The following is a 47841-nucleotide window of genomic DNA, read 5'->3' as shown; positions in this document are numbered from 1 at the left end:
CGGTCGCAGCCGCGCCATCTGTTCGTCGGTCAGCCAAAAAAGATTGCTCATGATACCCCCTGAAAGTCTGGGGGGGTGAAGCATGCGACCAATGCGATCTCAAGCCGATTAATGGGGCCTGAGCCTAACTATAGGGGCGGACCACTTCAAAGGGGGAGGCTCAGCACTTCCCGATACCAGAGATGGCTAAATCATCTTTGTATGAAGTATCCTTCGTCAGAAAGGCGTTGGCCTGTTCGCCACCCAAACCACATCTATTGTCCGAACACGTCACTTTGAGGTCAATCTCGTCTCCCAAAAGATCAGAAGGCCAGAATTCGACGGCGAATGTGACTTCGAGATTGATACTGCCGTATCGGCATCTCTCCGAATGAGAAACGAGTCAATTGCGTTGGAAAGCAGTTCCTCAAAGACGACGTAAGGGTTTTTGCTCAACTTGGTGTTTTTGAGGCTGCCTCGAACATCTAGCGTCATGAACTGTCCACTTGGAAAACTATTTAAATTCTAGCGTACTGCCATCTTTTTGCAATGACGTTGGCTGCTACCCAAAAAGCAAAAATATAATAAAAATCAATATCTTGGTGCGGGCGGTGGGACTCGAACCCACACGGGCATTTGCCCAACAGATTTTAAGTCTGGTATGTCTACCATTCCATCACGCCCGCATCTGGCGTTGTCTTTAATTTTCAGTTCCGGGCCTATATCGGGCCTGAAAACAGTCTTCTCGTTGCAACGCCTTGTTCCGTATGCATTTTAACGCACAGACGCAAGGATTGTAAGTCTCCTGTGTCTACCATTCCACCACGCGGTCCCGCGGGATAGCGGACAGGTCTGTCAGACACATCCGCGTTGGTGGCGCGACAATACCGATTTGGCTGGCAAGGGCAAGCGCAATTGGGGGTTACAGTTCGATCCCGGGGAGACGCATGAGCATATGCCGTTCAGGCAACCAGGGATTGAGCTTCAGCGCGGCACGCAATTCATCCTGCGCCTCGTCCGCGCGCCCAAGCGCATGCAGCGTCAGCACCCGCCCGGCCCGGGCAGCCACATGGCGCGGATCAAGCGCAAGCGCCGCATCAAGATCCTCCAACGCCAGATCATAGCGCCCGGACAGAAACCGGGCGAACGCGCGCTGATTGAACCCTTCAGGGTAGGTCGGGCAATAGGTGATCAACTGGCCAAGAACGGTTTCGGCAGCCCGATAATCCGTCAGGCGAATCCCCTCGACACCTTCGGTGAGCAACGCCTGCGCCCGCGCATCGGGCGCCGTTTTCCAAAGCACCCACATCTGCGTAACAATTGGCCCCGCTTCACGGTCGGAACGCGCAGATTGCACCTCAGACAGCAACCCGTCGATCTTGACGGAAATATCATTGGGTGGCGGGCAGCTTTGGGCCTGCCCAAGAGCGGGCCAAAGTGTGAAACAGAAAAGAAGACAGGTCCCCAAGCGCATAGGGACAGCTTATCACACAGGTATATCCGGGCAAATCACAGTATCGTCAAAGCAGGAAACTGTGGGGAAATCAAAGGGAAAGGGCTTGACCCTCCTTCAAAAAACCCCCTGTATCCCCCCATGATACCAATCCGCGACCATAACCCTTCCCTGCGCGTGCCATATGTCACCTTCTGCCTGCTTGGAGTGAATCTGGTGGTCTTTCTGGCCATGTGGCCACTTCGCGGCGACGAGGCCGCCCTGGCGCAGGTTTATTACGGCTATGGCGCCGTGCCCCATGCGATCTTGCAGGGGGAAGGTTGGAGCAGCCTGTTCACCTCGATGTTTGTGCATGGGGGTTTTCTGCACTTCGCTGGGAACATGCTGTTTTTGTGGATCTTTGGAGACAATCTGGAAGATATCCTCGGGCATCTGCGTTTTTTGCTGTTTTACCTGGCCGCCGGGGTTGGGGCGACCTTGCTTCAGGTGCTGGTCGATCCCGCAAGCACCATTCCGATTGTCGGCGCCTCTGGGGCAATCGCCGGGATCATGGGAGGCTACCTGCTGTTATTTCCCCGCGCACAGGTCGATGTTCTTTTCATTATTGTCATATTTTTCAAGGTAATCCCTTTCCCGGCCTGGCTGATGCTGCTGATCTGGCTGGCCCTGCAGCTCTGGGGTGGCGTGGCCAGTCTCAACGCTCAGGGGGGCGTTGCCTATTGGGCGCATATCGGTGGGTTTGCCGTGGGGTTCGTTGCCATGCTGCCCTTCTGGTATCGACTGGGCGGCCCCGAGTACTGGCGGATCACCTTCGGCCACCCGGATCATCCTGTCGCCCATTATCGGTTTCAAAAAAGCCGGATCCCACAGGTTCGGCGATCTGAGCGAGGCGATAAAAGGTGACAGCTGGCGGAGCATGGCTTCCCCATCAAAAAAACCCGCAGCAATAAGCCACGGGGACACCACCTGCCACAGGTCAACACCGATAAAGGGCCTGGCCAGAGCGCGACCCGCCCAGTACTGCCCGTCAGGCTGTTCACTCTATCTAAAGCGTTTCGGGATAAACTTGACACACATGTTTATTCCGAAACGTACACAACATTGATACCTCTTGTAGCGTTTCGATTTTCCCCTGTCTCAGGTTAAAGTCGAAACGCTTTAAATCCAGACTGCTCCAATCCAAAGCGGATCAGTCCAGACCAAAATCATGCTTGGAGATGAACGCGCTGATCTCTTCGGCTTTGCCCGGCACATTGGTCGTGACCGAAGTCCCCACCCCCATACCAATCAACCCGATCAAGGCAACCAGAACGATCCAATCAACAGTAACGGCACCATCTTCGCTCTGCAAAAGGCGGCGCAAGCACGCAGGGGTTTGGGCAAAATAAGTCATACCGCAATTTATGGCGTCAAAATGGGGCCAAACTGTGAAACGGTTGCGGAAGTTTTAAGATGCACCTTGACCTGAATACGCTTTCAGCCTGAGGCAAGGAAATCCAGGATCCACATCCCCGGCGCGGGACATCTCATCCAGCGCAGGTTCAGACAAACGGCAAAGATCGGCTTGATCAAACGTCGCGGATGACTTTGGCAAATTTCTCGAACAGGGCTTCGTTAGCAACAACCAGTTCACCATCGTCAAGAATGTTCCCATCGGGGGAGATCGGTTCGACCAGCGCACCGGCTTCTTTTGCAATCACCAGGCCCGCTGCCAAGTCCCAGGCGTGCAGGCGACGTTCCCAAAACCCGTCATACCGACCGGCAGCAACATAAGCGAGGTCCAGCGCCGCCGAACCAAACCGGCGCACACCGGCCGTGGCAGGCAGCAGGCGCGCCAGATCCTGCAAGGTTTCCGGCAGGTCCGAACGCCCACCAAAGGGCAGGCCAGTGGCGAAGATCGCTTCGATCATCCGCATCCGACCGGACACGCGCAGACGCGACTGGTTAAGCCAGGCGCCAGCACCTTTTTCCGCCATGAACATCTCGTCCTTGGCGGCATCAAAGATCACACCGGCGACGATTTCACCCTTGTGTTCCAGGGCGATGGAAATCGCCCAGTGGGGCAGACCATGCAGGAAATTGGTGGTGCCATCCAGCGGATCAACAATCCAGCGACGGGTCGGATCCTTGCCCTCGATCTCTCCGCCCTCTTCGGCCAGCCAGCCATAGTTCGGCCGCGCCTCCATCAGCGTTTCACGAATGATCTTTTCGGCGGCAATATCGGCACGGCTGACAAAATCCCCCGCCCCTTTCATCGACACCTGAAGGTTCTCGACCTCGCGGAAATCCTTCACCAGGCTGCGACCCGCCTTGCGGGCGGCGGTGATCATCACATTGAGGTTGGCGCTGAATTGCATGGGGAGGGCTCCTTTGTATCAGATCGCGCGTATAAGCCCTGACGGGCCAGTTGCCAAGTTTTCTTATGCGGTTTGTGCCGTGAAAAACGCATAAGAGCTATGCGTTTCATGACAAGCCCCCCTCAGCGCTGCAATTTCACCGGCTCGGACCGGCACAGGCGCAGCATATGTGCCATGAAGGGCACCATGGTGTCCTCTTCGCGTGTGGCCGCATACATGCGTTTGAACAGCCCGTTTGCCGTCAGGCGTTTGGTCACGAAATCCGGGTTTGTCTTGGCACTGCGCAAGACCCAATCCGGCATCACCGCAACCCCCCGCCCTGCCCCGACCAGCATCAGGATCATCTCGGTCATCTCGACCTGTCGCACCGCGCGCGGTTCAACCCGCGCCGGTGTCAAAAGGGCTGTGAACAGGTCAATCTTGGCGCGTTCCACGGGATATGTCAGCACAAGTTCCTCTTCGAAATCTTCCGCCTCAATAAACGGGCGGTCCGCCAGCGGATGGCCGGATGCCGCCACAAATCGCGGTTCATAGTCAAAAAGTGGTGAAAAGGTGATGCCGGGCATCTCCACCGGATCAGAGGTGATCACAAGATCCACCTCCTCACGTCGCAGCGCCTCGATCGCGTCAAAGGCCAGCCGCTGCCGGATATCCAGATCCACTTCAGGCCAGGCGTGGCGCAACTTGTCCAGCACCGGAAACAGCCAGTCGAAACAAGCGTGGCATTCAATGGCGATATGCAGGCGCCCGGAGCGGCCTTCCTGCAACGCGCGAAACTCCTCTTCCACCGCCGCAATCTCGGGCAGCACCCGTTCGGACAGGCGCAGCAGTTTCATTCCCGCCGGGCTGAGCTTCATCGGCTTGGTCCGGCGATGAAACAGCTCCATCCCAACCTGATCCTCCAACCCCTTGATCTGGTGGCTCAACGCCGACTGGGTGATATGCAGCATATCCGCCGCCCGTGCCAGATTTCCTGCCTGATGGATCGCGCGGATGGTCCGCAGGTGTCGAAACTCCAGATACATGCAAGAACCTCATATTCTTTTTGAGAATTATGAATTTGTCTCACAAATAATTTTCGGGCACAAGGCGGATATCGAAATTCTCAATATCGTGAGGCCAAAATGACCACGCCGAATATCTCATTCGAGTTTTTTCCGCCCCAGTCGCTGGAAGCAAGCTGGAGGCTCTGGGACACTGTGCACGATCTGGCCCCGATGGACCCGAAATTTGTGTCCGTAACCTATGGCGCCGGGGGCACCACCCGCGACCTTACCCATGACGCAGTGGGGGTGATCCACAAGCAATATGGCCTGAATGTCGCCGCCCACCTGACCTGCGTGGACGCAACCCGCGAAGACACCCTTAAGATCGCCCGGGATTATGCCAAGGTCGGCGTGACCGAGATTGTTGCCCTGAGAGGAGATCCCCCCAAGGGCAGCCAGGGCTTCACCGCCCATCAGGACGGTTTCGCCAGCTCGGTTGAACTGGTCGAAGCCCTTGCGGATGCGGGGGGTTTCCATATCCGTGTCGGCGCCTACCCGGAACCGCATCCCGAAGCAGATGGCCTGCAGGCCTGTGTGGACTGGCTGAAAAAGAAAATCGACGCGGGGGCGAATTCTGCCATTACCCAGTTCTTCTTTGAAGCAGACACCTTCCTGCGGTTCCGCGATGCCTGTGAAAAGGCCGGCATCACCGCACCGATCATTCCCGGCATCCTGCCGATTGAAAACTGGAATGGGGTGAAGAAATTCGCAACCCGCTGTGGCACATCGGTTCCGGCCTGGCTGGAAGACGCGTTTGAAAAGGCCAAGCGGGACGGGCGTGAGGATCTGCTGTCAACGGCGCTCTGCACCGAGCTCTGCTCTGACCTGCTGGATGAGGGGGCTCAGGACCTGCATTTCTACACGCTGAACAAACCTGCCCTGACACGCGACGTCTGTCATGCGCTGGGTGTGACCCCCAAGGTGCAGCTGCAAAACGTGGCCTGATCGGGCTAGTTCATTGCTGGGAGGGCGATCCAGCCCCCCATGAAGGGCGTCACATGTGCTGTGACGCCCTTTGTCACTTTCAGTGTCTCTTCCGGCATCTGTTCCGATGACATCCGCCTGCACATGCGCCCCTGTATCCGGCGCCGCTGCGTCACACTTGCCTCTTGCACGCCCAACCTCCCACTCTGAAACCGCAACAGGATTACCGACAAAATGTGAGAGACGGAGCCATCATGTATACAGCGACTTCCATGGACGGGCTCCTGACCGGAGAGGCTCTGACCCGGATATCCGGGCTAGAGTTCATGCAAGGAATGCTTGAGGGAACCCTGCCCCGGCCTCCGATTTCCACCGGGTTGAACTACCATCTGCACAGTGTCGAAGACGGCAAAGTCGCGTTTCGCGGCACCCCCGAATTTGATCACTGCAATCCGATGGGAACGGTTCATGGCGGTTGGTATGGCACACTTCTGGACAGCTGCATGGCCTGCGCCGTGATGACCAAAGTTCCACGAGGTTCAGTTTACACCACCTTGGAATACAAGGTGAATATCGTCCGCCCCATTCACCCCGGCACCGAGGTGGAGGCAATTGGCATCACGCAGCATAGCGGACGATCAACCGGTGTGGCGATTGGCGAGCTGCGCGGCGTGGCCGATGGACGGCTCTACGCCACCGGCTCCACCACTTGCATCATCATGAAAAGGGCCTGATCCCCCGGAAACCCCTCAGCCCCCCCAAGACGATAAGTTCTGCAGATCCTGCACCGTCACAAGATCCAACACCCCATACCCGTTGAACCGTGTCGCCATGGCAAAGGAATAGGCGCCCATGCCGTCAAACAGCACAATGTCGCCTTCAGCCAATCCTTCCGGCAAAGGCATCGGGTCCGGCAACCGGTCGATCGAATCGCAGGTTGGCCCATAGATCACACGTGGTGTCAGGGCATCCTCAAATCCCGTCCCATCGGCCCGCAGACATCGCATCCGGTTCACCGTGCCGATCTGTGGGGCCTCAGCCAGTGCGCCATAAATTCCGTCATTCAAAAACACATCCCCGTTGTCACGCACCGCCTTGACCCGTGTGGCCAGCGTAAAGGCATCCGCCACCATCGCCCGCCCCGGTTCGCAGACAAGCTGCGGGGGTGTTGCGCCAAAGCTTTTTTCGACGGCATCGTGAATGGCATCAAAGATGCGTTCCAGATCCGGAGCCACGCCCCGGTTGGCGGCAAATCCGCCCCCCACATTCAAACGTGACAGCGTGACACCGGCCGCCTCGGCAATATCCGCGCAGACTTCGATATAATGCACCCAGGCGGCGGGATCGGCACATTGCGTTCCGGGGTGGAACGTCATCGAGGGGACAAACCCCGCCGCGGCCACCTGTTTCAACAGCTCCGCCGCCAGTTCCGGGTCCGCGCCGAATTTTTCGCCAAAATGATAAGCGGCCCCTTCCACGGGAAGGCAGAGACGCACGGACATCTCGATCCCCTCGGGCGGGACGCGCCTGCGCAGTTTTTCAAATTCACGAAGACTGTCCACCGAATAGGACGCCACCCCCATTTCAACCGCAAAGTCGATCTCCTCGGGGCTGCGCACGGGATTGTTGTAATGCATCACCACATCCGGTGAGACCGCCCGAAGCGCCCTCATCTCGGCCGGGCTGGCAACATCAAAGGCGCTCAGCCCGGCTGCCACGAGGTTTTCCAACACCACCGGCAGATCGTTTGCTTTGACGGCATATGTCACAACCCCATCAAAACCTTGAACAAACCGACGCGCAGTTGCCTGAAGAACTGCAGGGGCAAAATAAAGGACGGGCCCTTTGGGAGCCTCCAGTTTCAGATGTGACAGGACTGTTGTCCAAATGGAAGGTTGCTTGCTCATGTGATCCTCTTGCGCGAGTTGATTTAAGTATTTCGCTGTGCGCCGTCAGATTCTAGTGTCATACTGAGCAATGTGGCATTAATTAACGGGCGAAATGACACCTTGAGGAAACAAATGGACGAGACCGATCGCGAACTTATAGCGCAACTTGAGCAAAACGCCCGCCTGCCCGTGGCAACCCTGGCCCGCCGTCTTGGGCTTGCGCGCTCAACAGTACAGGCCCGTATTGAACGGATGGAGGAAAAGGGGATCATCGCAGGCTATGCGCTGAAACTTGGCGACGAGGCACGGGGGGATCTGATTCGCGCCACGGTGCTGATCTCGATCGAGCCGAGATCGACAGTGGCCGTGGTCGCCCGCCTCAAGACATTGCCCCAGGTGGAACGCGCCCATACGGCCTCCGGGCGGTTTGATATGGTCCTGCAACTGGCCGCATCTTCGCCCACGCAGCTCGATCTCGCCCTGGATGCCATCGGCGAAATCGACGGGGTCAAGGGGTCAGAAAGCCTGATCCACCTCTCGACGCGGATAGATCGCCTGGGGTAAACCACGAAAAAACAATGTCATTCCGTAACGAGGCCACCTTATGATTATCACCGTCCCCACCTCTCCGATCGAAGGTCAGATCCCCGGCACGTCGGGCCTGCGCAAGAAAACGGCGGTCTTTTCGGCCCCCGGCTATCTGGAGACCTATGTGCAGGCCACGCTGAATGCGGTGGGGGCTGCGGGAAAGACATTTGTGGTCGGCGGGGACGGGCGGTTCTTCAATCGAGAGGCCATCGCGGTGATCCTGCGCATGGCGGCAGCAAATGGTGTGCGCAAGGTGATTGTCGGGCAAGATGGCATCCTGTCCACACCGGCGGCAAGCCACCTGATCCGCAAATGCGGGGCTGATGGCGGCTTCATTCTGTCGGCCAGCCATAACCCGGGGGGACCCAACGGTGATTTTGGTCTGAAATACAATATCGCAAATGGTGGTCCCGCCCCCGAGGCGGTGACGGATGCCATCATTAAGGCGGCCCAAAATATCTCGGAATATCATCTGATTGACCGGGACGCCCCGGTCCTTTCCGGAATCGGCATCAGCCAGCTTGGAGAGATGGAGATCGAGGTGGTCGATCCGGTATCCGACTACGCTGCCCTGATGGAAGACCTGTTTGATTTCGACGCAATCCGCGCCCTGATTGCGGGCGGGTTTTCGTTGCGCTTTGACGCCATGCATGCGGTCACCGGCCCTTATGCCCATGAGATCCTGGTGAACCGGCTGGGGGCATCGCGCAAAACCGTGCTGAACGGCACCCCCAGCGAGGATTTTGGCGGCGGACATCCTGATCCCAACCCGGTCTGGGCAAAACCTCTTTATGATCTGATGATGGGGCCGGATGCCCCGGACTTTGCCGCCGCTTCCGATGGGGATGGGGATCGCAACATGATCTTGGGGCGCGGGATTTACGTCACCCCATCCGACAGCCTGGCCGTTTTGGCGGCCAATGCGCATCTGGCACCGGGATATGCGGGCGGCATCAGGGGAATTGCCCGTTCCATGCCCACCTCGGGCGCGTCGGATCGCGTGGCGGAGGCGTTGGGGGTCGACGCATTTCAGACCCCAACCGGCTGGAAGTATTTCGGCACACTCCTGGATGCGGGACGTGCCACCCTGTGCGGAGAGGAGAGCGCAGGCACCGGCTCGGATCATGTCCGCGAAAAAGATGGGCTTTGGGCCGTGCTTTTGTGGCTGAACATTCTCGCCGTTCGCAAACAGCCTGTCGCCGACATCCTGACCGCGCATTGGGCGCGGTTCGGGCGCAACTATTATTCGCGCCATGATTACGAGGCAGTGGATGCCGCCATCGCCAACCGGGTGATGACCGGTCTTGAGGCTCAGTTCCCCACCCTTGCCGGGCAGAGATTTGGAGCACTGACAGTCGCGCGCGCCGAAAGCTTTTCCTATGTCGATCCGGTGGATGGCAGTGAAACCAGCGGCCAGGGATTAATCATAAGTTTTGAGTGCGGCGCACGGTTTATGATGCGCCTGTCGGGGACCGGCACGGAAGGGGCAACCATCCGGGTCTATCTGGAAAGCTACGAGGGGCCGCAGGGGGATCACTCACATGATGCGCAGGACGCTCTTGCGGGTGTGATTGCCGCCTGTGAACAGATTGCGGGGATCCGGCAGGCGTCGGGGCGCAGCGGCCCCGATGTGATCAGCTGAACGAAGGGGCGTTGCCCCTCGGGCTGCGCCCTCACCCAAGGATATTTGAGACAAGGAAAAGAGAGCGGGCCCGCGCCCTCTTTCCCTTTTGGCTTTCAGCCGCTAAACCCCAATCAACACATGAAATGACGGGACAGAACCCATGGCCATGGACAAGACATTTGACGCAGGCGCAGCGGAAGCGCGGATTTACCGGAACTGGGAAGAGGCAGGGGCCTTCAAGGCGGGCGCCAATGCCAAGCCGGGAGCAGACAGTTTCACCATCATGATCCCGCCGCCCAATGTGACCGGTGCGCTGCATCTGGGCCACGCGTTCAACAACACGCTGCAGGATATCCTGACCCGCTGGCACCGGATGCGCGGATACAATACGCTTTGGCAGCCCGGTCAGGACCACGCAGGCATCGCCACCCAGCTTCAGGTCGAAAAGATGCTGGCCGAAACTCAGCAACCCGGCCGCCGCGATCTGGGCCGCGAGAAGTTTCTTGAGAAGGTCTGGGAATGGAAAGGCCAATACGGCTCGACCATCATTGAACAGCTGAAACGTCTTGGCTCCACCTGCGACTGGTCGCGCAACGCCTTCACCATGGCCGGTGCGCCGGGCGATCCGCGCGTGGGCCACGAGAACTCGGCCAACTTCCATGACGCCGTTCTGAAGGTCTTCGTCGATATGTATGACAAGGGCCTGATCTATCGCGGCAAGCGTCTGGTCAACTGGGACCCGCATTTCGAGACCGCGATTTCTGATCTTGAGGTCGAGAATATCGAAGTTGCAGGCCATATGTGGCATTTCAAATACCCGCTGGCCGGTGGCGCGACTTATACCTATGTCGAGAAGGACGAGGACGGGAACGTCACGCTGGAAGAAGAGCGTGATTACATTTCCATCGCCACGACCCGCCCGGAAACCATGCTGGGCGACGGCGCGGTTGCGGTGCACCCCGATGACGAACGCTATGCGCCCATCGTGGGCACACTGTGCGAAATCCCCGTGGGTCCGAAAGAGCATCGCCGCCTGATCCCGATCATCACCGACGAATATCCAGATATGAACTTTGGCTCGGGCGCGGTGAAGATCACCGGCGCACATGATTTCAACGACTATCAGGTCGCCAAGCGGGGCGAGATCCCGATGTATTCGCTGATGGACACGCGCGGCCATATGCGCGCCGACGGGCGCCCCTATGCCGAAGAAGCAGAGATTGCCCAGCGCATTGCAAATGGCGAAGAAGATTTCGACGAAGCAAAGATCGCCGCGATGAACCTGGTGCCTGATGAGTTCCGTGGCCTGGACCGGTTCGAGGCGCGTAAACTGGTTGTGGAGCAGATCACCACGGAAGGTCTGGCCGTGATGATCGAGGAGACCCGCGAAGATGAGGGCAACCTGATCACCGAAACCGTGCCTTACGTGGAAAACAAGCCGATCATGCAGCCCTTTGGCGACCGATCAAAGGTTGTGATCGAGCCGATGCTGACCGATCAGTGGTTCGTGGACGCCGAAAAGATCGCAGGCCCCGCACTGGACGCGGTCCGCAACGGCGACGTGAAAATCCTGCCCGAAAGCGGCGAGAAGACCTTTTATCACTGGCTGGAAAACATCGAGCCCTGGTGTATCTCTCGCCAGCTGTGGTGGGGTCACCAGGTGCCCGTCTGGTACGGGTTTGACCTGACCGCCAACGGGTATGTGGATGACGAACAGGACGGTGCAATTGACATCGTGGAAATGGGGCGGCTGATGCTGGAGCAGGATTTCCTGCCCGGTCATGAGAAATCCGCCTGTGCGGCAAGTTTTGACGACGTGGCAAATCGGTTTGCCGATGGCCTTGCCGGTCTGCCCACGCCCCTGAACGCCGCCCGCGTGGTTGAAGTAGACGACCGCGCCACTGCAATCCACGTCTTTGCAGAAGCCTTGGCCCAATACGAGATGGAGCAGGACCCGACCAAACTGGTCTACCCGGTCTGGCGCGACGCGGATGTGCTCGACACCTGGTTCTCATCGGGTCTGTGGCCCTTCGGCACGCTGGGCTGGCCGCAGGACACAGATGAGCTCAATGCCTATTTCCCTGGCGACGTGCTGATCACGGGTCAGGACATTCTGTTCTTCTGGGTGGCCCGGATGATGATGATGTCTCAGGCGGTCTGCGGCAAAAACCCGTTCCACACGGTCTATCTGCACGGGTTGGTCCGTGACGAGAAGGGCAAGAAAATGTCCAAGACCACGGGCAATGTGATCGACCCGCTCGAGATCATTGACGAATATGGCGCGGATGCTTTGCGGTTCACCAACACCGCCATGGCCTCGATCGGGGGCGTGTTGAAAATGTCGAAGGACCGCGTGGCGGGCTATCGCAATTTCGGCACCAAGATCTGGAACGCTGCACGCTTTGCCGAGATGAATGAATGCAAACCGAGTGCGGAGTTTGATCCTGCAACGGCCACGCAGACCGTGAACCGCTGGATCATCTCGGAAACGGCCAAGATCCGTGCCGATGTGGACGAAGCGCTGGCCGCTTACCGCTTCAACGACGCGGCGCATGGTTTGTATGCCTATGTCTGGGGCAAGGTCTGCGACTGGTATGTGGAATTTTCCAAGCCGCTCTTGAATGCGGAAGACCCTTCAGTGGTGGCCGAAACCCGCGCCACCATGGCCTGGGTGATCGACCAGTGTCTGGTCCTTTTGCACCCGATCATGCCTTTCATCACCGAGGAGCTGTGGACGCAGATTGCTCCGCGCAAGACGATGCTGATCCATGCCGACTGGCCTGAATATGGCGCGGAACTGGTGGATGAAGACGCTGCGCGTGAAATGAACTGGGTGATTTCGCTGATCGAAAACATCCGCTCGGCGCGGTCGCAGATGCATGTCCCCGCCGGTCTGAAAATCCCGGTGATCCAGCAGGAACTGGATGCAGCGGGGCGCAAGGCGCTTGCAGAGAATATCGGCCTGGTTCAGAAAATGGCGCGCGTGGACAGCATCACCGAAATGGCGGACCTGCCCAAAGGCTGCATCACGGTGGCGGTTGACGGGGGAACCTTTGCCCTGCCCCTTGCCGATATCATTGACGTGAATGAGGAAATTGCGCGGCTGGAGAAGACGCTGGGCAAGCTCGGCAAAGAACTCGGCGGATTGCGCGGTCGGTTGAAAAACCCGAAATTTTCCGAAAGCGCCCCGGCAGAGGTGGTGGCAGAAACCCGCGCGAACCTCGCGGCACGCGAAGCCGAGGAAGAGGTTTTGAAAACCGCGCTCGACCGGTTGAAAGAGATCGACTAAGGCGTTTCCGGTTATTGTTGGATCACAGCAATAACTGAAACGCTTTAATTACCAAGAATATCTAGAAAGCCGGGTTTAGCGCCCGGCTTTTTGTTTGTTTCAAGGGGCTTTGCCCCTCACCTCTTCGAGGCTCACCCCAGAGTATTTGAGCCAAGAAGAAAGCAGGGCTTGTCCCCAATCGTTGCGGCTGCTCTAACTGGGGCATGACCAAAATCTATGCCCGCCTCACCCCGCTCGCCGACAGTTTGCCTGCTTCTGTTCCTTTTGTCGGGCCGGAGGCGCAGGAGCGGGCGCGCGGGCGGGCATTTCTGGCCCGTTTGGGGGCCAATGAAAATGTTTTTGGCCCCTCGCCAAAGGCCGTTGCGGCAATGCAGGCGGCTGCTAGCGAGGCTTGGATGTATGGCGATCCGGAAAGTCATGAGCTGCGCCATGCACTGGCAGCGCATCATGGGATCGCGGCGGAGCACATCATGGTTGGTGAAGGGATTGATGGGTTGCTGGGCTATCTGGTCCGGTTGCTGATCGGTCCGGGTGACAAGGTTGTCACCTCAGAAGGGGCGTATCCGACCTTTAATTACCACGTTGCCGGATTTGGCGGCGCATTGGTCACGGTGCCTTATTGCGATGATCATGAGGACCCGGAGGCACTGGTGGCAAAGGCAACTGAAACCGGGGCCAAGCTGGTTTATCTTGCCAATCCCGACAACCCGATGGGGAGCTGGCATGACGGCCCCCGTGTACAGGCCATGATTGAGGCCCTGCCGGAAGGCTGCCTGCTGGTGCTGGATGAGGCCTACGCAGAGTTCGGGCCGGACGGCATGATGCCGGATCTGGTCCCCGAAGATCCGCGCGTCATTCGTTTCCGCACCTTTTCAAAGGCCTATGGGCTGGCAGGTGCGCGGGTGGGATACGCCATTGCAGCCAAACCGCTGATCACAGCCTTCAACAAGATCCGCAACCATTTCGGTATGAGTAGGATCAGTCAGGCGGGGGCGCTGGCCGCGCTTGAAGATCAGGACTACCTCAGGCAGACTCTGGACAATGTTGCGGCCGCCCGCCGTCGCATCGGTGACATTGCGGTGGCCAATGGGTTGACCGCCTTGCCTTCGGCCACGAATTTCGTGTCCATTGACTGTGGGCATGATGGCGCATTTGCCCTGGATCTGGTAGCGGCTTTGATCGCACGGGACATCTTTGTCCGCATGCCTTTTGCCGCGCCGCAAAACCGCTGCATTCGCGTCTCTGCCGGCCGCCCCGAAGACCTTGACGCGTTTGGAGCAGCCCTGCCTGATGCCTTGCAGGCGCTGCAAAACACCTGATCCAGCCCATCCCGGCGGGTCCGTGCCCCAAATCAGGGTCGTTTGCCCCAGCAAGCACATTCCCGCGCGGGCGTCTTCAACATGGGGAGCTGAGCGCCATTCCATTGCCATACACGCCTTTGCTTCAAGGACGACACAGTTGTGTTGCTCAAACATGCAAACCCGTTTGAGCGGTTTACAATCTCTGCGATGCGCACGCGCTTGTCTGCCCCTCATGAAAAAGCTACACCGGATACGAGTTTACGGAGCAGGCGATGCTGTCGAGTTTATATGCCAAGATCAGATCCAGAGACCGGGCGTGGAAACGCAGCATCGGCCCTGATATCTCGACCCCCGCATTGCGACGCAACGGGCGGCTTTATTGCGCGGTGATCGACCATTCCTACATTCGCCGTTTCATCCCGAACCGTTACAAACTGTCCGACGAGGCCTGGCGCTCCAACCAACCTGACCCTGTGCATTTTCCGCGCCTGGCCGAAATCGGCATCAAATCGGTGATCAATCTGCGCGGGGCGCGGCCCTATCCCTATTATTCCTTCGAAAAAGAGGCCTGCGCCGATTATGGCATGGCGCTTTATGACCTGCAGCTGAATGCCAAGCGCCTTTTGTCGCGTGAGATTTATCTGGAGCTATTTGATCTGATGGACAAGGTCGAAAAGCCGATGCTGATCCATTGCAAATCAGGAGCAGACCGCACCGGTCTGGCCGCCGCCTTTTACCTGATCGACTATATGGGGGCCCCGGTCGAAGAGGCTGCCAGACAGCTTTCAATCAAATATGCGCATCAAAGCTGGACCAAGGCCGGTATTCTGGATCACATGATTGCCGCCTATGCTGCACATATCAAAACTCAGCCCATGCCGATCCGTGACTGGATCCGGGATCACTATGACCCTGAAACCCTGACCGCCTCGTTTCAGGCCAACCGAAAGATGTACCCCAACCGATGAGTGACACCACCCGTGATCCGATGATCCGCTGGCTCTGGCGCGACTATCTGCGCGCCTATCGCCTTCCTTTGATTGTGGCCGTCCTGCTGATGGCGCTGGAAGGGTCGGCCCTTGGCGCCTTGAGTTACATGATCCAACCCATGTTTGACACCGCTTTTTCTGGCGGAACCACCGGGTCGATTGCGCTGGTTGCGATCCTTGTTGCCGGCATTTTCATCATGCGCGCCATTTCCGCCTTCGGGCACAAGGTTCTGATGGTCTATGTGGGTCAACAGGTGGCAGCCCGGCTGCAGGGGGACATGGTTGCGCATATGCTGACACTTGACAGCAGCTATTTCCGCGACAATTCACCCGGCACCCTGATGGAGCGCGTGCGTGGGGATGTGCAGGCCACCGCCAATATCTGGGAGGTCATCCTGTCCGCCCTCGCCCGCGACGTGGTGTCCTTGATTGCACTTTTGGGGGTTGCGCTCTGGATTGACTGGCTTTGGGTCCTGATCGCCGTGGCCGCAGCCCCCATTCTGATCCTGCCCATGAACATCCTGCAAAAGAAAGTGCGCAAGACCACACGTAACAGTCGCACGGCGGCGGCGCAGATCTCGACCCGCCTGGATGAACTGTTTCACGGTATTAATCAGGTCAAGCTGACAGGGACCGAAGATCGGGAAGAAAACCGGATCGTCACGAATATCCAGAAATATGCGGGGCTGCATCTGAAAAGCCAGGCCAACCGCTCCGGCATCATCGCCATGGTCGACATCATTGCCGCTGTCGGTTTCTTTGGCGTGCTGTTCTATGGCGGGCTGCAGATCGTGGATGGCGACAAGACCGTGGGCGAGTTCATGTCTTTCTTCACCGCCATGGCGCTGGTGTTTGACCCGTTGCGCAATCTTGGCAAGGTGTCCGGCGCCTGGCAGGCGGCACTGGCCAGCCTTGAACGGATCCGGGAAATCTTCGACACCAAACCCACCATCACCTCGCCCGCGGCGCCAAAAGGTCTGGCGCACCCCGCGCGTGATGCGGATATTGAGCTGAAAAACGTGAACTTCTCCTATGGCGACACACCGGTTCTGCGCGGTGCAAGCTTCACGGCCAAGGCAGGTCAGACCACCGCGCTTGTCGGGGCCTCCGGGGCGGGGAAAAGCACGGTTTTCAACCTTCTGACCCGACTGGCCGACGCCGATAGCGGGGCCATCACCATTGGCAAGGCGGATGTCACCTCACTGCCGCTGGAGCAGTTGCGCGGGCTGTTTTCCGTGGTCAGCCAAGAGGCCCTTCTGTTTGACGAAACCCTGCGTGACAATATCCTGATGGGGCGTGAAACCGTAGACGAAGCCCTGCTGAACCACGCCCTCAAGGCCGCCCATGTGGATGACTTCCTGCCCCGTATGGAGAACGGCCTTGATACGCAGGCCGGGCCGCGTGGCTCCAACCTCTCTGGCGGTCAGCGCCAGCGGATCGCCATAGCCCGCGCCGTCCTGCGTGACGCCCCCGTCCTGCTGTTGGACGAGGCGACCTCGGCACTGGATGCGAAGTCCGAGAAGCTGGTGCAGGAGGCTCTGGACGAGCTGTCACAGGGCCGCACCACCCTGGTCATTGCCCACCGTCTTTCTACCATTCAGGCGGCGGACAAGATTGTCGTGATGGATCAGGGACAAGTGGTGGATCAGGGCACCCATGAAGAGCTGCTTGAACGGGGTGGTATTTACGCCCAGCTCCATGCGTTGCAATTCAAGGATAGCGGCCCCACAGCTGAAGAGGCCGCCTCCCGCAAGCTCCGCCAGCAGAAAAAGGTGGATACCCCCAAAAGATTCAGCCTCAAACGCCTGTTTGGCTTTGGGCGCAGCTAAAGGACGCAACATGAGCAATTCTGCCCAACGCACGGTGCTGCGCATTTCCGGCGCGGACCGGGTGCCCTTTTTGCAAAACCTTGTCACCAATGACGTGGACCGGCTGGAAAATGGCATGGTCTATGCGGCCCTTCTGACCCCACAGGGCAAATATATTGCCGATTTCCTGCTGATCCCGGCCGGTGACAGCATTCTTCTGGATGTGAACCGCGATTTTGCCAAAGCTCTGACCCAGCGACTGAACATGTATCGGCTGCGCGCCGATGTCCAAATCGAAGAGACCTCCCTCTCTCCCTCTCGCGGTCTGGGCCCGGCCCCGGAGGGGGGCTTTGTCGATCCGCGCCACCCGGATCTGGGCTGGCGCAGCTATGATGGCCGCCCCTCGGAAGAGGTGGATTGGGATGCAATCCGCGTGGCACATGTCATCCCGGAAACTGGCATTGAGCTAGGGCCGGACAGCTATATCCTTGAGGCTGGTTTCGAACGGCTGCATGGGGTGGATTTCCGCAAAGGCTGCTATGTGGGCCAGGAGGTTACGGCGCGGATGAAACACAAGACCGAGCTGCGCAAAGGGCTGGTGCAGGTCGCAATCACGGGCACCGCCCCCGTGGGCAGCGAGATCACCTCGGACGGAAAAGCGGCCGGTACGCTGTTCACCCAATCCGGTGACCGGGCGATTGCCTATCTGCGGTTTGACCGCGCCCAAGGTGAGATGCAGGCCGGGGATGCCAGGATCCTGTGGAGCAACTGAACGCCACGTATGGCAGCAAATCTGGCAAAGGGGCGCTGCCCCTCGCCTCTTCGAGGCTCACCCCGAGGTATTTCCGGCAAGAAAAAAGCAGGCGCCGGTGGTGAGGAGTGATCAGAGGGAGCCCCCAAATCGTGGCGTTTGCGGCGCATAGGCCCAATGCCCCGAGGGAATGCCGTCCAGCGTCCAATCACCGATGCGATAGCGGATCAGGCGCAAGGTCGGATGTCCCACCGCTGCTGTCATCCGTCGCACCTGGCGGTTTCGCCCCTCTCGAATGGTGAGTTCGATCCAGCTATCGGGGACGGATTTGCGTTCCCGAATGGGGGGGATGCGTGGCCAGAGGGTTTTGGGTTCATCCATCAGGCGCGCCTTGGCGTGGCGGGTACGCCCGTCTTTCAGGTCAACCCCTTTCCGAAGTGCATTTAGCGCGTCTTCATCCGGGATCCCTTCAACCTGCGCCCAATAGGTTTTTTCTAGCTTAAACTTCGGATTGGCAATCTTGGCCTGAAGACCCCCATTGTCCGTCAACACCAGCAGGCCCTCGCTGTCGCGATCCAGACGCCCTGCCGCGTAAACCTTGGGGATATTGATGTAGGTCGACAGGGTCTCACGCGGACTGCCTTCAGTGCCTTTGTCGGTAAATTGCGACAAGACGTTGAAAGGTTTATTGAACAGGATGGTTGTCATGGCGGTCCTCAAAAACCAAAAAGGCAGGGCCTACAGCCCTGCCTTTCTTGCATGTCATCACGCGAAGGCTCAGGCGCGCTCCGAATATTCCATGGTCTCGGTGTTGACCACAATCGCCTCGCCGGTTCCCACGAAGGGCGGCACCATCACGCGCACACCATTGTCCAGCAGCGCGGGTTTGAACGAGTTGGCAGCAGTCTGACCTTTGACGACCGGTTCGGTCTCCTCAATCGTGCAGGTCACTTTCTGAGGCAAGGTCGCATTCAGCGCCTCAGCTTCATAAAACTCCACCACGATGGTCATGCCGTCTTGCAAAAACGGGCGCCGTTCCCCCAGCAGGTCCGCCGGGATCTGGTTCTGCTCATAGGTTTCCGTGTCCATGAAGATCAGCATGCCGTCATCTTCATAGAGGAACTGCTGGTCTTTCTGCTCAAGGCGCACGCGCTCAACCTTGTCCGCGGAGCGGAACCGTTCGTTCAGCTTCGAGCCATTGCGCAGGTTTTTCAGCTCGACCTGCGCGAACGCGCCGCCTTTTCCGGGTTTCACGTGATCGACCTTCACAGCCGCCCAAAGGCCGCCATTATGCTCCAGCACATTACCTGGGCGAATTTCATTACCGTTGATCTTGGGCATGTTAATTGACCTTTAAGAGGTTGTAATTCGTTGCTGTGCACCTATATCTTGGCGGTCTTGCCCATGCAAGACAACGATATCCTGATCTGGGGCGCGGGGCATGCAATCCTGCACATGTTTAACGCTTTGTAACAGCCATGCGACAAGAGCATGGCAGCCATGCGCCACAAGGGATACCGAATCGCGGCGAAAAAGCCATATTGGCCGAACGCCTTGGGAGCGCAAGAGCAAGAATATAAAAAAGGACAACGCATGTTGGACTCCGTAGACGGTACTGCATTCAACCACGAACAGGGCAACCGCGCGCGCAAACTTTTTGCCGCCGTTGTTCTGGCTGCCCTCGACGATGCGATTGCAGATGACAAGAAATACGGCAATGGGCCGGATCAGATCGCCCGCTGGGCCCGTTCGCGGGACGGGCGTGAAGTGCTGAGCTGTGCCGGCATCGACCCGAATGAACGGGTGGTCAAGGGCCTGATGGAATTTGTTGGCAAAGGGATCCGCACCTCGGTTGCCCTGTCACGCGAAGAAAGCGAGCGCCGCAACGCGCTGGCCGCTGAAGCCGCCTGATCTGGCGCCTTTCAGACTTGGAAATACGCACCCTTTCGGGGGTGCGTTTTCTTTTGTCGCTCTCTTCACCTTGCCCGTCGCCAAAAGGCTGGGCAGCGCGGCCAAAACCCCCTAAGGATCTGGCATGACAAAATCCATCATGATCCAGGGCGCGGGCTCAAACGTTGGCAAATCCATGCTGGTGGCAGGGATTGCACGTGCTTTTGTGAAACGAGGCCTCAGGGTCGCCCCGTTCAAACCGCAAAACATGTCAAACAATGCCGCCGTCACCATTGATGGCGGAGAGATCGGTCGCGCCCAGGCGCTGCAGGCGCGGGCCTGCGGTCTTCCCCCGGTGGTGGACATGAACCCGGTGCTTTTGAAGCCGGAGACCGACACTGGTGCCCAGGTGATTGTGCAGGGGAAACGTCTGACCACGCTCAGGGCACGGGATTATGGCAAGATGAAATCCAGCCTGATGCCGAAGGTTCTGGAAAGCTTCAACCGTTTGAAATCAGAGGCGGATCTTCTCCTTGTCGAAGGTGCAGGAAGCCCGGCAGAGGTCAACCTGCGCGCGGGCGACATTGCCAATATGGGGTTTGCAGAAGCGGCGGACCTGCCGGTGGTGCTGGCCGGTGACATTGACCGCGGCGGGGTGATTGCCCAACTGGTTGGCACCCATGCGGTTCTGCCGCCTGCAGACCGTGACCGGATCAAGGCTTTTCTGGTGAACAAGTTTCGCGGGGATGTGACCCTGTTTGCCGAGGGTGCCGCCGAAATTGCAGACCGCACCGGATGGGCCGATCTCGGCACCCTGCCCTGGTTTGCCGATGCCTGGCGCCTGCCTGCCGAAGATGTGCTCGACATTACCACCCGTCAGGGCGGCACGTTCAAAATCGTGGTCCCGAAACTTGGGCGCATTGCCAATTTCGACGACCTCGACCCGTTGGTAAACGAACCGGATGTCACGGTTGAGATCATCGAGCCGGGCCGACCCCTGCCCCTTGATGCCGACCTGATCCTGATCCCCGGTTCAAAATCCACGATCGCGGATTTGGCCGAGTTTCGCGCACATGGCTGGGACATTGATCTATCGGCCCATATCCGGCGCGGTGGCGATGTTTTGGGAATTTGCGGCGGCTATCAGATGCTGGGACGCGAAATCCGGGATGACGATGGGATTGAAGGCCCTCCGGGACGGGTTCCGGGGCTTGGCCATCTGGACGTTGTCACCCGACTGGAACCCAAAAAGACCCTCGCCCTGACCACCGCCATGGACCGGATCAGCGGCGAAACGGTGGAGGGATATGAAATCCATCTTGGCCAAACCGATGGCGCGGATTGCAACCGGGCCTGGCTGGACATCGGTGCACGCCGCGAGGGGGCGATGAATGAAACCGGGCGGGTGCGCGGTTGCTATCTGCACGGGTTGTTTTCAGCGGATGGCTTCCGACGCCATTACCTGCAATCGCTTGGCGCAACAGTGACGCCGAACGGGTATGAAGCGCAGGTAGAGGCCACACTTGACGCTCTGGCTGATCATGTCGAGGCTCATCTGGACCTCGATATGCTTTACGATCTGGCGCAGTAACGCCTTACTCAAGAGAGCGGAGGGTCAGGGCGCGTTCCACTTCGCGGCGCACCAGACGGCGCACGTTGCGGGTAATCTTTTCCCCCACCGCCCCCTGCAGCTCTTCACGAACCAGACGCATCACCAGGTCACGCAGCATATCTTCGTCAATCAGGTCGGTCTCCGCCTGATCCTCTGCAAAGAGCGTCGTGTCCTCATCATCCGCAGAAGCCGCCTCGGCCACACCGTCGATATTTTTGTCTTCTTCAATGAAGGCGGCAAGTTCCGCGTCCAAGTCGTCCAAGTCCTGATTTGATACCGGCGTCTCGTCCTGCTCATGAGAGGGCGCGCTGTCCGGTTGTGCCGCATCCATGTGGGTCTGCGCGCGGCGGCGCAGGAAAATACCCGGCCCCAGATCCTCGACCGCATCCCCCAGATCGGGTTCAAATTCGACGTGGCTGTCATTCACCGCGGCTTCAAGCTCCGCCACGCGATGCTCCAAGCCTGAATTATCCTCGACCTCACTGGCCGCGGCGTCAGACGTCATGTCCTCCACACTCGCCACGACGACAGTGGTTTCCTCTGATGCCTCCGGTTCAGCCTGTGCGCTGGTCGAGACAAATGCGTCCTCAGCTGGATCGAGGCTCTCACCGCCTTCCGCTCCCTCAACCGCATCACCCTGCGGGGCCGCAAAGGTGGGGTGATCTTCGGCAAGGTCGCCCGCATCCGTCGGAGACTGCTCCAGTACACCAACGCCGCCCTCTCCCTGATCACTCTCAACCGCAGGCTCTGGCGTCACCTCATGACCGTTCTGCTCCATCCCGGCCTCAAGGCGCGGGTCCGAAAACGCCTCATCCGTGGGAACATCCCCCTCTTCCGCGCCGGGATCTTCAACCGTGTCTGCGATCCCATCCTCCTGCGCAAGGTTGAGGGGGCGATGCAGGAACATGACATCATCATCGGTCTGGGTTGGGAAGTCCTCAGCATCGCCTCGCCCCTCCGCGACCTCATCACTGTCCACCAGAAAGGCGTCTTCCATCACCTCATGTATCGCGTCTTCCGACACCGGGGTTTCCGTGCGCTCTGGCGCATCCATCCCTGTTGTATTCTCATGCACGCGAAAGGCAGGTGTCAGGACGAGTTTGTCGACAGTTTCAGTTGAGGGCACGCGCCCCTGAGATTGGCCTTGGGCGCTCTGTCCGGATCCATTCAGGCCAGATCCATTCAGGCCGGATCCATTCTGGCCTGCAGGCTGGGGGGCCGGATTTTCCGAGACGAGACGACGGATCGAAGACAGGACATCTTCGATATCTGCGTTGGAAACGGGATCTGACATGCCTGACTACCTGCTATAAACTGTTATTTTTCCCGGTCCCGCCGGGATTTACCGGGTCAGTTTACAGGGCGGGCTTGATTCTCACAACAGAGCTTAGGCGCAGCTCCCCGCGCCCAAAATGTTGGAATGCACCGCTTATCAATCTGGCCGTTTCAACCTGGACAGTGCAATCACTGCCGCCCAAGGATCGAAATAATCGCATCCAGGCGCTCGCCCTGAGGGCTGATCTTACGCACGGGTGCGTTGCGCACAGCGTTATAATAGGCCTCTGCATCATAGCTGACGACACCGAGGTTCAGGTGTTCCGCCGTCAACAGCCCCATCGAGGCGAGCAGCGAATACGCCGCAAGATAGCGGCTCGACTGGGCGGAGATCCGCGCGGCCTCGGCATTGCGCAGCGCCTGTTCGGCATTCAGCACATCCAGCGTCGTGCGTGAGCCAAGCGTAGCTTCCTCACGGGTGCCGCGCAAGGCAACCCGGCCTGCCCGGATCTGACGGTCCGTTGCCTCAAGGCTGGCAGTGGCAATGGCCATCTGCGACCAGGCATTTGCGACCTCCTGATCAACGGCAAGACGGGCCAGCTGCAATGCTAAACGGGCCTGTTCAGCCTGTGCAATCGCCTTACGGTAGGTCGCGGACTGGCGCCCACCTGCGTAAAGGTCCCCACTAAGGGACAGACCAATCTCATTGTTGAAATTGGCCCCGATGCCATCATCAATCCGGTCGGTCAATGTGGTTGATGCCCCAACGCGCAAAGAGGGTTTCATCGCAACCCTCGCCCGCTCGATCCCGAGATCCGCGGCGGCCACCTGATACTGGGCTGCCCGGATATTGGGGTGCCGAGCACGGGCAATGGATTGCGCCTCACTCAGAGATTTTGCGGTTTTCGGGAAAGGGGGCGTGCCGGGCATGCTGTTGGGCAAATGACCGATGGCGGCGCGATATTCCTCGCGGGCGATGGCCCGCTGCCCCTGCGCAGCCACTTCATCCGCGCGGGCCGAGGCAAGACGGGCCTGTGCGTTGGCCACATCTGTCTGCGTGACCTCTCCGACTTCGAACCGATCCTGGGCCGCGCGTAATTCCTGCGTCAGGACCCGAACAGAATTAGCCTGCAGGGTTGCATTCTCATTGGCGGAACGGACATTCAGAAACGCCTGCACCGCCCGCAACAGAACATTCTGCTCGACCCCGACAAGCGCCTCACGGGTGGCAAGCACAATCTGCTTCTGCGCCTCGACACCCATCTGGCTGCGACCAAAATCATAAAGCAGCAAGCTTGCACTCAGTTCCGCACTATTGGCACGACCGCTGGGCGCAGGTCCTGCCCCATCAATGTCCTTCCAACCATGGGACAGGGAATACTGGATCACCGGTCGCAGCGCGGAGAGGGCAATTGCCACATCCTCATCCGCTGCCCGCAACACGGCCTGGTTCTGCTGCAAAAGGCCGCTGTTCTTATAGGCAGAGGCCATGGCGTCCGCCAGGCTCTCAGCCCAGGCCCCCTGTGTCATGGCCATAATTGCGGCCGCAGTTACCCCAGCAAATTTTCCTTTGAAACCCATGATATATTCACTTTTCTCAAGTTTGCATTTGGTAAGGGGCAACCTTTGCCGCGGTCGGTCAGAGGACGAAGGCGCGGACCGCTTCGAACCCGGACACCACCGGCGCCCCTGCATTAAACGCGTGGCGCCAAACAATGGAGCCATCCATCTTATAACCGATACGCACGGTGCCGAGTTTTCCGTCGGCGAAAATGGCCGCCATACGCCCGCCATCCTTGAGCTGCTCCAGAAGAGCATCCGGAACCTGCTCAACGGCACCCTGAACGATAATCACGTCATAGGGGCCGTTTTTGGCGTTCCCCTCGGACGGCTCCCCCTGAATGACGGCAACATTATCGGCGCCGAATTCCGACAGTTTGGACTGGGCATCCGCTGCCATGCTTTCATCGCTTTCCACCGCGACGACAAAATCGGCAAGACGGGCCAGAACCGCGGCGCTGTAGCCAAGGCCGCAGCCCAGGTCCAGAACCAGCTCATCCGACTGGATATCCAGCGCGTCCAGCATCTTGGCCAGTGTACGCGGCTCAAGCACCACGCGGCCAGCACCCAAGTCGATATTCTCGCCCATATAGGCAGCTTCACGCTTGGCATCCGGTACGAAATCTTCGCGGGGGACGGACAGCATCGCATCAATGATCGGAAACTTGGTCACATCAGAGGGGCGCACCTGCGTGTCCACCATCATTGTACGGCGAGCGGCAAAGTCGGTCATGGTCGAGCCTTCTTGTTCTGGAACATCCCGTTCCTATTGCCATAGATAGAATAAACGGGCAATCCCACAAGGGGCGAACTGTCGCGCCACCCGCCTTATTTTGCAAACCTTTCATCTCTGAGCGAATTTTGAAAATTTTCTCTGCTCGATCGTCCTGGCCAATAGTTCTGGCCGATGGCCCTACCCGATTGTCATGACCGATTTCTTCGCCGGACTGCCCTGCTGGACGTCGCATGCCTGACAGGCATTCTTTGCCAGCCGCAAAATGCAAACCAACAGGCACATTTTGGTCTTGCCTACATGGAAGAAGACAAATAGTAAGTGCGTCAGGATCAACAGCCTGCACCACGGGCTGCTTCATTGTCCTTGGAATGGCGAGTTGGCGGAGTGGTGACGCAGCGGATTGCAAATCCGTGTACACCGGTTCGATTCCGGTACTCGCCTCCAATAAAATCAATGACTTGCGTCATCTTCACTCTCCTTCACTGCCACTTTTGAAACAACCGTTGAAACTTTCACGTTTCGGTCTTGCTTCGTTCCATTTGATTTCTAGCCTCTTGAGCGCGCTTCGCGAGCTCTCTTTGCCGGATCGGCCCACCGTATTTTTTCAGCATCTCAACGCCTGAGTGACCGGTGACGGCCTTGACCATCTCGTCATCACATCCAGCCAGATAAAGTTCGATCGTCGCGTTTTTCCTCAGCCCGTGCGTTTTGTAGTAGCTCGCCTTCTCGTGTTTCATCTTCTTTTTGATGGTGCGCATTTCCTCCGCAACGATCCGGTAGCTCACTGGCCGCCCCTTCGCGTCGGTCACAACAGTGCCGTCTGTTCGCGCAATTCCGTCGAGATGGGCCTTGAGGCGGTCGGTTAGCGGGATCCACAACGGCTTGTCGGTTTTGCCCTGCGTGAAATCGAAACCTTCATCGGAAAAGTGCTCCCATTTCATCTTCACGACATCGCCAATGCGCTGGCCTGTTCCAACGCAAAGCTCATAGACCAGCCGTGCCCGCTTTGAAGCTAGCGCTTCAAACTCTGCGCGAACATCATCTGGCCAAGGCTCCCAGCCGTCGCTCTGCTGCTTGAAGAGCGGAATGCCTTTCGCTGGATTGCCGTGCTCCTTCTTGATGTAGCCAATCAATCGTGCGTGGTTCATCAAGACGACCATGACCTGGACGAGATAGTTGGCCTGCCGCCAGTGATCCGCATTGGCGCGGTGCAATTCGTAGATGTGATGGGTTTCGATCCTGGCCGGGTCTTTGTCGGCCCAGATCTCACGAATGTGGCTGATATACCGCCGATAATCGGACCTCGTCCGAGGCTTCAGCTTCTTATAGGCGTCGCTCTCGTAGTAGCTAAGAATCAGCGCCTCAAAATTGCGCTTCACCGGCGCTGGCGCTGGTTTTCCCTTCAGCAAGCGATTGTAGTGATCCCAGAATTCAGGCGTGCCCGCTTCCTCTTGCATCATGACCGAGATGCCGCGCGATCGCCGGATGAACCGGAGATACCCCCTGTCATTATAGACGTATTTTGGCAGGCTCTTGCGGGTCATTCGCCCATTCTCAAGTCACTGTTGAGAAAGTCGTCTGCGGCCTCGGGCGCGATCATGTTGGCATCGACGATGACACTGCCATCAGGCTTGATCTCAAACTTCGCGCGCTGCCAACCTGCTTCCCGCGCCTCGCGGATGAAGGCCGAGGCTGCCTGTTTCGCTTTTGTCTGTACACTTGCTTTGGTCATCGTATCGGCACCCCTCTCACTTCATTAACAACGCGCATTATCACCCTGATCCATAGTGATTTTTCCAAATGCACTAGGTTCAGAACGTCTGTCCTTTGCCGCGCGAATGGCGCGGATCACTTCTGAATTTTGGGAGTTTCCATTGCGATCTGACTCCGCCTTGATCCACTCTTTGAGCTCTTGCGGAAGCCGAAGCTGCATTGGTTTACGACTCTTCATGAAACGCCTCCAGGTTGAAACCACAACCTGTTAGTGGCACTTAGCCACTATTGCGTCAATTGCTTTTTATGGCACAGTGCCACTATGCCAGAACAAAGCTCTCAAAATCAGGATAAATTCATCGTGCGTCTGCCAGACGGCCTGCGCGATCGAATACGCCTCGCGGCTGAGGCTAACCATCGCAGCATGAATGCTGAGGTCGTTGCCCTCCTCGAAGAAAACTATCCGGCTCCTGTGCCGGAAAACGTCACCGATCCTGCTGCAAGGCTTCTTTATTGGCTTGCCAAAAGAATACGACGCAGAACGCCCAAACCCGGGTCGGCCAGGGAGCGCCAAGCGACGCTCTACGAAACAATTGCCAACGAAATAGTAACTCGGATGGTCGCTATTGAACGCGGCGATGCGAAGAACGAGCGCGGCTAAGCACGCAGGAAAGAGCTCGAATTGATTGAGTGGATTATTGGAACGGCCGTACTCGGCGGCTTGCTATTTGGCGGCAAAGGGCAATCGAAGGACCGCAGCCCCAAATTGGCACGCACTAGCTTAAAGCTAGTGGAGCCAGCGCTTACAATAGCCAAAGACTCTAAATACTCCGCTTGGCGAGCAAAGTGGGAAGGCGAAGTTGACCCAGATAGGTGGGTACCTAAAGGTGCGGCCGAGAGCATTATCCGACGCTTTCCACCATTTAAGAACGGGAGCGAAGAAGCTGAACCCACTTCGCAGCATCCACATTTTCAGAAGGCTCTTGCAAGGGAGTTCGATGCGGCCAACGCCGCTTTTGGCAAAAAACAGAAAGAGCGATTGAGCGAATTTTTTTCTTCAGTCGAGCGGAATCCTCTCACCGATGAGCAAATGGATTGCTGCATCTGCATGGACAACGCGCTCCAAATCGTTGCCGCTGCAGGATCTGGGAAAACATCAACTATCGTTGCACGTGTCGGGTATGCGCTAAAGGAAGGCTTGGCCCCACCTGAGGAGATTTTGATTCTTGCGTTCAACCGATCCGTAAAGGACGAACTGGAAGCTCGCATCAAAGAACGGCTTGGTGGTTTTCCCAATGCTCAACGCATTAATGTAAAGACATTCAATGCTTTCGGCCTGGAGATAATCGGAAAGAGCACCGGGCGAAAGCCGAGGTTGGCTGACTGGGTTGAACCTGGCAATGACGTTCAGGCCATCTCAGACATTGTAGAAGACCTTCGCCAACGCGATCCCCGCTTCCGGCTTGACTGGGACCTGTTCAGAACGGTCTACGGTCGCGGCATCGATGAGTGGGACAACCTCAAACAACCGCAAACCGACGTAACAGGTAAAGGCAGCATTCCAACCGCAGACGGGAAACTGGTTAAGAGCCAAGAAGAGCGCATGATCTGCGATTTTCTCTTCTACCACGGCGTGCCATATGAGTACGAACGAGTATACGAACACGACACTGCAACAGCAGAGCACTCCCAATACCATCCTGACTTCTATTACCCCCATTTGAACCTCTATCACGAGCATTTTGCGCTAGACGCGGATGGCAAGGCACCGGCCCATTTTTCCGGCGATTATGTTTCGGGTGTCCTCTGGAAAAGGGAGCTACACGACGAAAAAGGAACCCAGCTATTCGAAACCACCTCGCATGGCTTGCGAAACGGTAACGACCTAGATCGGCTGAAATCCGAACTGGAGAAACACGGCGAAGTTCTGGAGTTCGACGAAAACCGCAAATCCACCGGCCAAGAGCCAATTCCAACCAAGCAACTAGCCTCGACGATCCGTGCTTTCCAGCAGCATGTCAAAAGCAATGGACTGAGCCCGAAGAACTTGCACCGGAAGATTGCTGATCATGAGCGTGGCCACCGCGACCGGCTAACGCGCTTCGTTAAACTCTACGAAAGAGTCGCCGAGGAATGGCAGCAGCGTCTTGCTGCCGAAAACTGCATCGATTTCGATGACATGTTGCTCGATGCAATCAAGCACCTGAAAGAAGGGACATATCAAAGCCCCTTCAACATGGTTCTTGCGGACGAGTTTCAGGATGTTTCTCAGGCTAAGTTGCGTTTACTCAAAGCCCTCATAGAAAGCGCAGGGACTTCCGCAAGCTTGTGCGTTGTTGGCGACGACTGGCAAGGTATCAATCGTTTCGCTGGTGCCGATATTTCCGTTATGACCGGTTTCGCCCGAACATTCCCGAACGCCACACAGCTCACACTAAGCAAAACGTTCCGATGCCCTCAGGTTTTGTGCGAAGCATCCAGCGACTTCATCCAGAAGAATCCGATCCAAATAAAAAAGTCTGTTGAAACCACCAACACTTATGAAAGAGCCGGGCTTCATACATTTGCAGCCGAGACGATGAGTGGCGCTCTTGAGCGCATCGAGAAAGATCTTAGGCAGCTGCATGGTGCCGCCAAAAATGGCCAGCTTGACGTGCCCGACGGCAACAAAATCACCATCATGCTCTTGGGCCGTTATCACAAGGATAAGCCCGCCAGCTTCAACAGTTGGAAGCGCGCCTATGGCGATCAACTTGAGCTCAGTTATTCTACTGCCCATGCCGCAAAAGGCCTCGAGGCTGACTATGTGATGCTTCTCAACGTCACCGAAGGCTTGATGGGTTTTCCAAGCCAAATCGTTGACGACCCTGCATTGCAGCTCGCGATGCCAGAGCCCGATGACTTCCCACTGGCTGAGGAGCGCCGCCTTTTCTATGTTGCCCTGACACGCGCCCGCCGACAAACGCGTATCTATACATTGCAGGACAAGCCTTCGCGGTTTGTCGTCGAGCTCGCCAAAGACGGGCACACCGAGATCAAAAGCGAAAAGGCTACGTTGAAGGTCTGCCCAAAATGCGGGGCTGGCACACTCAGCCAAAAGAACGGACGATTTGGACCGTTTGAAACGTGCAGCGCGCATCCAGAATGTGATTATACCAAGCGACTACTTTCGGTTGGTAGAGGCGGCGCTTCTGCGGCGAAATCCATTCGACTAAAAGACCCCATAGCTGAAGGGGCGAAATGTCCAACATGCAGTCAAGGCACCATGGTTCTCCGACTGGGGCAAAATGACGAACCTTTCCTTGGGTGCTCCTCCTTCCCTCGTTGTCGAACAACAGCACAAGTCACCAAACGGCAAAACGGGAACGGAAAAAGGGGCACTAGGCCTTAGTAGGCCACCCATTCATATCCGTGGTTGCCCTCGTGATCTTCCCATTCGACACCGACCCCGCGCCGCCAATTTGATGATGAACATCGCCGCGACGGCAGAACCCATTGTGGGGCGGCGGCTGGTGTCGTGCGTTGCCAGCCGAATTCGCCCTGCGTACCGTAGGTCCCGAGGCGCATGTTGTAGCTCTCAGAGCAATCATCGTCGCGACCGCGATCGCGATGGCTGTAGTACCGCACATCCCAGACGCGGATCGAGCGGACAAAATCAAACTCCAGACCGCTGATATCGATATCGGCACCGCCTTCAGCCACCTGAGCCTGAATAACTTGGGCGAGTGTCTGGCCATTGTGGTTGCTGGCCTCCCAGATCTTTGGGGCCACGCTTTGCAAAGGCGTGCGCTCAGAAACGCCCATAGGGCAGCGCCAGATTTGCAAAGGCGGCTCAATCGGCCAGGGCGTGATCCGGCGGATAAACACGGCACGGGCATGGGCACATTCTGCTGAAGCAGGCCACCCACCTGCCAGGCAAAGCAAAATAGCGCAGTCAACCTGATAGGCCTTAGCCGCCTGCGGGGCCACGGTAGAAAGCAAAGCCAAGCCAGCTCCGGCGGTCCAATTTCTGATAAGTCTGCACCACATATCATTAATTACCTTATGACTACATTACCGCATTATTGATACACTACATCCAACCCCGACTCTCACACCATATGCGAGCATAGTGTTTGTGATGTTCGCGCGCGTTTTGTGGAATATATTCCGTAGAGCGGTTCTTGTGATCTGGCCGAATACAGGCCATGAAATTACGGGAACGAGTAGGGTTAAATGTCCGGAATCTAAGAAGTTCCAGAGGATTGAGCCAAGAACAGCTAGCTTTGGCTGCGGATGTAGATCGCAGCTATATCAGCGAGATTGAACTCGCCAAAAATTCAGCATCAATCGATGTTCTGGAGCGGATCGCGGATGCTCTCGAGGTCGATCCCAAGGAATTGTTTAACGAGAGGGGCTAGTTTTGCCCAAACTTGAGAGTTTTCGCTCAACGGCCGAAGCCATCGGTCGTATTTCATGCATCCAAACAGGCGAAGAAATCGGTCTGCTGTATCAGTGGGATAACGGCGAGACGCAGGCCGCGCTTTATGTAGACGGATCAAGCAAACCGCCAAGCTTCCGAAATCAGGTTACTGAACCGAACCTTGGCGCAAAACGCGGCTAGTGGTTGAAAACCGCTCAAAATGCGCTCGCCAGAACGGATCCATGCTTCACGCGCACGCGTCGGTATCGCCGCCCAAATCAAACATTTCGCTCGTTGGAAAGTAACGTCGCCTTGTTCTGCGGCTTGAGGCTCTTAGTAAATGGGAAAAGGGCTACCTAACGGAGCAATATTGGTTCAGTCTACGGAAATTCCCAAAACCATATTGGTGTTAAATTGACAGGACACAATCATTACCCATGGTGCACATGCGGATGGTGCGTCGGTGGAGGCAACCGAAACGGTGGAGGCGTCTCCGCTGCGCCAGCGACAAAGTCCCTTCAGCCGGTCTATTCCGATTATGAAAAGCGTCAAGCGACGCAAACACTGAAAGGCTACGGCGCAACAAGCTACTCTCGCTGCTTCGTGAATCCCAATGCATTCTGCCCCGTCTGCGGTCAGCCCGTCTATTTTTATGCCAATGAACACGGCAGCCGTGTATTCTTTGATGAACTCGGAAAACCTTGGGCGAAGCACCCTTGCACGGACAACGAGCGCACTGCCTCTGTCTCTGTGCGTACTCGCCCCTCCAGTCGACCAGTTGCCGAAATCAAAGAAATTCTCGGTGCGGAACAAAAGATCGAACAGAGAATACTACCTGTAGGCCGGAAAGCGAGACGAGATTCCTGGAAGCTTGCGGTGGTGGTTGAAGTCCACTTTGCCGACTTCGGGATGGAAGTTCACGTTGAAGACCTTTCAAGCCAAAATCATCAGAAATTTCGATTTTTCATCTACTGTGACCAGCCGCTTTTGGTTGAAGGTGACCTCGTCAGTCGTCGTAGAGAGACGTTCTCATTTCTCCACCCGCAGTCACTTGAAGATACTACCGTTGTCAACGGGGACCGGCTGGTCGACTTCGAAGCGCTGGAAAAGGATATCGACCCTAGCATAATTCCCGGTGATGTTTCAGAGCTTTTGCCATCCGAGAGGAGGCACTTTGGGTCAGGAAGCGGCGGATCTGCCAAAGTGTCAGGAACTCTACGTTCTGTACTCGAAGATTTCGTCAAGAAGGAGATCGTGGGGGCCAAACTTGTTTCTCACTATTTGAATGAAACAGGCCGTGTGACTGCTGATGGTTCGCCTTGGACTCCTCGCCTTGCCTATTTTCTGATTGCCCTATCCGGCGTCTCGCAAGAAAAACCAGCTAAGCAAAAGAAACGAACCGCACGTCACAAACCTCAAAAGGCTCAGAAGCCGCAACCACATGCACGCGTAAAGAAGCGCCCACGTTTATCTAGAACACAGTTTGGCAATTCGGTTTCGCAATCAGCCAAAAAAACCCACAAACCACGTTCCGAACCCGCAGCTCGGCTCTCCACTGATGTCGATGATTGGGCACGTATGCTCTCAAGACTTGGGCGGGTTTCCAGAAAAGATGACGACGGCTGATGTTTGCCCGGTGCTACGATTGAGCGCTGCCAGCGGTCGCCCACCCATTTGAATTTGGGGCAGCTTGGCGAGACGATTGTCAGTCCTAGCGGCTTTACTCCGTACTCATTTAGCGGATGACCGCGCCGAACCAAAAGCCACACTGGCTTACTGCCACTTTGAGGCCTCACAATTGTCGATCGGTCGGGGACTTGTTCCACCCAGAAAGAATAGCAGATTTGTCCACTATCCCACCTCCGGTGCAGCCTTTTCGAAAGGCCGTTTTCTTTATGTGAAGACGGGTATCAATTCCTCATGTAATCTAGGAACTCCAGAACGCGCGCATAGTCTTCACCAACCTCGCGGGCCTGCTCAAAAACCTCCCTTCGCTCCTGATCTAGGCAACGGAAGTACCGCTCAACATCGTCAAAATACGTCTCGGCATCGCGTCTCAAAAGGTCCGCATAGGCCCTGACATCATCGGGATCGGTCGGCATCCAGGGCGGCGCAGGCAGTAGGCAACTTCCTGCGATCGCGGCAGACCCCCAACTCAAAACGGCCATAACCGCCCATGTTTGTTTCAAAAGCGCCATATTATCTTGGCTCAGCCACTCCGTTGCAGTAAATTTGTTTCAACGCATGAATGGCGCAATAACTCAAATTGCACCTATTGATTGCAAGATTATAATATTGTATCGGTTCGGTAGTCCATGAGGGACTGCCGGGTCAATGCATAATTCTGCAAGGCTCGATCCTATGAATTTGATGCAAGACGCCCCTAATGTTGTCAGTGAAGACGGGCTGCGCACGCTGCTTGCCGAGGGTCATTCGGCAGACGTTGTGTGCCGGGTTACGCCCAAACGTACAGGTGCTCAGTGGTCCGGAGTTTGGACCGTGCATTGCGTCTCGCCTGATGGCGAGACGCGTCGCCTGCTCGTCACTGCACGCAACAACATGGCCGCCCGAGAGTTCAAGACAATCAACGGCTTATCCAGCTTCCTTGCAGGGCTGGGCGTCTCGATCGTTTCGATCCCCATGCTCGAAGGCCAGGTTGCCTCGCACAAATTGGACGACGCGGGCTAAGCCACTTGCCGTCCTCGCAGCATTCCTTGCTGCACCCGCCTATTCTGAAGGCTTCGTTCTCTCCATGCGAGCCGATGGGCAGCTGGAAACCAAATCCCCCCAATCAGGTTTTGCACAAAGCTATGTCGACGGGATTGGTGCAAACCCACCAGAGCTGATCGTTTTTGCAGCGCCTGAACCTGAAGCGTCTTCACCTACACCCGCCCGCGCAGTTCCTCGTCCCGAAATCCTGTCAGCAATTGAAAGCACGGCGCATCGATATGGCGGGCACCCTGCATTGCGCCGCGCCGGTCTCTCGGTGACGGAGTGGCAGGCGCTCTTTCAAGCCAATATCGAGATCGAAAGCGCCTATCGCCCGAATGCGCGCAGCTCTGCAGGTGCGATCGGCCTCGGTCAATTGATGCCTGCAACGGCCGCACAGCTCGGCGTTGATCCGAATGACTGGCAGGCCAATCTCGATGGATCCGCCCGGTACCTTCTGATGATGTTGGCGCAGTTTGGAACACCCGAACTCGCGCTCGCTGCCTACAACGCGGGGCCTGACGCCGTCGCACGCTATGGCGGCATTCCTCCCTATCGAGAAACCCAAAATCACGTGCGCCGCGTCATGGCCGTACGTGACCGAATGACTGGAGCCTCCTGATGCACATTCAATTCCGCACGATCCTGTCGCTGGCCCTGGCCAGTTTGATGATTGCTAATCCCGCCTTTGCGCAGAGCATCGACCTCTCCCCGGTGCAGAACCTGCTGCAAGGCATCGTCGACACGATCACAGGCCCCCTGGGCATTGTCATCGGCACCTTGGCCTTGATCGGTGTGTTTCTCTCCTGGCTCTTCGGCATTCTAGATTTCCGCCAAGCTCTTTGGGTGCTTGTTGCGATTGCAGGCATCGCAGCTGCACCGACCATCGTGACCGCCATCTGGGGCGCGTAAAATCGACATGGCAACGCAAACCCGCCTCTTCCTCGGTCTGATCCGGCCGCCAAAGCTCATCGGCTTGCCGATCATGTACGCCATGGTCTGGCTTTTCGGGTTTGTGTTGCTGTTTCTCTGGGTGCAGAGCTGGCCGGTGATCATCATCGCCGCTCTGGCCTACCCCGCGCTGTGGAAAGCGGCCGATTGGGATCCGGCCTTTCTTGAGGTGATGGTCACTGCCCTGCAAGAAACGCCGCCCACCCCGAACCGCAAGATCCATTCGGGGGACAGCTATGCTCCGTGATCCTTCGGATGATCTTGCCGTGCTGCCAGACTGGGCGCGCAAAGAGCGCCCGATGGCTAGCATGCTGCCCTATGTCAGCCTCGTGAATGACGTGACAATCCGCACGCGCGGCAATGCGCTGTTCCAGTGCATCCGTCTTGATGGCGTCAACAGTATGACCAGCGATGACCTACATTTGGAGAAGATCCGCGCGCTCTTCGCGGCGATCATTGCGCAGATCGGGCCAGAATACAGTTTCTACGTCCACAAGGTCTCAAAAGCGATTGAGACCGCGCTACCGCCGGTACCTGAAGCGGGGTTTGCCCAAGCGCTAGACAACCGCTGGCAAGCGGCCATGGCGCAGGCGGGCCTGCGGGACAAGACGCTCACGCTCACGGTGCTGAAACGCCCTCCCCTCGGCGCGCGGCTGCGTCTGAAACGTTCAGACTCCATCGCGCAGCTGAAAGACCAGACGGTCAAGCAGCTACGCAAGCTTGAGGAAGTAGTCGGGTTTCTGCAGTCGTCCTTTGCCGAGATGAACCCGCGCTTGCTTGGAGCTGAAAGTGGCGAGCTACTCGGGTTCCTCGGGGCGCTCAACATTGGTCAGGAACGGCCGCTTTTCGCAAAATCCCGCTTTGGCGTGATTGCCGAGGATGTGGCTAACACGCGCGTCACGTTTCAGGGGCGAGGCTTTGTGCTCCACGATGGGACGGCGGGCAAACGGTTCGGCACCAGCTTTGCGATCAAGACCTATCCAGCCAAAACCAACTGCACCATGTTCGATGAGCTGAACCTGCCCGTCGACATGGTGGTCACACACTCCTTCACGCCGATCAACAGCAACATCATGGCCAGCCGGATCAAACGCCAACAGCGCCTGATGAAGGCCAGCGATGACGGCGCGATTTCACTCGCCGAAGAACTGGTAGACGCGCTGGACGATCTGGAATCCAAACGGCTCAGCTTTGGCGATCATCACATGACGGTGACGGTTTTCGCCGAAACCGAGGAAAAGCTGGAAGCAATCGCCGCCGAGGTTCGCAACATCGCGGCCAGTGAAGGGGTCAATCTGGTGAATGAGAGCTTTGCGGAGCGGACCCACTATTTCGCGCAGCATCCGGGCAATGGACAGATGCGCAGCCGCAAGGCCGCTATCACCAATACGAACTTTGCCGACCTCGCCGCGCTTCATCGCGGTCAACTGGGCAAACCCGGACACAAAGTGCCTTGGGGCAAGCCGATCACTCTCTTCCCGACGCCGGAGCGTTCGGGCTTCCTCTTCAACTACCATGAGACGGGGCAGCCGGACAAAGAGCCGACAGGCGGGCACACCTTGATCCTCGGCCGCCCTGGCTCTGGCAAATCTGTGTTGTCGGCCTTCCTCATGACCCAAGCCCGTCGCTGCGAAACGCGCGTCTTCGTTTTCGACTATCGCGCGGGCATGGAAATGGCCGTGCGGGCCAATGGCGGGCGCTACAGCGCCATCAAGGCGGGTGAAGCAACCGGCCTCAACCCGCTCCGCACCGAAATCGATGGGCGCGGCCAAGCCTGGCTATCCGATTGGCTGGCCACGCTGCTGCATCGTGCCGACAAGCCCCTGAGCCCGGTTCAGATCAACCGAATTCAGGAAGTGGTGCGCCAGAACGCCGGGGCGAGCGATGCCGTCCTGCGCAACTGGCAGGATTTGGCCTCCCTCTTTGTGGCCGGGGCGGATGAAGGGGATCTGTTCGAACGGATCCAGGAATGGACCGCCGATGGCCGCTATGGCTGGATCTTCGGGCAAAGCTCTGAGGATACCTTCTCGCTCGATGGTCATGTCGTGGGCTTCGACCTTACCGGTATTCTCGACAGCGAAAGCGAAAAGGAACGCATGGCCGTCCTGTCCTACCTGTTTCGGCGGGTGGAGCGCGTGATCGAGGATCGCAAACCGACGCTGATCATCATCGATGAGGCCTGGAAGGCGCTCGACAACCCGTATTTCGCGGATCGGCTGAGCAACTGGCTTGTGACCGCGCGCAAACAGAACGCAGTTGTCGTGATGATGACCCAATACGCAAGCCAGCTCGAGAAAACTCGCACTGGCAAAACGATTGTCGAGGCTGTGCCGACACAACTCTTGCTTCCTAACATCCGCGCTTCGGCCAGCGATTACACTATGCTGGGCCTCACTGAAAAAGAGCTCAGCGTTTTGCTCGGCACCGGCAGCAACTCCCGTCTGGCGTTGGTGCGCGATGATCAAGGTTCGGTGGTGATCGACGCTGATCTCAGCGCCCTTGGATCCTACCTCACGATCCTTGGTGGCATGGAAAAAGGCGAAGCTCTGGTTGGCCCAGATTATCGCCAAAACCCCGATTTTTGGAGACAGATTGATGCGTAGGCTTTGCGTACTGACCCTCACCCTTTTGACCCTGACAGCCTGCGCGGAATACCGGCCGTCCGAAGCTGAATGCTTCAACTCCTTTGCAGAGGTCAGCCGCAGCAACTGCAATTTTGAACTGCTCGGACCGATTGGTGGCCTGGGTGAGTAAGATCCGTCCGCATATCCTTGCGGGCTTGGTGTGGTTCGCCGCGCCAGTGGCCTATGCCCAAGGCGTGCCAACCTTCGATGCAGGCATGTTCTTGCAGCGCGAGCGCGTGTTGCAGCAGGGCGAACAAGATCTGGCACTGCAGCGGGATCGTTTGACCAAAGAGGAAGAGCTTGAAGAGCTCGAGCAGGAACAACTCCAGGCACTGGAAGACATCCTCGATGCCACGACGTTGGCCAGCGGGAATTCCAGCACACTGGTCGCAAGCCTAGAAGCTGGTTCAACACCTGAAAGCGCCGCAGGCACGCTCTATAGTTCGGTCGATCCGAACCCCGGCGCAGCCCAGATGTTCGGCGATGCCTCCGGTTCGATTGAACAGCTGATCATTCGTGCCGCCCAAGAAACGCACCATATGTCCGGTGTGCGCGCTGCAGGCCTGTCGCCCAAGCAGTGGCGCTGTCTGTTGCAGGCGCTGATCTGGCAAGAAAGCCGTTTCACCATCGGCGCGCGCTCGCCTGTTGGTGCATTCGGCCTGACCCAGATCATGCCAGGCACGGCGCAGGATCTCGGGATTTACCCGGCCTATTATGAAAACCCCTACATCCAGGTCACCGGCGGCGCGCGCTATCTGGCTCAGATGCTGGCCATGTTTGATGGCAACATCATTCACGGGCTGGCGGCCTATAATGCCGGTCCCGGAAATGTGCAGCGCTACGGCGGCGTGCCGCCCTTTGCTGAGACCCAGCATTACGTTCAGGTCATCCCCGAACGCTACAATCTCTACCTTGCACGCGTCGGCGGTGTTGATGCGCTCGGCACGATTGATCCGGTTCTGCTCGCCAACTCCACGATGAGCCTGACCTCTTTCGGCGCAGGGGTCTACGGCGATTACTCCTTGGTGTCGGTGCAAGCGGCCGCGCAGCGCGTGCAGGACATCATCAGGCGCATTGGCGAAGCCGACGACATTCACGCGGCCATGTTGCTCAACACCTATGCGCGGGCTGAACTCGCTCGCCTGATCGCCATCCGCACGCGGCTCAAGGCCGCCCATACCCGCCCTCTTAGTGCGGCAGAGCTGGCCATGGCAGCCGCGCAGGCCCGCGAACAAGACTTCATGCAATTCGATCTGGAGGCACTCCGATGATCCGTTTTCTTTCCACCGTAGCCACTTGCGCGTTGCTGGTTGCCTCACCCTTGTCTGCCCAAGGCGTGCCAACGGTCGACACCCGCAATATCGCGCAGGAAATTCGTCAGCTGCAGCAGATGCTTGAAGATTTCGGGATCCAAACCGACCAGCTCGACACGCTTCTCGAACAGCTCGACCTGGTGCAGCAGCAACTCGACACGCTCAATGAGACCTACGCGGCTCTGACTGGTGCGACGGATATCATCGAAATGGCCATGGGTGGTGATCTCGACGGGCTTCTCGATCAGGAATTCGGCGATCTCCTAGGCACCATCCGGCAAATCCAAAGCGGTGATTTCAGCGGCCTGATTGGCAACGCAGCGCCTCAAATGGAGGGTCGCATGACGCAGGCCCTCGAGGATGCAGGCTTTGACCAAGACAGCCTGTCCGACATGGCCAGCAGCGGCAATCCGGGCGCGCAACGCATCGCTAGCCAAGCGGGCACCGGAGCGGTGATGTCGGCTGCCGCCGAGAACAGCTATGAAGAGGCCGCGCAATCCCTTGAACGGGTCGAGCAGTTGGTCTCGCTGATCCCCGACATGGAAACGCTCAAAGAAGCCGTCGATCACAATACCCGCGTCACAGCCGAACTGGCGATTGCCATGACGCGCATGTGGGAGCTTGAAGCAATTCAGACCGTCGGCGCGGGCCAGTCCGGCGTGGTGGATGCCGCCACGCTGGCCGAAGAGCGCCGCTACATGGACTTTACCCTGCCAGACCTGCGCGCGGACTGATCCTATGAACAGTGAGGCAGAAACCATCGAAGAAGAGCTCGTTTACGGCGCACGACGACGCGAGCTCATGTGGCAGAAACTGGGGCTGACAGGCGTGGCGTTTGGCATGGCAGGTTGCCTCGCCGCCGCCCTCGTTGCCCTGTTCGACGTGGACCCGCCGCCCATGATCGTGCCCTTTGATAGCGAAACCGGCATGGCCCTCCCCAATGCCGGGGTTGAAGCGGTCTCACTCACGGAACGCCCCGCTATCATCGAGGCACAGGTCTACCGCTATGTCATTGATCGAGAGACATATAATCAGCTCGACAATGATGTGCGCGTGCGGCGGGTCCTGGATCAGTCGGACGGCGCGGCCGCTGCAGGGCTGCGCGCGCTTTGGACCAGCGGCCATGAGGCCTATCCGCCGGACAGCTACGGTACAGATGCGCGGCTTGAAGTCGAGGTTCTGTCGATCACCCATATCAGCGTCAATCGCGCCCAGGTGCGCCTGCGCAAGCGGTTGAACTCGCCGCGCGGCAGTCAAAACGGGCTCTTCACCGCAACGCTGATGTTCGAATTTCAGCCCGAGAATAGCCGGTCGATCGATGATGTCTGGCAGAACCCTTTCGGCTTCACCGTCACCGAATATGCGATCCGCTCGGATCGTTTGGAGTAACCCATGCGCCGCCTGTTCCTGATCCTCGCCTTCCTAATACCGCTTGCTGGCACCACCTATGCAGAAAACCAGCCGCGCCAAGGCCCCTATGATGCCCGCGTCAGGCTGGCCACCTATCAGGATGGGCAGGTCTACCGCATCCGCACCAGCCTGACCCATGTGACCAGCATTGAGTTTGGCCAGGGCGAGACCATCCGCTCGATCATTGCGGGCGATACCGAAGGCTTCCTTCTGGACGGCGTTCCCGGTGGCCAGGCCTTTGCGATCAAGCCCGTCACACGCGGAGCACACACCAACATCACCGTCTACACCAACCGGCGCAGCTACTATTTCAACGTGACCGAGGCGAACTCGCCGACCTTTTACGTTATTCGTTTCACCTATCCCGAGGCTGCCCCTAGGCAATCCCGTGTGGCAACAAACCAACCAGCAAACCACGCCTACGGCGTCAGCGCACGGTCCGAAATCACCCCGCGAGAAATCTGGGACGACGGCACCTTCACCTATTTCCGCTTTGCCGCGAACGCGCCGCTGCCAGCGATCTTTCGCTGGAACGGTGGCAACGAGCGCAGCGTGAATGCGCTCGCGCGGCCAGACGGCGTTATCCGCGTTTCAGGTGTCAGTGACCGTTGGGTACTCAGGCTCGGCGAGGACGAGATTTGTGTCCAAGAGATGAGCGAGGAAGATCGCGATGAGTGAAACAGCTGAGCTTAAGAAACGCCTCGAAGCGCTTGAAGGTAAAGCACAAAACTCAAAGGCACGACCGTCAATTGTCGCCGTCGCCCTAGGCATTGGGGCAATCGCGGCTCTTGGCGGCCTATTGCTGTTGTTCTCTGGCGGCTCTGAACCCGACAGCTTGGAAACCGCCTCCCCAGATGAGTTCCAAGCGGCAGGACCGGGCTTTGGTGCGCTCGAGCCCACGCCTGCACCGATTGACACAACCCCGCCGCCGGAGCCGCCAGCAGACAGCGAAACAGAAGAGCTCCGTGCGCAAATGGATGCCATGAGGTCCGAGCTTGAAGCCTTGCGCAACGCACCAGCGCCCGAAGCCCCAGTTGTCGACACTGAAGCGCTGGACACATTGGGCGCAGAGATCGATGCCCTGCGCAGTGAGGCCGCTGCTACGCAAGCCGCCTTGCGCGAAGAGTTGGAAGAACGCGCACGTCAGATACAGCGACTGCAGAACGATCTGGAGCTTGCGCGCCTGGAAACCCCGCGCACGCCCGCACCAACCGGCCCCACGGCCGAGGAGCTGCGTATGCAAGAGCTCAAGCGGCGGCGGCAAGCCGAGCTTGAGGAACTGCAAGCGCGTATTGCCAGCCCAATTATCGCTTTTGGCGGCACTGGAAGCGGCAACAATGATACCGCCGCCGAGCAGCGTCGACTTGATGGCGATACAGACTTTGTTCGCAACGGCGCTGAACCCGCTGAGGTGACGCAGGCCCAGCTGATCGTGAACCCGTCAAACACGGTTGTTCAGGGTACGATGATCCAAGCCGTGCTCGAGACAGCGATCGACAGCTCGCTCGCCGGTCAGGTCCGCGCGATGGTGTCTGAAGATGTCCACGCCTATGACGGCTCGCGGATCCTGATCCCGCGCGGCGCGCGTCTGATCGGGCGCTATCAATCTGGCCACGATATCGCACAACAACGCGTGACGATCGCCTGGGACAGGATCATTCTGCCCAGCAACCAGACCGTAGAAATCAGCGCCTTCGGTGGTGATGAACTTGGGCGCTCCGGCACAACTGGTTTCGTCGACAGCCGCTTTGGCACACGGTTCGGTTCTGCCGCCCTGATATCCCTGATCGGAGCCTTGCCCGCCGTGGCCGCCCAGAACACCGAAGATGAAATCACCTCTGATGTGCTCGAGGGCATTGGTGAAGACCTGCAAAACAGCGCGCAAAGCGTGATTGGAGAATACCTCTCCGTCTCGCCCGTGATCTATGTCGATCAAGGTGCCCGCGTTACCGTGATGGTCGATCGCGATCTGGAGATTTTCTGATCATGGCGGCCAGCTATCTGCAAAGCTCGATGGACAAGATCCCCGAGGCGCGTGACCCCAAGCTGATCGAGCTTTGCATCAACCCCGACGGCACGCTGTGGGCCGAGTTTCAGGGGGATCACTTCATGCGGTCCGTCAATCGACGGCTCTCACCCAATGAGATCAAAGACCTCGGCAATCAGATTGCTTCGGCCGCGAACACCACCCTCAGCCGGATCAAGCCGATTGTGTCGGTCAGTATCGCCTACCGAGACCGCCCCATCCGCGCGCAAGTCATCCAGCCCCCCGCCGTTGATGGCGGTTACGCGATTTCACTGCGGTTCTTTGCGGACCTGCCACTGGATCAGATCAAGCTATCCTATCTTTTCGGCAAAGAGCGCAGCAACGAGGGCGCACGACGCAAGCGCAATGCCGAGCTGCGCGATGTCGTTGCCACCGGTGACATCGACGCCGCGATCAAGTTCTGCGTAACGCACAAACTCAACATGATCGTGTCCGGCGGCACCTCGACCGGCAAGACCGTCACGGCGCGCAAGATCCTTTCCTTCGTGCCCGCCGACGAGCGTATCATCACGATCGAAGAGGCTGCGGAGCTGCGTCCAACGCAGCCCAATGTCGTCACGCTGATGTCTGACCGCGATGAGGTCACGCGCAGCGCTGATGTCCTTCTGACCTCCACCCTGCGCATGCGGCCGGACCGCATCGTCCTGGGCGAAGTACGCGGCAAGGAGGCCATGACCTTCCTTGAGGCTATAAACACCGGCCATGGTGGCTCACTCACTACGCTCCATGCTGAAACCCCTCAGCTGGCGGTTCAGCGTCTCGCCATCGCCGCCCTGAAAACCGACGTGCCCATGACCTATCAGGACATGAACGATTACATCACCCGCTCGATCGATGTGATTATTCAGGCCGGTCGTCATGAGGGCGCGCGCGGCATTACCGAATTCTACCTGCCGATTGATCCGGCCCAAGCGAAGGAAACAGCCCATGTTTGAATACAAGATTGAACAGATTAACACCGCCAAGACAAAGCCGCCAAAGATCGAAGCGCAGCTGACCGCACTCGGCCAAGAAGGCTGGGAACTGGTTTCAGTGGTGCCGGATTTTGACGGCGAACACATACTGAAGGCCTTCCTGAAGCGGCGCACGGGCGCGAGCGCCTAAAGCCAACCTGAGGAGGACACGATGGGCGTCGTCACCTGGATGGTTGAGACAACCGACAACTTTCTGGAAGACGCGGCCCAAACCACCTTTGGCAACGTCGCCGGGCAGCTTGGAGGCGTCATTGCCGTGGCATCGACGCTCGCGGTGATCGGCGTCTTCCTCAACATGGTGTTTCAGTACAAATCCATGGATGGGCGGACCGCGTTCAGGTTCGCCCTCAAGCTCATGCTGATCTCCCTCTTTGCAATGAACTGGGTCCAATTCAACGCAGTAGCCAGCGCCCTTATCGATGGGCTAGACCAACTTGCGGGCGGCATGGTGGCGGGGCTTGGCGGCGGCGGTGCAGGTGCGTCCTACTTTGCCGAGGCCTTCGACGATCTCATCGAAGAGTTTGGCAATTACCTGAACGCGGCCGGTGACAACATGCATTGGATGGCCGGTGCCCTCATCGGTGCGATTGGCGCATTCCTATTGGGCGTCATCGGCGCACTTTGCGGGCTTGTCCTGATCTTCGCCAAGATCATGCTGGCCTTCATGATCGGCATCGCCCCCATCATGATCGCGCTTTCGCTGTTCGACGGAAGCAAGGACTATTTCCACCGCTGGCTGTCCAGCACGGTTTCCTACGCGCTCTACCCCCTCGTGATCGCAGGAGTGTTTTCCACCGTCGTCGGGATGTCGCGCTCGCTAATGGCCGAGCTCGGAGATCCATCCGGTGCCAGCAACATCGGCGCGCTGGTGCCTTTCTTTATGATGATGTTCCTCGCAGGCGGCATGATCATCGCCACCCCGCTGATCGTCCGCTCAATCTCAGGCAATTTCATGATGGCCGGACCGCCAAGCATTCCCGGCCCTGGTGGGTTCGCAAAGGGCTTGATCGGCACCAAAGGCTCACGGGCGAGGGCACGGTTTGGGACCAGGTCAAATGCTGAGATCGCCGGGGCTGGGATACGCCTGGCGGGCGGTGCGACTGTTTCGATTGTTCAAAAGGTCGCTGAACGGGCGAAGCGTCTGGAGTGAACTGCCCATTTCGGCCATTGACCAAGACTTGCCGATGCTGCGCCGCGATCCTTAAAAGTAGCCATTTTCTCTTTGTTTTGGCAACCCGCTTATCCACCAAAGAAAGCAACATCACGGCCAGCATAGTCCGTATTCCTTCGAGCGGCGAACTTGCTTGCCGACCGCGCCTTGAAGGAGGAGGCGCATCTGGTCGACCACTGGGATCGGACGCCAGATTGTTGTCGATTTCTCTCGGTCGACGCCAGCTTTCGTGGTCCACTGCTTGACCACTTCCCGGACGGGGTCCCGATGGTTCCACCGCCAGACGATCTCGTCGAGGTATCGCTGAAGGTGCTGGCGGCCGAGATTGTGATACACGCCAACCAGGGCGCGCTGCACCTGGGAGATGACTGCCTCGGCCGTGTTCACATGAGCACCGGTCTCCGGGTTCGCATACTCTTTCTTGCTGTGGATCACATACTGATGGGCAGCCATAGTCTTTCCCAAGCCGCGATAGCTCGTGCTTCCATCCGTCATGAGACTGGTCGTCTCAGGGTCGATCCATTCCAAGAGAACCGGTTCGAGTGTCGCCCTTTGATCATCGGAAACGACCCTTGCGCGCGCCTGTCCTTCGCGTGAGGCTGCCACGAAGATCATCGGCTTGCCTGTGCCCTTGCCCCTTGGATTATAGGCCTCTGACAGCGATTTCGGTGCTCCCCCGACATAGGCCTCGTCCACTTCCACGATGTCCTCCAGCGGCATCAACTCGCCGTTCCGGTCATCCATCATTTCCCGGATGGCGTGCCCCATTTTCCAAGCTGTCTTCTGGTTCACACCAAGCAGACGCGCCATCACCACGGAGGAAATGCCCTTGCTCGATGTAAGCATCAGGAACATCGCGCAGATCCAGATCCGAAGATCAAGCTTGGTGCCGTGCATCGGGGTGCGCGTGGTGACGGTAAACTGGAGACGGCAGTCCCGGCATTGATAAAGGCCAGGCCTACAAGTCTGGCCACGCAGAGCCGACGAGGCGACCGACCCGCAATGCGGACAGTGCCTTCCGGTTGACCATATGATACCCTCCAAGAACCGTCGTGCGTGCCTTTCGCTCGGCATCCGCTTCCAGATGTCCGGGATCGACTTGAGTTCGGTGATCATCAAAGCCCCCTCGTTCTGCCAACCGGATAATCTTGGTCAGAGGAGGTTTCGACGAAGTGAAGAGACGGCCTTTTCGCGCGAAAATAGGAAGTAAAGGCTAAACCCTTAGCATTATCAGCGGCTTACTAAATGCGCTGCTTTCTTTGGTGGATAAACGGGTTTGGCAATTATGCCCTCTCAACCAGGCCAGAAAACAACCATTCGTTCCAATAGCAGAGAATTCGGCGAGGAACCCACCTTGCGGAATTTAGCGCCGCTTGCCTTGATCGCCTTTACAATACCCGGCGCCGGATGCTTCCAGCTCGAATTTTTCGGTTGGGCCGCTGCTACCCAGAGCTCTGCGTCAACTACTGGCAGATCGGGATCAAAATTGTGCGCGGATCCGTGATGAGGAAGCATGAAGGTGGTGACCCATTCTAACTCTTCACTATAGTGATCTTGGTATTTCCGCACCGTTTGGGGATCCAGAAAGCACGCATCCCCGGTTCCCAACCAACCAACGCGGGCGCAATCGAACTTTTTGGATTTATATACTACGGCACCAGCCTCCTCTGGATTTGCGGGACCAGAATATAAGGACATTGAGGTTTCATTCTTGTCGCCGAACGCCCAGGCATAGGCTCGAGACAGGATGGTCCGGTGCTTCGTTACCAATGACCGACGTACTTTCTTACTTTGCGCTTTTTTACGAAAACTACCCCTCGGCCATTTCAGCATCACTTCAACAGCAGTGCAGAAGGCCTCTCGGTCTTGCAGAGGTGCCTTTTTCACATGTGGCTTTAAAAGCCATCCGCCTTTGATCTCGTCGACAATGTTGAATTCAATTTTATGGACGAGAATGGCACCCTCGGGCGTCCGGCGGGCAGAAGGTGGCGCACTTCTAGGGCCTCCAGAACCTTTAATCTTCCATGGCTGACCGTCTGGATCGGAACGAGGAGGTTCCGTGGGCGGAAATTCGAAAAAGCCCGAGTCAGTATCGTCCTCTTCATCTGATGCGACCATCACGATCTGCCTTGGACCGAACTGGGTCATTGTTCCAATTGGATCAACAACTATGTCTTCATGGAAACGTTCCGCACGGGGTTCGGCGCTTGTCGCCGAGCTTCTTCCAAATGCAATAATCCGCTCAATATCGTCCAGGTAGGGTATCACGATCGTATCGACCTGTAGCCCTTTTTTTTGATGTAACAGGTGTGGTATGCCGCAGATATGATCTCGATCGAAGTGCGACACTAAAAGCATGTCGAGACGGCGCGATACCCGCCGAGATACGATCGATCGTACCGCCTTAACCACACCCTCGATAGGGATCGAACCGCAGTCATAAACATACATGAAGTCGGCCAAAGGTATCGCGTCTTCAACAAGGGACGACCGCCAGACAGTCTCATCAACTCCAAGGTTCCGGAGAGTGCCGACGTGGAAGCCGCCCTGACCGACCGGTAGTTGATATCGGTGATGTCCTAAAACATGCCTTGAATCGTCGCGCTTCCATGCCCGAGAATGACTAGAAGGTAGGCGTGCTGTACGAGCGGAGAGATGCTCGGCTTCCTTCCTTTTCTTAGACAGAAACTCCTGACACTCCTTGTGTTCTGCTTCCACATCGAAAGACTTTTTTATATGTTTCAACGCTTGGGCAAGAACGTCGTCGGGGATACCCTCTTCTAGGCGGAGGCAGAGGTCTTCAAATATCAATCTGAGGCCGTAATTTCGAGCAATGTCTGAGCGAATTCTGGTCTCGGCACACAGACATGCATCACCCCACTGCTTGTCGTCCAAAGGTTCTTCGGAGCTAGTATTATCCATTGGGGGCCCACAAATTTCTTCAATGTTAATTAGACGAGAGGCGCTCGCACGATCTCATCGGCTTGCAGCTGTTATTTGGACCCACGAGTGGCGTCTGCTTCCTAGAAAGATCAAGTTTGGCCCTGTGCAGTTTTCGGACATTATAGATTTCAATACTGTCAATTTTCATGAATGATTCAACTCGCAATATACCAAGGTTATACGGCACCCATACGTCGTGGTCGTCTTTCCGACTCTTCTTGCAGGGTTGTGGTTTCACGCGACCCCGTTCATCTTACTCCGTAATTCTTCAGACCAGTCCTTCAACGACTTAATGTCAGCCATAACTTCGGATGGCTCCGGTGGCTCGGGATCATGGCCTCGGGAAGGATCATGTGCATCAACAAAGTCACAGCACTTTTTGAACCCATTTTGGAAAATTTGCACATCGGCCTCTTCCAAAGCTGTGACACGCTTCAAATTCTTAGTGTCAATGTAATCGCGGTGACGAATTACAACATTGGCAAAGACGATGTCCTCTAGCGCCCGTTCCCA

The 47841-nt window shown here is 57.6% G+C and carries 48 protein-coding genes and 2 tRNA genes (1 of these 50 cut by a window edge); 32 read left to right on the top strand and 18 right to left on the bottom strand.

The features are described from left to right. Positions 1-579 precede the first annotated feature (579 nt). Positions 580-665 (bottom strand) — tRNA-Leu (locus tag AKJ29_RS10700). 236 nt (positions 666-901) lie between these two features. Next, a complete protein-coding gene (locus tag AKJ29_RS10695; protein ID WP_055190741.1) occupies positions 902-1453 on the bottom strand; it encodes a tetratricopeptide repeat protein in 552 nt (183 codons plus the stop codon). A gap of 120 nt (positions 1454-1573) precedes the next feature. Here AKJ29_RS10695 and AKJ29_RS10690 point away from each other — a divergent pair, with 120 nt between their 5' ends. Further along, entirely contained in the window at positions 1574-2335 is a 762-nt protein-coding gene (locus AKJ29_RS10690; RefSeq protein ID WP_055190739.1) for a rhomboid family intramembrane serine protease, read from the top strand. 286 nt (positions 2336-2621) lie between these two features. Here AKJ29_RS10690 and AKJ29_RS10685 read toward each other — a convergent pair whose 3' ends face one another. From AKJ29_RS10685 to AKJ29_RS10675, 3 genes are all read right to left on the bottom strand, one after another. Beyond that, positions 2622-2825, bottom strand: coding sequence for a Flp family type IVb pilin (locus AKJ29_RS10685; protein WP_055190736.1), 204 nt, complete (start codon positions 2823-2825; stop codon positions 2622-2624). Between the two features lie 175 nt (positions 2826-3000). Next, on the bottom strand, positions 3001-3789 hold the full coding sequence (locus AKJ29_RS10680; RefSeq protein WP_055190734.1) for an inositol monophosphatase family protein: 789 nt from the start codon (positions 3787-3789) through the stop codon (positions 3001-3003). A gap of 122 nt (positions 3790-3911) precedes the next feature. Beyond that, the gene (locus AKJ29_RS10675; RefSeq protein WP_055190732.1) at positions 3912-4814 is read right to left on the bottom strand and encodes a LysR family transcriptional regulator; all 903 of its coding nucleotides are present in this window, start codon (positions 4812-4814) and stop codon (positions 3912-3914) included. Positions 4815-4913: 99 nt separating this feature from the next. On the opposite strand from AKJ29_RS10675, the gene metF reads away from it, so the two are divergent. Both metF and AKJ29_RS10665 read left to right on the top strand, forming a co-directional pair. Beyond that, complete coding sequence (gene metF / locus AKJ29_RS10670; RefSeq protein WP_055190730.1) at positions 4914-5780, top strand: methylenetetrahydrofolate reductase [NAD(P)H]; 867 nt, start codon at positions 4914-4916, stop codon at positions 5778-5780. 233 nt (positions 5781-6013) lie between these two features. After that, a complete protein-coding gene (locus tag AKJ29_RS10665) occupies positions 6014-6493 on the top strand; it encodes a PaaI family thioesterase (RefSeq protein WP_055190728.1) in 480 nt (159 codons plus the stop codon). Between the two features lie 15 nt (positions 6494-6508). On the opposite strand, the gene AKJ29_RS10660 is transcribed toward AKJ29_RS10665, so the two are convergent. Continuing rightward, entirely contained in the window at positions 6509-7666 is a 1158-nt protein-coding gene (locus AKJ29_RS10660) for a type III PLP-dependent enzyme (protein WP_055190726.1), read from the bottom strand. A gap of 114 nt (positions 7667-7780) precedes the next feature. On the opposite strand from AKJ29_RS10660, the gene AKJ29_RS10655 reads away from it, so the two are divergent. From AKJ29_RS10655 to ygfZ, 7 genes are all read left to right on the top strand, one after another. Continuing rightward, positions 7781-8212 carry an Lrp/AsnC family transcriptional regulator gene (locus AKJ29_RS10655; protein WP_055190724.1) on the top strand — a complete coding sequence of 144 codons (432 nt, stop codon included), beginning with the start codon at positions 7781-7783 and terminating at the stop codon, positions 8210-8212. Between the two features lie 40 nt (positions 8213-8252). Continuing rightward, positions 8253-9878 carry an alpha-D-glucose phosphate-specific phosphoglucomutase gene (locus AKJ29_RS10650; protein ID WP_055190721.1) on the top strand — a complete coding sequence of 542 codons (1626 nt, stop codon included), beginning with the start codon at positions 8253-8255 and terminating at the stop codon, positions 9876-9878. 142 nt (positions 9879-10020) lie between these two features. After that, positions 10021-13149, top strand: coding sequence for a valine--tRNA ligase (locus AKJ29_RS10645; RefSeq protein ID WP_055190719.1), 3129 nt, complete (start codon positions 10021-10023; stop codon positions 13147-13149). A 203-nt stretch (positions 13150-13352) separates the two neighbouring features. Further along, positions 13353-14468 (top strand): pyridoxal phosphate-dependent aminotransferase, encoded by a 1116-nt coding sequence (locus AKJ29_RS10640; protein WP_055190717.1) that lies wholly within the window; start codon positions 13353-13355, stop codon positions 14466-14468. Between the two features lie 254 nt (positions 14469-14722). Beyond that, the gene (locus AKJ29_RS10635) at positions 14723-15418 is read left to right on the top strand and encodes a phosphatase domain-containing protein (RefSeq protein ID WP_055190715.1); all 696 of its coding nucleotides are present in this window, start codon (positions 14723-14725) and stop codon (positions 15416-15418) included. Beyond that, a complete protein-coding gene (locus AKJ29_RS10630; RefSeq protein WP_074963691.1) occupies positions 15415-17268 on the top strand; it encodes an ABC transporter ATP-binding protein in 1854 nt (617 codons plus the stop codon). The genes AKJ29_RS10635 and AKJ29_RS10630 overlap by 4 nt, the downstream gene beginning before the upstream one ends. Before the next feature lie 10 nt (positions 17269-17278). Then, a complete protein-coding gene (gene ygfZ, locus AKJ29_RS10625) occupies positions 17279-18019 on the top strand; it encodes a CAF17-like 4Fe-4S cluster assembly/insertion protein YgfZ (protein ID WP_055190713.1) in 741 nt (246 codons plus the stop codon). Between the two features lie 111 nt (positions 18020-18130). Here ygfZ and AKJ29_RS10620 read toward each other — a convergent pair whose 3' ends face one another. Next, the gene (locus AKJ29_RS10620; protein WP_055190711.1) at positions 18131-18706 is read right to left on the bottom strand and encodes an rRNA large subunit pseudouridine synthase E; all 576 of its coding nucleotides are present in this window, start codon (positions 18704-18706) and stop codon (positions 18131-18133) included. A 69-nt stretch (positions 18707-18775) separates the two neighbouring features. Further along, positions 18776-19339 carry an elongation factor P gene (gene efp / locus AKJ29_RS10615; RefSeq protein WP_055190709.1) on the bottom strand — a complete coding sequence of 188 codons (564 nt, stop codon included), beginning with the start codon at positions 19337-19339 and terminating at the stop codon, positions 18776-18778. 252 nt (positions 19340-19591) lie between these two features. On the opposite strand from efp, the gene AKJ29_RS10610 reads away from it, so the two are divergent. Then, on the top strand, positions 19592-19909 hold the full coding sequence (locus AKJ29_RS10610; protein WP_055190757.1) for a DUF6280 family protein: 318 nt from the start codon (positions 19592-19594) through the stop codon (positions 19907-19909). Between the two features lie 124 nt (positions 19910-20033). Beyond that, complete coding sequence (locus AKJ29_RS10605) at positions 20034-21479, top strand: cobyric acid synthase (protein ID WP_055190707.1); 1446 nt, start codon at positions 20034-20036, stop codon at positions 21477-21479. A 4-nt stretch (positions 21480-21483) separates the two neighbouring features. Here AKJ29_RS10605 and AKJ29_RS10600 read toward each other — a convergent pair whose 3' ends face one another. The 3 genes from AKJ29_RS10600 to AKJ29_RS10590 form a co-directional block, all read right to left on the bottom strand. Beyond that, positions 21484-22794 (bottom strand): hypothetical protein, encoded by a 1311-nt coding sequence (locus AKJ29_RS10600; RefSeq protein ID WP_055190705.1) that lies wholly within the window; start codon positions 22792-22794, stop codon positions 21484-21486. A 170-nt stretch (positions 22795-22964) separates the two neighbouring features. Next, positions 22965-24356: a TolC family outer membrane protein gene (locus tag AKJ29_RS10595; protein ID WP_055190755.1), complete on the bottom strand. Its 1392-nt coding sequence runs from the start codon at positions 24354-24356 to the stop codon at positions 22965-22967. Between the two features lie 58 nt (positions 24357-24414). Beyond that, positions 24415-25068, bottom strand: coding sequence for a protein-L-isoaspartate O-methyltransferase family protein (locus tag AKJ29_RS10590; RefSeq protein WP_055190703.1), 654 nt, complete (start codon positions 25066-25068; stop codon positions 24415-24417). Positions 25069-25441: 373 nt separating this feature from the next. On the opposite strand from AKJ29_RS10590, the gene AKJ29_RS10585 reads away from it, so the two are divergent. Further along, a tRNA-Cys gene (locus AKJ29_RS10585) sits at positions 25442-25515 on the top strand. A 68-nt stretch (positions 25516-25583) separates the two neighbouring features. Here AKJ29_RS10585 and AKJ29_RS10580 read toward each other — a convergent pair. Genes AKJ29_RS10580 through AKJ29_RS18775 form a run of 3 tightly spaced genes read right to left on the bottom strand, consistent with a single transcriptional unit; the run spans position 25584 to position 27022 of the window. Next, positions 25584-26615, bottom strand: coding sequence for a site-specific integrase (locus tag AKJ29_RS10580; RefSeq protein WP_055190701.1), 1032 nt, complete (start codon positions 26613-26615; stop codon positions 25584-25586). Further along, positions 26612-26803, bottom strand: coding sequence for a hypothetical protein (locus AKJ29_RS10575; RefSeq protein ID WP_055190699.1), 192 nt, complete (start codon positions 26801-26803; stop codon positions 26612-26614). The genes AKJ29_RS10580 and AKJ29_RS10575 overlap by 4 nt, the downstream gene beginning before the upstream one ends. Before the next feature lie 24 nt (positions 26804-26827). Beyond that, on the bottom strand, positions 26828-27022 hold the full coding sequence (locus tag AKJ29_RS18775) for an Arc family DNA-binding protein (RefSeq protein ID WP_082392575.1): 195 nt from the start codon (positions 27020-27022) through the stop codon (positions 26828-26830). 84 nt (positions 27023-27106) lie between these two features. Between AKJ29_RS18775 and AKJ29_RS10570 the strand changes: the two genes are divergently transcribed. Then, positions 27107-27445 (top strand): Arc family DNA-binding protein, encoded by a 339-nt coding sequence (locus AKJ29_RS10570; RefSeq protein WP_055190697.1) that lies wholly within the window; start codon positions 27107-27109, stop codon positions 27443-27445. Positions 27446-27466: 21 nt separating this feature from the next. After that, complete coding sequence (locus AKJ29_RS10565) at positions 27467-30175, top strand: UvrD-helicase domain-containing protein (RefSeq protein WP_055190695.1); 2709 nt, start codon at positions 27467-27469, stop codon at positions 30173-30175. On the opposite strand, the gene AKJ29_RS10560 is transcribed toward AKJ29_RS10565, so the two are convergent. Then, on the bottom strand, positions 30172-30813 hold the full coding sequence (locus tag AKJ29_RS10560) for a hypothetical protein (protein ID WP_055190693.1): 642 nt from the start codon (positions 30811-30813) through the stop codon (positions 30172-30174). The two genes, AKJ29_RS10565 and AKJ29_RS10560, sit on opposite strands and share 4 nt — an antisense overlap. A gap of 158 nt (positions 30814-30971) precedes the next feature. Here AKJ29_RS10560 and AKJ29_RS10555 point away from each other — a divergent pair, with 158 nt between their 5' ends. From AKJ29_RS10555 to AKJ29_RS10480, 17 genes are all read left to right on the top strand, one after another. Then, a complete protein-coding gene (locus AKJ29_RS10555) occupies positions 30972-31184 on the top strand; it encodes a helix-turn-helix domain-containing protein (RefSeq protein ID WP_055190692.1) in 213 nt (70 codons plus the stop codon). Positions 31185-31186: 2 nt separating this feature from the next. Continuing rightward, positions 31187-31387 carry a hypothetical protein gene (locus AKJ29_RS10550; protein WP_055190690.1) on the top strand — a complete coding sequence of 67 codons (201 nt, stop codon included), beginning with the start codon at positions 31187-31189 and terminating at the stop codon, positions 31385-31387. Between the two features lie 402 nt (positions 31388-31789). Then, complete coding sequence (locus tag AKJ29_RS10545) at positions 31790-32812, top strand: hypothetical protein (RefSeq protein ID WP_139231387.1); 1023 nt, start codon at positions 31790-31792, stop codon at positions 32810-32812. Between the two features lie 744 nt (positions 32813-33556). Continuing rightward, complete coding sequence (locus AKJ29_RS10535) at positions 33557-33874, top strand: hypothetical protein (RefSeq protein ID WP_235477425.1); 318 nt, start codon at positions 33557-33559, stop codon at positions 33872-33874. Between the two features lie 64 nt (positions 33875-33938). Continuing rightward, a complete protein-coding gene (locus AKJ29_RS10530; protein ID WP_055190683.1) occupies positions 33939-34517 on the top strand; it encodes a lytic transglycosylase domain-containing protein in 579 nt (192 codons plus the stop codon). Continuing rightward, positions 34517-34807 carry a TrbC/VirB2 family type IV secretion system protein gene (locus tag AKJ29_RS10525; RefSeq protein ID WP_025060020.1) on the top strand — a complete coding sequence of 97 codons (291 nt, stop codon included), beginning with the start codon at positions 34517-34519 and terminating at the stop codon, positions 34805-34807. The genes AKJ29_RS10530 and AKJ29_RS10525 overlap by 1 nt, the downstream gene beginning before the upstream one ends. Positions 34808-34814: 7 nt before the next feature. Then, positions 34815-35093, top strand: a complete 279-nt coding sequence (locus AKJ29_RS10520) for a VirB3 family type IV secretion system protein (protein ID WP_024096577.1) — start codon at positions 34815-34817, stop codon at positions 35091-35093. Beyond that, entirely contained in the window at positions 35083-37449 is a 2367-nt protein-coding gene (locus AKJ29_RS10515) for a VirB4 family type IV secretion/conjugal transfer ATPase (protein ID WP_055190680.1), read from the top strand. The genes AKJ29_RS10520 and AKJ29_RS10515 overlap by 11 nt, the downstream gene beginning before the upstream one ends. Then, positions 37442-37600 carry a hypothetical protein gene (locus AKJ29_RS19675; protein ID WP_024096575.1) on the top strand — a complete coding sequence of 53 codons (159 nt, stop codon included), beginning with the start codon at positions 37442-37444 and terminating at the stop codon, positions 37598-37600. Before AKJ29_RS10515 ends, AKJ29_RS19675 begins: the two co-directional genes overlap by 8 nt. A 1-nt stretch (position 37601) precedes the next feature. Then, positions 37602-38741: a lytic transglycosylase domain-containing protein gene (locus AKJ29_RS10510; RefSeq protein WP_055190751.1), complete on the top strand. Its 1140-nt coding sequence runs from the start codon at positions 37602-37604 to the stop codon at positions 38739-38741. Beyond that, positions 38738-39517, top strand: coding sequence for a type IV secretion system protein (locus AKJ29_RS10505; protein WP_055190678.1), 780 nt, complete (start codon positions 38738-38740; stop codon positions 39515-39517). Before AKJ29_RS10510 ends, AKJ29_RS10505 begins: the two co-directional genes overlap by 4 nt. 4 nt (positions 39518-39521) lie before the next feature. Continuing rightward, positions 39522-40172 carry a VirB8 family type IV secretion system protein gene (locus AKJ29_RS10500; protein ID WP_055190676.1) on the top strand — a complete coding sequence of 217 codons (651 nt, stop codon included), beginning with the start codon at positions 39522-39524 and terminating at the stop codon, positions 40170-40172. Positions 40173-40175: 3 nt separating this feature from the next. After that, complete coding sequence (locus AKJ29_RS10495; protein ID WP_055190674.1) at positions 40176-40871, top strand: TrbG/VirB9 family P-type conjugative transfer protein; 696 nt, start codon at positions 40176-40178, stop codon at positions 40869-40871. Then, positions 40864-42177, top strand: coding sequence for a TraB/TrbI/VirB10 family type IV secretion system protein (locus AKJ29_RS10490; RefSeq protein WP_055190672.1), 1314 nt, complete (start codon positions 40864-40866; stop codon positions 42175-42177). The genes AKJ29_RS10495 and AKJ29_RS10490 overlap by 8 nt, the downstream gene beginning before the upstream one ends. A gap of 2 nt (positions 42178-42179) precedes the next feature. Continuing rightward, complete coding sequence (locus AKJ29_RS10485; RefSeq protein WP_055190670.1) at positions 42180-43175, top strand: ATPase, T2SS/T4P/T4SS family; 996 nt, start codon at positions 42180-42182, stop codon at positions 43173-43175. After that, entirely contained in the window at positions 43168-43344 is a 177-nt protein-coding gene (locus tag AKJ29_RS18770; RefSeq protein ID WP_161805401.1) for a DUF4177 domain-containing protein, read from the top strand. Before AKJ29_RS10485 ends, AKJ29_RS18770 begins: the two co-directional genes overlap by 8 nt. 21 nt (positions 43345-43365) lie before the next feature. After that, positions 43366-44364, top strand: a complete 999-nt coding sequence (locus AKJ29_RS10480) for a TrbL/VirB6 family protein (protein WP_055190668.1) — start codon at positions 43366-43368, stop codon at positions 44362-44364. Between the two features lie 111 nt (positions 44365-44475). Here the strand turns inward: AKJ29_RS10480 and AKJ29_RS10475 are convergent, their stop codons facing one another. From AKJ29_RS10475 to AKJ29_RS10465, 3 genes are all read right to left on the bottom strand, one after another. After that, entirely contained in the window at positions 44476-45501 is a 1026-nt protein-coding gene (locus AKJ29_RS10475; protein WP_074963692.1) for an IS1595 family transposase, read from the bottom strand. A gap of 177 nt (positions 45502-45678) precedes the next feature. Further along, complete coding sequence (locus AKJ29_RS10470; RefSeq protein WP_055190666.1) at positions 45679-47307, bottom strand: ComEC/Rec2 family competence protein; 1629 nt, start codon at positions 47305-47307, stop codon at positions 45679-45681. Positions 47308-47562: 255 nt separating this feature from the next. Then, a protein-coding gene (locus tag AKJ29_RS10465) for an AAA family ATPase (RefSeq protein ID WP_074963693.1) crosses the window boundary here: on the bottom strand, positions 47563-47841 show its 3' end. 2355 nt of this gene lie beyond the right edge of the window; 279 of the gene's 2634 nt are visible here — the last part of the coding sequence; the start codon falls outside the window, past its right edge — the gene reads right to left on this strand; its stop codon occupies positions 47563-47565.

This window comes from Aliiroseovarius crassostreae, assembly GCF_001307765.1.
In the GTDB taxonomy this organism is placed as follows: Bacteria; Pseudomonadota; Alphaproteobacteria; order Rhodobacterales; family Rhodobacteraceae; genus Aliiroseovarius; species Aliiroseovarius crassostreae.
The sequence above is the reverse complement of the archived record's forward strand: the minus strand, read 5'-3'. Positions and strand labels throughout refer to the sequence as shown.

What these genes read in the sequence shown, in the direction of transcription:
- AKJ29_RS10525 (WP_025060020.1), top strand. Translation starts at nt 34,517, where the DNA reads ATGCACATTCAATTCCGCACGATCCTGTCGCTGGCCCTGGCCAGTTTG.
- AKJ29_RS10605 (WP_055190707.1), top strand. Translation starts at nt 20,034, where the DNA reads ATGACAAAATCCATCATGATCCAGGGCGCGGGCTCAAACGTTGGCAAA.
- AKJ29_RS10695 (WP_055190741.1), bottom strand. Translation starts at nt 1,453, where the DNA reads ATGCGCTTGGGGACCTGTCTTCTTTTCTGTTTCACACTTTGGCCCGCT.
- AKJ29_RS10580 (WP_055190701.1), bottom strand. Translation starts at nt 26,615, where the DNA reads ATGACCCGCAAGAGCCTGCCAAAATACGTCTATAATGACAGGGGGTAT.
- AKJ29_RS10490 (WP_055190672.1), top strand. Translation starts at nt 40,864, where the DNA reads ATGAGTGAAACAGCTGAGCTTAAGAAACGCCTCGAAGCGCTTGAAGGT.
- AKJ29_RS10475 (WP_074963692.1), bottom strand. Translation starts at nt 45,501, where the DNA reads ATGATCACCGAACTCAAGTCGATCCCGGACATCTGGAAGCGGATGCCG.
- AKJ29_RS10555 (WP_055190692.1), top strand. Translation starts at nt 30,972, where the DNA reads ATGAAATTACGGGAACGAGTAGGGTTAAATGTCCGGAATCTAAGAAGT.
- efp (WP_055190709.1), bottom strand. Translation starts at nt 19,339, where the DNA reads ATGCCCAAGATCAACGGTAATGAAATTCGCCCAGGTAATGTGCTGGAG.
- AKJ29_RS10470 (WP_055190666.1), bottom strand. Translation starts at nt 47,307, where the DNA reads ATGGATAATACTAGCTCCGAAGAACCTTTGGACGACAAGCAGTGGGGT.
- AKJ29_RS10640 (WP_055190717.1), top strand. Translation starts at nt 13,353, where the DNA reads ATGACCAAAATCTATGCCCGCCTCACCCCGCTCGCCGACAGTTTGCCT.
- AKJ29_RS10600 (WP_055190705.1), bottom strand. Translation starts at nt 22,794, where the DNA reads ATGTCAGATCCCGTTTCCAACGCAGATATCGAAGATGTCCTGTCTTCG.
- AKJ29_RS10635 (WP_055190715.1), top strand. Translation starts at nt 14,723, where the DNA reads ATGCTGTCGAGTTTATATGCCAAGATCAGATCCAGAGACCGGGCGTGG.
- AKJ29_RS10560 (WP_055190693.1), bottom strand. Translation starts at nt 30,813, where the DNA reads ATGTGGTGCAGACTTATCAGAAATTGGACCGCCGGAGCTGGCTTGGCT.
- AKJ29_RS10595 (WP_055190755.1), bottom strand. Translation starts at nt 24,356, where the DNA reads ATGGGTTTCAAAGGAAAATTTGCTGGGGTAACTGCGGCCGCAATTATG.
- AKJ29_RS10675 (WP_055190732.1), bottom strand. Translation starts at nt 4,814, where the DNA reads ATGTATCTGGAGTTTCGACACCTGCGGACCATCCGCGCGATCCATCAG.
- AKJ29_RS18770 (WP_161805401.1), top strand. Translation starts at nt 43,168, where the DNA reads ATGTTTGAATACAAGATTGAACAGATTAACACCGCCAAGACAAAGCCG.
- AKJ29_RS10655 (WP_055190724.1), top strand. Translation starts at nt 7,781, where the DNA reads ATGGACGAGACCGATCGCGAACTTATAGCGCAACTTGAGCAAAACGCC.
- AKJ29_RS10620 (WP_055190711.1), bottom strand. Translation starts at nt 18,706, where the DNA reads ATGACAACCATCCTGTTCAATAAACCTTTCAACGTCTTGTCGCAATTT.
- AKJ29_RS10645 (WP_055190719.1), top strand. Translation starts at nt 10,021, where the DNA reads ATGGCCATGGACAAGACATTTGACGCAGGCGCAGCGGAAGCGCGGATT.
- AKJ29_RS10485 (WP_055190670.1), top strand. Translation starts at nt 42,180, where the DNA reads ATGGCGGCCAGCTATCTGCAAAGCTCGATGGACAAGATCCCCGAGGCG.
- AKJ29_RS10505 (WP_055190678.1), top strand. Translation starts at nt 38,738, where the DNA reads ATGATCCGTTTTCTTTCCACCGTAGCCACTTGCGCGTTGCTGGTTGCC.
- metF (WP_055190730.1), top strand. Translation starts at nt 4,914, where the DNA reads ATGACCACGCCGAATATCTCATTCGAGTTTTTTCCGCCCCAGTCGCTG.
- AKJ29_RS10495 (WP_055190674.1), top strand. Translation starts at nt 40,176, where the DNA reads ATGCGCCGCCTGTTCCTGATCCTCGCCTTCCTAATACCGCTTGCTGGC.
- AKJ29_RS10515 (WP_055190680.1), top strand. Translation starts at nt 35,083, where the DNA reads ATGCTCCGTGATCCTTCGGATGATCTTGCCGTGCTGCCAGACTGGGCG.
- AKJ29_RS10680 (WP_055190734.1), bottom strand. Translation starts at nt 3,789, where the DNA reads ATGCAATTCAGCGCCAACCTCAATGTGATGATCACCGCCGCCCGCAAG.
- AKJ29_RS10665 (WP_055190728.1), top strand. Translation starts at nt 6,014, where the DNA reads ATGTATACAGCGACTTCCATGGACGGGCTCCTGACCGGAGAGGCTCTG.
- AKJ29_RS10520 (WP_024096577.1), top strand. Translation starts at nt 34,815, where the DNA reads ATGGCAACGCAAACCCGCCTCTTCCTCGGTCTGATCCGGCCGCCAAAG.
- AKJ29_RS10685 (WP_055190736.1), bottom strand. Translation starts at nt 2,825, where the DNA reads ATGACTTATTTTGCCCAAACCCCTGCGTGCTTGCGCCGCCTTTTGCAG.
- AKJ29_RS18775 (WP_082392575.1), bottom strand. Translation starts at nt 27,022, where the DNA reads ATGAAGAGTCGTAAACCAATGCAGCTTCGGCTTCCGCAAGAGCTCAAA.
- AKJ29_RS10500 (WP_055190676.1), top strand. Translation starts at nt 39,522, where the DNA reads ATGAACAGTGAGGCAGAAACCATCGAAGAAGAGCTCGTTTACGGCGCA.
- AKJ29_RS10530 (WP_055190683.1), top strand. Translation starts at nt 33,939, where the DNA reads ATGCGAGCCGATGGGCAGCTGGAAACCAAATCCCCCCAATCAGGTTTT.
- AKJ29_RS10535 (WP_235477425.1), top strand. Translation starts at nt 33,557, where the DNA reads ATGCAAGACGCCCCTAATGTTGTCAGTGAAGACGGGCTGCGCACGCTG.
- AKJ29_RS10590 (WP_055190703.1), bottom strand. Translation starts at nt 25,068, where the DNA reads ATGACCGACTTTGCCGCTCGCCGTACAATGATGGTGGACACGCAGGTG.
- AKJ29_RS10630 (WP_074963691.1), top strand. Translation starts at nt 15,415, where the DNA reads ATGAGTGACACCACCCGTGATCCGATGATCCGCTGGCTCTGGCGCGAC.
- AKJ29_RS10660 (WP_055190726.1), bottom strand. Translation starts at nt 7,666, where the DNA reads ATGAGCAAGCAACCTTCCATTTGGACAACAGTCCTGTCACATCTGAAA.
- ygfZ (WP_055190713.1), top strand. Translation starts at nt 17,279, where the DNA reads ATGAGCAATTCTGCCCAACGCACGGTGCTGCGCATTTCCGGCGCGGAC.
- AKJ29_RS19675 (WP_024096575.1), top strand. Translation starts at nt 37,442, where the DNA reads ATGCGTAGGCTTTGCGTACTGACCCTCACCCTTTTGACCCTGACAGCC.
- AKJ29_RS10690 (WP_055190739.1), top strand. Translation starts at nt 1,574, where the DNA reads ATGATACCAATCCGCGACCATAACCCTTCCCTGCGCGTGCCATATGTC.
- AKJ29_RS10570 (WP_055190697.1), top strand. Translation starts at nt 27,107, where the DNA reads ATGCCAGAACAAAGCTCTCAAAATCAGGATAAATTCATCGTGCGTCTG.
- AKJ29_RS10650 (WP_055190721.1), top strand. Translation starts at nt 8,253, where the DNA reads ATGATTATCACCGTCCCCACCTCTCCGATCGAAGGTCAGATCCCCGGC.
- AKJ29_RS10575 (WP_055190699.1), bottom strand. Translation starts at nt 26,803, where the DNA reads ATGACCAAAGCAAGTGTACAGACAAAAGCGAAACAGGCAGCCTCGGCC.
- AKJ29_RS10480 (WP_055190668.1), top strand. Translation starts at nt 43,366, where the DNA reads ATGGGCGTCGTCACCTGGATGGTTGAGACAACCGACAACTTTCTGGAA.
- AKJ29_RS10610 (WP_055190757.1), top strand. Translation starts at nt 19,592, where the DNA reads ATGTTGGACTCCGTAGACGGTACTGCATTCAACCACGAACAGGGCAAC.